Raw genomic sequence first — 57,671 nt, 5'->3', positions numbered from 1 at the left:
GAGGTTGATATTCTGGTTCCTGATATGCATATTGCTACGCTGGGTGCAGGCGCTAAGCTTTATATGGAGATCGTAATCGACAGAGGCCGCGGTTACGTTTCCGCAGAAAAGAACAAGGCGCTTATGACTAACGCACCGATCGGTGTGATTGCTGTTGACAGTATTTATACGCCGGTATTAAAGGTAAACTTTACGGTTGACAATACCCGTGTAGGTCAGATTACCGATTATGACAAGCTTACTCTGGAGGTTTGGACAGACGGAACGATCTCTGCAAAGGAAGCTGTGTCATTGGCAGCCAAACTCCTCAACGAGCATCTGAATCTCTTTATAGATTTGTCCGAAGAGACAAATGTTGTTGAGATGATGGTAGAAAAGGATGATAAGGGTAAGGAAAAAATCCTTGAGATGACCATTGAGGAACTTGACTTATCCGTGCGTTCGTTCAACTGTCTGAAACGTGCGGGAATCAACACCGTTAACGACTTGATAGAAAAGTCGGCAGAAGAAATGATGAAGGTTAGAAACCTTGGTAAAAAATCATTTGATGAGGTTAAGGAAAAGCTCCATTCTCTGGGCTATGACCTCAGTTCTGAAGAAGATAAATAATGTAAGGAGTGAATATCTATGCCAGGCACAAGAAAGCTGGGAAGGGCTACTGACCACAGAAAAGCAATGCTCAGAGCAATGGTCACATACCTTCTTGAAAACGGTAAGATTGAAACAACTGTAACTAGAGCTAAAGAGGTTAGCGCTATGACCGATAAGATGATTACTTTAGGCAAAGCGGGCGACCTTCATTCCAAGCGTCAGGCGCTTTCATATATAACTAAGGAAAGCGTTGCTAAGAAGCTTTTTGACGACATCGCTCCTTCCTATGAGGGAAGAAACGGCGGCTATACAAAGATCGTTAAGATCGGTCCCCGCCGCGGCGACGCAGCTGAAATGGCTATTATTCAGTTGGTTTAATATCAGAATAAAACGGTACGGCTTAAATGCTGTACCGTTTTTTGTGTTTAAATTGACGAATAACGGTTGATTTCTGCCGCAGATTTTGGTATAATAATAGCATAGCTGAAAGGAGCTGAGCATATTATGAAAAAATCAGCGGTAATGCTGTCGGCGCTGATAGCTGCTGCGGCGTTAATTACGTCCTGCGGAAACGGCGGCTCAGGAGAAAAGGAGAATGAAAAGATGAATTATCCCGTTTTAGACAGTTCAAATGTCAAGCTGCTGGGAAGGACATATCTTTCCGGGGATACCCTATATTTGGCTTTTTCGGGAACAGGGGCAGAGTTCACCTATACTGGAAGCAAGCTGGAGCTTCAGCTTGAGGGTGATGCCAAGGCAGGCTCGTCGGACGGAGAAGCGAGAATAGCGGTATATGTAAACGGCGAAAGAACTCAGGATTTTATGATGGATGAAAAGGAAAAGAACATTGTGCTGTTTGAAGCCGAAAAGGAGGAGAGCGCCGAAATAAAAATCGTAAAGCTTTCCGAATGTGCAATGTCAAATGTGGGGATCAAAAATCTGGAGCTTAACGGCGGAAGCATTAAGCCGGCGGAAAATAAGGACAGAAGGATAGAATTTATAGGCGACTCGATAACCTGCGGCTACGGCGTAGACGACGAGGATCCCTCTCACAGCTTCAATACGAAAACCGAGGACTGTACAAAGGCCTACGCCTATAAGACAGCTCAGAAGCTTAACGCCGATTACAGTCTTGTATCAATAAGCGGCTACGGAATTATATCGGGCTATACTGCCGATCCGGAAAAAATAAGTGCTAATCAGACAATTCCGCCGTATTATGAAAAGCTGGGCTTCTGTTACAGTACATATGCAAACGGCGAGAAGCCATCGGATATAGCGTGGGATTTTTCAAAATTCAAGCCAGACTGCATAGTTATAAATCTGGGAACGAACGACGCAAGCTACTGCAATTCAACCGAAAAGAAGGATACTTTCAGAGATTCGTATAAGGAATTTCTGAAAACCGTCCGTAAAAATAATCCCGACGCGAAGATATTCTGTACGCTTGGAATAATGGGTCAGACTATGTATCCCAGTATCGAGGAAGCGGTTTATTATTACACAAAGGAAACAGGCGACGAAAATATTCTCTGCGTGCAGTTTGAAAATCAACAGCAGGCAGACGGACTTGCGGCGGATTACCACCCGACGGAAGCTACTCATGAAAAAGCCTCGGAGCTTTTGACGGAAGCAATAAAAAAGGAGATGGGCTGGACATAGGATAAGGCGCAGAGTCTGATCTCTTAGCAAATCGGTAATAAGCCCTATAAACAGATCCACTTAAATTGATAGATCTGCAGGGGTTTGGGATATTCCCGGCTCTACAAAATCAGCTTATGCAGTGATAGAAAAAAGCTGTAAATCGGTTAAAAGATAAACCCCGCAAGGAAGATCTCTTCTTTGCGGGGTTTTACAATTAGCTGTTTGGTTAAATATTTACGATAGCTTTGCGCTTATTTCTTCTTCTTGACTACAAGCGCCGCAGAACTCAGCAGGATAAGTCCCGTCAAAGCTATGCCGCCGCCGGTAGACGGGTTAGGATCTTTTGCAGAACCGGAAGAATTTGAGGACGCCGCAGAAGAACCTGACGCCGCAGATACTACATTTTCTGTACTTGTGTCAGCAGATGATAAAGAGTCTGAAGTGCTGCTTTCCTCAAGGCTTTCAGTTTCAGATACGTCCTTTGATTCAGCCTCGGAGCTTTCCGCTTCGCTGCTGCTTACCTCGGGAGGTGTGACCTTTCCTTCGGCGATCTCTCTGTACGCCGCTTCAAGTTCGCTGTCGCTCATTTTACAGGAATATCTGTCGTATATGCTGTATTTGCTGGTTATATCCCACAGCACCGGACAAATATCTCTTGCGTATGCAGACGCCGCTACGGTAGTAAGAAAATTGTTTATCTGTTCGGTAGTCTTGTTTTCGGCGGCAACTCCGTACTCACCCATAATAACAGGAATTCCTTTATCAATAAAGTTTTCCTTCATCATATCAAGATTATTATAAAGCTCCAGAAGCTCTGCGTCTGTACCCCATTCTGTCTGGGCCTTGCCCCAGCTTGCGTCCTCTGTAAGAATACAGAAGGTTGACGGAGTATAGTAGTGAATTGATACGGCACAGCGGCCGGCAGGATCCTTTGGCATTTCAAAAAGACTGTCGCAGGTAAGATGAATATCCGTACCGTAACCGGCGATAAGCAAATGACGGGAAGGGTTATTTCCTCCGCTGTTTCTTACTATATCCACAAACTTCTGATTTATCTCATTCAGCAGACCGTATGCTTCGGATTTTCCTGCTGACGAACCGCTGTAACGATTCCATAAGCTGTCCCAGCAGCCTTCTTCGTTGAGGGATTCAAACATAAGATGTTCGTCGTAATCCTTGAAGGAATCGGAAAGCTGAGTCCAGATACGCTCGTATTTGTACATACAGGTTTCTTTGTCAGTGGGGAAGTTTTCCCACCAGCCGCTGTCGTAGTGAATATTCATCACAACGTACAGATCGGCTTCGTATGCCCAGTCAACGACCTCTTTTACTCTTGAAATATAGTCGGGATTGATCGTATAATCGTCACCCATCATATTAGACCATGCCACAGGGATCCTGAGAACTCCGAATCCTGAGTCGGCAATTCCCTGGATCATATCCTGAGTAATAACAGGACTTCCCCATGCGGTCTCATAGTTTTTGACGCTGGAGCTGTTTATCCAGGTTCCGCAGGATTCAAAGGTGTTGCCGAGATTTATTCCCAGTCCCATATCCTTGACTATCTCCATAGTAGTCATATCAGACAAGAGCGTTTCATCGGCAGCTGCCGGCAGGCCTGCCGCAGAAACCGCCAGGCCTGCGCATAATACCGCACAGGCGGCTTTCTTTAGCTTTTCTTTGATCATTTTTTATACTGTGTGCAAAAGATCTGCACACAGGCTTCCTCCTTTTCATACTTATTTGCTTACAGTTGAAATCGTATACATTAATTATAGCATATAACAGCTGAAAGTCAATTGATTGTATATCTTTTTAGAGGATAAGTCAGTTTTAAAGCTGTTTATTTGTCTATGTTGACAAATAAAAAAAGCCGCAGCAACGCGGCTTTTATATTATTGCTGAGGAACTACAGCGAAAAATACAAGGTCGGTATCCCCGCTGTTAATAAGGCTGTGTGAATGACCCTTGGGGCAGTAATGACACATTCCCTCAGATATGGCTTCTTTTTCGCTGTCGAAAATTACCGTTCCGCTGCCGTTTAGTATGTATATTATCTCGCTGTTTTCGTCATGGCTGTGAAAGCCGATGGAAGAGCCCGGTTCAAGCCGTCCGTGCAGGATACGGTTTATATCATCGCTGTACATTTTTGCCGACAATGCTCCTTCACCGCCCTTAAAGCCTTCAAAAACGGCTTCGTCGGCAGTTTTAAAATCAAGTATCATTTTCTTATCTCCTTTACTTTCAGATGGGAACAGATTTAAAGCCAGCGCCGTAAGAACAATAAATCCGGCAGTTGCCTCAACGGGATACCAGATCAGGTGCTCTGCGCTGAGAAGCATGGGCAGAGTGCAGATAGCGCCGCAGGGGGGAAAATAAAGTCCTGTAAGCCTAACGGCAAGCAGTACCGCTGCACCGGATATAACTGCGGAGGCAGTCAGCGGAAGTCCTGCCAGTTCGTTCAGCAGGAGTCTGCATAACACTCCGGAGAATGAAGCGATGAGTATAAGCAGTACGGCGGTTTTATAACGGCATCTGAGCTTTGAGCCGGGAAACGACATTTCGGCGTAACCTACTATAAGAGGAGGTACGATAAAATACAGCTCGCCTGTAATTATCGGAACAGCTGCCGCCGCCGCAATAATAATGGTGTGCTTCAGCCAGAAGAACAGGGATTTTTTATTTATTTTTGCAGGGGTAAAAGCTGCTGGTTTATGTATTTCAGCTTTATCAAGAAGATACTGCAAGGCAAGAATGATTCCCGTCATAATAATTACGGATATAACGTAGATAAAGGTTTCAGTGCCTAAAATCACAGGAAGTACGCAAGCGGAGATCATGGGTACAAAGCTGGTTTTTGAAATCATTAGTCCTACAGCAGCACAGGCAAATGCCAGAGGAAGCTTTATTATAAGCGGAACCGGTACAAATCTGACCAGCAGAACGCCAGCAAGGGACATAACGGATATTGAAAGAAACAGACGAAGCCGGTTTGTGTTCCATGGCTGGACAGGAGCGATCAGGGCGCCTACAGCGACCGCCGTTATTTCGGGAAATATAATTTCACGGTTTCCCGTAAGCTCGGCAGCTCCTGTCATTACGGCTATAACCGTCAGGGTCAGAAGATAAGGAACAGCCTTTTTAATGCGTAAACTATTCATTTTCAAAAAGCGGAGTGGAAAAGTAACGCTCTGCGGTATCGGGGAGAACCGTTACAACCGTTTTTCCCTTTCCGAGCTTTTCTGCAAGCTTCAAGGCGGCGGCTACATTCGTACCGCTTGAAATACCGCACATTATCCCCTCTTTTTTAGCCAGATCCTTTGCTGTAGAAATAGCCTCTTCGTCCGTTACCACATATATATTATCGTATATGCTTAAATTCAGGTTTTTGGGGATAAGGCCGTCCCCTATGCCCATCTGGAGGTGAGTTCCGATAGTTCCTCCCGCAAGGATAGCCGCATTTTCAGGCTCAACAGCCCAGATCTCAATATCAGGATTCTGCGCTTTCAGAACTTCTCCTATCCCGCTTATCGTTCCGCCTGTACCGATACCCGAGCAAAAGCCGTGGATAGGTCCTTCTACCTGCTCCATCAGCTCAAGACCCGTATGGTGCTTGTGAGCAAGGGGGTTTGCCGGGTTCTCGAACTGCTGAGGAACATATACGTCGGGGTTTTCTTCCGCCATTTTAAGGGCGGTTTTAAGGCACTCGTCAATACAGTCGCCTATATTTCCCGAATCATGAATAAGCTTTACCTCCGCACCGTAGTGAGCGACAAGCTTGCGCCGTTCCTCACTTACTGAATCGGGCATTATTATCACAGTTCTGTACCCCTTTACTGCCCCAATAAGCGCAAGTCCTATTCCCTGATTACCGCTTGTCGGCTCGACGATTATCGTGTTCTTATTTATAAGTCCCTTTTCCTCAGCGTCGCTTATCATTTTATATGCGGTTCTGGTTTTTATCGAGCCGCCGACATTGAGTCCTTCAAATTTAACAAGAACCTGAGCCGAATTTTCGCCGGTCATTCTGTTAAGTCTTATTATCGGAGTATGCCCTATAACTTCAAGAATATTGTTATGTATCATAAAATTGCCTGCATCAGTAACAGTCCTTGTGCAGGTCGGCCTCCCTTTCCCGATTGATTTATTCACTAACACATTATTATAGCATATTTATCCGGTTTATGCAACAGCCGCAGCAGGTATTTATTCTTGAAATATATAAAAATGCATAGTATAAATTAAACGCTTCCCGGAAACGTAAAATAATTTGCATATATCTGCATAGGAGAATATTGTATCTTAATTATTTCTTACATTGCAGTGCGTTTCCTTGACTTTTTATGTTATATAATATATAATATATTCATTATATGTCGAAAATACGGTATGAAGGTCTGTCCGGCTTACTTAAGCAGGCTCGGCGAAAGGATATTTCTGATATGAAGAAAAAAAGGGGCGGGGGCGCACGGCTTTGGACCCGTAAAGAGATTAAAGGCAGTGCAAGATCAAATCTGAAAAAAAATTATATAGCGTGCTTTGCGGTATGTTTTATTATGGTATTTATCGCCGGTCAGTACGGCGGAACAACTCAGTTTATATCCAGCTATGATAATGAAAACGTTGCGGATATACGATACAGCGGAGATTTTAAGCGTGACGCTGTTGAGGAGCTTAAAAGGACTGGAGTAAGCGCTAATGAAATATCTGAGAAATATAATATAGGTAATTTTGAAGCGGTACAGCGCTGGGAGAAGATTTACGATGAGCTTGGGCCGGAGGCTTTAAATTCCAAGGAGATATCTCTTTTTAATACGGGTACGGAAAACTCCAACTGGAATATTGTCCATAAGGCTACGAACTGGATAATAAAAACAGAAGGAAATATAGGAAAAGCCGTTGACGACGGGGTGGAAAGATTTGTTAAAGGCGCTGCCGATTCCTTCGACAGTCTGACGAAGCAGCATTCTTCTAAATTTCAGGCCGTAAACGCAGTAGTAGAGCTGTTTTCAAGAAAATATACATGGGAAGTTGTCGTTACCTGCGTAAGCGCACTTTTCAGTATACTTATAACGGTTTTCATAGCCAATGTACTTATTGTAGGCGAAAAAAGATTTTTTATGGAAAGCCGCACTTATCACGGAACCAGAATAGGAAGAATGGGTTTTTTATATAAAGACAGAAAGCTGAAGCCCGTAAAGACTATGCTGCTGAAGGATGTATTTACCATTCTATGGACTTTTACAATTATAGGTGCGTTTATAAAGCCTTTTGAATATTTGATGATACCGTATATATTGGCTGAAAACCCGTCCGTAGATTCAAAGCATGCGTTTAAGCTTTCAAAGCAGATGATGAAAGGAAACAAGTGGAAGGCAGCAAAGCTTATGATATCATATGCGCCCTGGTATCTTGCGGCAGTTATTCCCGCTTCTGTAATAGGTCTGGCATTTTTAGGAGGCACGTCAGGAATTCATGCCGACGTTATAGTAAACGTATTTGTGGGCATTCTTTGTATGGCGTTTCTCAATCCATATAAGACGGCCGCTGAAACGGAGCTTTATATTATCCTGCGGAGAAAGGCAATTAAAGATAACTGCCTGTTCAGCGAGGACCTAAATGACAGATATATTGATCTCGATCTGCTTGAGGAGCAGCTTAAAGCGGAAGGCGGCGGAACGGAAGCTGTTGAGATCCCTTAAATATAAGCTCCGCACTGCGCTGGCAGAACGGAGAATTAAGGCAGCTCAGCTGCTGAATTTAATATGAACGTCGCATATCTCAGCGTCTGTTCCTATGCGCATAAACGGTCCGTATACTCCGACTCCTGAGGTAACGACGGAATACATAGAATCTTTTTTTATTACTCCGCAGGGATTTTCCCACATAAGGCCGACTGTAAGGTTGCCGGGGAAAAGCTGACCGTCGTGAGTATGGCCGGAAAAATCAATATCCGCTCCTGCGTCGGCAGTTTCCTGAAGCTCCGACGGCTCGTGGTCTATCACGAATATCGGCTTTGATTTATCCAGTCCTTCGGTAAGCTCCTTAATTGATTTGCGTTCTCCGTCAGGAGTACCGGGTTTATGAGCGTCGCGGCGGCCGACAAGATAGAAGCTGTCGTCAATAAGGACCGATTCGTCCTGAAGCAGATTTATATTTGCCTTTTCCAGAAAATCAGTCATTGACGTGTCGTTTGCCGGGTTCTCTCCCCAGCTGAACGTAAAGCCCATAAGGATCTTCTCGTTAATATCGTGGTTTCCGTAGGTCGCCCAGACTCCGTATCTGGAGTCTATTGAAGCAAGCAGCTGCGCAAGCCTTTCGGGGTCGTCCAGACCGTCAATACTGTTATCAAATATATCTCCGGCAAAAATTACTATGTCAGGGTCGCATGAATTGATCTTATCTACCATCTGTTCTATGTGGTCAGTGCCAATGGCGTAGCCCATATGAGTATCTGCGATCAGTACAGCATTAAGCTGTGTAAGCTCTCCGCAGGATTTGTTAATGGTAATTTTATAGGGAGTGGTTTTTATTTCTCTTGCGTGAACAGAGCCGTACAGACAGAATACTGCGGTGCAGACCGCTATTGCAGAACCTGCGGTAACGGTTCCTATCCGTGAAAGTATTCTCTTTTTTCTCAGAGGAGTCCGTTTTATGATCAGCCTAATCAGATCGCCGAGAACTATAAACATCAGAGAATAAAGCATTACTCCTGTCCAGAAAGTTGAGAAACGCCTTATTAGAATAGAAAGTCCGAATTTCGGCAGCAGAAAGGCCGTTATAGGTGATAGTGCGCAGAGGAAGAAAATAATACCTACAGGTATCATAAACCGGCGTTTATCAAGAATAGCCGTACAGTTTTTTGTCCAGTGAAAGATCCTCAGCAGCATATAAAGATTTGCCGCAAAATATAAGGGTACAAGAAAAAGGAATATCATTAAACGATCCGTGCCTTCCTTAAAAAATATATGATATGAAGTTATTATACACCAAAAAGAACCGCTTTGCAATATATAATAAAAAAATCAGCCGATCGGCGGGCTGTAGTAATGTTTTGAAGCAGTGCCGAAGAAGAAAGGAATATGATAAAAATGGAGCTTAATCTGACGCTGGAGGATCTCAGGGGTCTTGATCAGTACCCGGGGATAGCCGCACAGCAGAGCGCTCATATAGCGCTGGGCGGCGGCCGTAAAATAATTCACAGAGATTATCACAGAAAATATGCGATCACGTCTATAATTCTTATGTTTTTTATCTTTGCGCTGATAGGCTGGCTTTGGGAAGTCGCTATTCACGTTGTCGAGGACGGAAAGCTGGTTAACCGAGGTGCGCTTCACGGGCCCTGGCTTCCTATTTACGGAGCAGGGGGAGTTCTGGGAGTAATACTTCTGAGAAAGTTCGTCGACCGTCCTGTACTGACGTTTTTTCTTGTAGTTACCGTCTGCTCTGTTGTCGAGTATGCGACAAGCTGGTACCTTGAAACTTATAAGCATATACAGTATTGGAATTATGACGGATACTTTATGAACCTGAACGGCAGGATATGCCTTGAGGGAGCGCTTATATTCGGCTTTGCCGGCTGTGCAGGGATTTATATACTAGCGCCTTTCTTCGACGATCAGATAAAGAAGATACCGCCTAAGGTAAGGCTAAGCGTCTGTATTATTCTGGTTACCGCAATAGCCGCTGATTTTCTTTATTCAAGGGAACATCCTAATAAGGGAGAGGGAATAACAGATTATATAGCGCTGCCGTGTTCTCAGCTGTATACCGATCATATTCCTGCCGACGTTTTTCAGTATATTGATATTACATAAATAAACAACCCGTCTGATTGAACCGATCAGGCGGGCTGTTTTGTTTTCTTCTATTCCCTTCCGCTCCAGCAGTAGGTACAAAGACAGTCGGGGTCTATTCCTATTGATTTTATCATATCGTCAAGACGGTGATAACGCAGTGAAGTAAAATTCAGCTCTTTTCTTATTTCTTCAAGCATCTCCTGATAGTTCCGGCTGTTTGGATCGGCGTAATCAAGAAGAGTTTCACGGGAAGCGTTATCTCCTTCCCGTTTTGCAATAATACGCCTTGCGATCAGATCCATCTCTGAGGTCGAGCGGGAGAAGTTAAGATACTTACAGCCGAAAAGCAGCGGAGGACAGGCGGGGCGTATATGAACCTCCTTTGCGCCGCTGCTGTACAGAAATTCCGTGGTTTCACGGAGCTGAGTGCCTCTTACGATTGAATCGTCTATAAGCAGCAGACTTTTATCCTTAATAAGGGAATCTACAGGTATAAGCTTCATTTTCGCTATACGGTTTCTCTGCGACTGGTTAGGCGGCATAAAGGAGCGCGGCCATGTCGGGGTATACTTTATAAAGGGACGTGCAAATGGTATTTTTGAATAGTTTGAATATCCTATAGCGTGTGCTGTACCCGAATCGGGAACACCTGCTACAAGGTCGGGAGAAACGTTATCTCTCTGAGCAAGCATAGCTCCGCAGTTATATCTCATCTGCTCTACGCTTACGCCCTCATATGAGGAGCAGGGGTAGCCGTAGTAGACCCAGAGAAATGAGCATATCTTCATTTTTTTTCTTGGTTCAGATAAGGTTTCGACGCCCTCGGGGGAAATAAAAACGATCTCAGCAGGACCAAGCTCTCTTAGGTGCGAATATCCAAGATTGATGTACGCAAAGGATTCAAAGGAAACGCACCAGCCGGAATCCTTCTGACCCAGAGCTACCGGCGTTCTGCCGAGCTTGTCCCTTGCGGCATAAATACCCTTGCTTGTCATAAGAAGGAGCGTCATAGAGCCGTCTACAAGCTCCTGAACATACTTTATGCCTTCAACGATTGAATCCTTTTGGTTTATAACTGCGGCGACAAGCTCTGTTGCATTGACTTCTCCCCCGCTCATTTCAAGAAAATGAGTATGACCGTTTTTATATACAAGGTCAAGCAGTTCGTCTGTATTGTTTATTTTTCCGACGGTCGTAATAGCGTATGTACCGAGATGAGAGCGTACCATAAGCGGCTGAGGCTCATAATCTGAGATACAGCCTATTCCCATTGATCCGCTCATTGTATTTACGTCGTCGGCGAATTTGGTTCTGAACGGTGAATTTTCGATATTGTGGATTGCTCTGTTAAAGCCTTTTTCTCCGTACATTACCATACCGGCTCGCCTTGTTCCGAGGTGTGAATGATAATCGGTACCGTAAAATACGTCATACACGCAATTTGAAGAATCTGTGTCAGCTGAAGAACCGGAATGGTTTTTTGTAACCGCGCCGAAAAATCCTCCCATTATTTCTTACCACCTTATAATATAATTTAAATAACCGGAAAAGGTATCCGGTTCGATAAGTATAAATTAATTATAACTCATAAACTTTTGATTTTCATTATATATTTGTAAATTATCAGCTTGCACGGTCTGCGTAAAAAATTTATAAAATATACTGGAAAAACGCTTAGCTATATGCTATAATAAAAAACATATGGATTATATTATTGTATATATGAGTACAAATTTTGAAAGGGTGTTCTTTTATGCTGTCTGATATTGAGATCGCCAAGCAGGCTGAAATGAAAAAAATTACGGAGATCGCAGCCGAACTGGGAATTTCCGAGGATTATCTGGAGCCTTACGGTCATTATAAAGCAAAGCTTTCGGAAGAGCTTTTTACCAGACTTAAAGACAGAGCTGACGGAAAGCTTATTCTTGTTACCGCGATAAATCCTACTCCTGCAGGAGAGGGCAAGACAACGGTATCCGTAGGTCTTGCGGAGGCAATGGCCAAAATAGGGAAAAAAGCGATCCTTGCATTAAGAGAGCCGTCGCTCGGACCGGTTTTCGGTATCAAGGGTGGCGCTGCGGGAGGCGGTTATGCTCAGGTCGTACCGATGGAGGATATAAATCTTCACTTTACAGGAGATATGCACGCTATTACTTCTGCTAACAATCTTCTGTGCGCTTTGATAGATAATTCGCTGCAGCAGGGAAATCCTCTCAATATAGATCCCAGAAGAATTTTATTTAAGCGCTGTCTGGATATGAACGACAGAGCGCTCAGAAATATAGTTATCGGCTTAGGCTCAAAGGTAAACGGTATACCACGAGAGGACAGCTTTCAGATAACCGTTGCTTCTGAGATCATGGCAATTCTCTGCCTGTCCTCCGATCTTGCAGACCTGAAGGCTCGGCTCGAGAGGATACTTGTAGGATATACCTATGACAATAAACCTGTTTTCGCAAGAGAGCTTAACGGCTGCGGGGCAATGGCGGCGCTGCTTAAAGATGCGCTTAAGCCTAATCTGGTTCAGACTCTTGAAAATACTCCGGCAATAATGCACGGCGGGCCCTTTGCGAATATCGCTCACGGCTGTAATTCCGTAAGAGCGACAAAGCTGGGACTGAAGCTTGCCGATTACTGTATAACCGAAGCCGGGTTCGGCTCTGATCTGGGAGCGGAGAAATTCTTCGATATAAAATGCCGTTTTGCAGGATTGAAGCCAAGCTGCGTTGTGATCGTTGCAACGATACGCGCGCTTAAATACAACGGCGGAGTTCCGAAAAATGCCCTTACCGAAGAAAACACAGATGCGCTGAGAAAGGGTATTGTCAATCTTAAAACCCATATTGAAAATATGCATAAGTTCGGAGTTCCGGCAGTAGTGGCGATAAACCGCTTTAATACCGATACTGACGCCGAAATAAGTGTTATAGAGGAAACCTGCCGCGAAATGGGCGTTGAATTTTCACTTACTGAGATTTTTGCAAAAGGCGGCGAGGGCGGTACCGAGCTTGCAGGCAAGGTCTGCGATACGATAAAGCGCTGTGAAGATTCAGCCGATTTCAAGCCTCTTTATGATGAAAAGCTTCCGATAAAGGAAAAGCTTGATATTCTGGCAAGAGAGATATACCGTGCCGACGGAGTAAATTATACGGCTCAGGCTGAAAAGGCAATTGCCGAGATCGAAGGTCTCGGCTTCGGAGGGATACCCGTATGCGTTGCGAAAACTCAGTATTCGCTGTCGGACGATCCTGCAAAGCTGGGAAAACCGGAGAACTTCAAGATAACCGTAAGAGATATGAGACTTTCCTCAGGAGCAGGCTTTGTAGTTGCATATACCGGGGATATTATGACTATGCCGGGACTTCCGAAGATCCCCGCCGCAGGCAGGATCGACGTTGACAACGACGGCAATATTTACGGATTGTTCTAAGCCAAATTCAAGACAAAAACAATAGTTATTTAAAATAAACGGGCGAATCGGGTACGTTCCTGCAATAGTTTTGCAGAGATGTACTTAGTTCGCCCGTTTTGCTTTATAAGACAGGTTTCGGCGGTTATCAGCCGTTTTCAAGAGCCGTTATCTTGGCTATTCTTTTTTCGTGTCTTTCCTCTCCCGAATATTCCGTACCTACAAAGGCGTCTACAAGATCAAGCGCTGTACCTTCACCGACTACCCTTGCGCCGAAGCAGAGAATATTGGCGTTATTATGCTCTCTTGTCAGCCTTGCGGAAAAGCTGTCGGAGCAGCAGGCGGCTCTTATTCCCTTTATTTTATTGGCGGCTATGGACATTCCTACTCCCGTTCCGCAGATCAGTATTCCCAAGTTGCATTCTCCGTTCAGTACCTTGCCGCATACCAGCTTTGCTGCGTCGGGAAAGTCGCACTTTTCACCTATGGCACAGCCCATGTCCGTACATTCGATCCCCTTTGATTTCAGATGCTCGATCACCGCAAGCTTGAGCTGTGGTGCGGCGTGGTCGTTTCCGATTGCAATCTTCATAGCTTTTCCTCCGTAAAATCAACTGTATTTTTGTTCTGCTGATAAAAAACATCGGGTTTTATCAGCATTTAAGAAATCTTTTGTCTTTATCGGGTATTCCTTTATCGTCAGAAATATAACGCTCTGCTTTTATGTGCAGTCCGTATTTTTCCCTGAGCTTAATTATCTGTTCCATCATGGGAGAAGCGTGATGTCTGTCGATTGCCGTCTGATCCTCCCAGCTGTCTATAAGAAGCACTGTTTCCCTATCTTCCATAGGAAAGAAATATTCATATTTTATATTTCCCTTTTCCAGGCGTATTTTATTTACGATCCCGCTTGAAACCATTTCCTCAGCAAATTTTACCGCACTTCCGTTTGTACCGGTATAATAAATATTTATAGTAATTGCCACTTCAGATCGCCTCCCAAAATATATATTCTGAAATTTGTTTTATGACTATCTGTGCGCCTTGTCTTTTTCTGCCTTGGTTGCCTGTAGATAGCTTGCCTCCAGTCTGTCGGGCGAAACCGCATACTGAGGGTTAGCCGCAAAAGCCATACAAAGCGAAGATGCCTTCTGAAGCCGGTCAGCTGCCGGAGCAGTAATTACATTATCATTTTCTGCGAAAAAGGAGGATTTAAACTCTTGCGCATGATCTCCCGTAAGCATGATTTTCTCAGAGGTGTCAAGCGAAGCGCAAAGCTCCTCTTCGCCGCATACCTTATCGTTGTCTGTACGGACGAGCTTTCCGTTTTCGGAATAAAATCCTCCGGTATAAACTATCTTAGGGCGGGCCTTCATGACCGGAACTATTTTTCCCTGAAACGCAAGACAGTTATAGGCAAGCGCTTCGAGCGTTGAGATCCCTGCGCATTTTATATGCGGAGCGCCCATGCATATTCCCTTTACTGCGGCGATACCTATCCTCAGCCCCGTATAAGAGCCGGGTCCGTTTGCCACTGCGATACCGTCAATATCCTCCCAGCCGATCCCACAGGCGTTCATTACCTCATTAGCCATAGGAAGAATTATCTGCGAATGAGTAAGCTTTGTGAAAAGTATTTTTTCGCAAAGTATTTTGTCTTTGTCTGCAGCGGCGCATGAAGCTACCCTGCCGGACGTGTCAATTCCCAATATCGTCAAAACGTTCATCTCCGGTAATAATAAATTTTCTTGTGTTTTCGCCTGTCCGCCTGATCTCTATGATAATTGAGTTTTCCGGAAGTTCTTCCTCTATGTTTTCGCTCCATTCAACTGCAATTACCGTATTATCGTCCATATAATCATAGAAGCCTGTAGTTTCCAGATCGTCAGGGGAGGTTATTCGGTACATATCGAAGTGGCAGAGGGAAAGCTTTGATCCGCAGTATTCGTTGACAAGCGCAAAGGTAGGCGAGGTGACCTCGTCCCCAAGTCCCATCCCAATGGAAATACCTCTGGTAACAGTGGTTTTTCCTGCGCCGAGACCGCCTTTATATGCAATGCAGTCGCCGCCTTTCAGCCGCGCGCCTATTTTTTCTCCCAGCATTATTGTTTCCTCCGGAGAAGCGGTAATGATCTCAATTGATTTTCTCATAATTTCCTCTTATCAGTCAGGTTCACGGATCCGTTAGTGAACCTACAGCTTAATTTTATAAAGTCCATGCCTGTTGCAGTAAGCAAGGATCACGCACGAGCCGTTCATTTTAAATCTTGCTTCGGGGCTCTGTTCGGGATACAGCTTTACGATACTGACATTTGAATCGGTAACGCAGGCAATAAACGAGATATAATGTTCCTTTTTCATGGGGTGTTCAAGCGTTATATAATGCTCGTAATCTATCTGCTCAGCTGAAATAATGTGGCTGCTGTCCTGCTCCTCAGCTTCCAGAGGAGGAAGGGTTATTCCGCAGCATGAAAACGCTCCTTCGCCGCAGGAAAAAAGTATATTTCCGCACATAGGGCATACATAAAATCTGCCTTTAAGCATATTGGCGGATCTGTTTGAGTTTTCGGACCATTCCCCCGCAAGCAGCTCCGCTGCCGAGACCTGGAGCTCCCGTGCCAGCGGCTCTATTATTGTTATATCGGGAAGTCCCCTGCCCGTTTCCCATTTTGAAACGGTTTTGTCGCTTACCGAAAGCCTGTCGGCAAGCTGCTTTTGAGTAAGATTTTTTCTTTCACGCAGGCTTCTTATAGTTTTCCCTGAAATATAGTTCATAAAGCACTCTCCTTAATTTACTTTACTTTAAGTATAAGCTGCCGCTGAGTTTTTTTCAACCTACGCTTCGCAGAGTTATGGGTTCTTATTCATAAAGTAGTAGTTAAGCAGAAGATCTACCATTCGCCCGTAGGATCTTTTTCCGTCCTCGACGCCGTTAAGCTTAAGGGAAGCCTCCATTGCCTTGTCTGAAACCTTTGCCACCGTTTTGCTTGGAAGCAGGCCTTTATCGCTTTCCTGAACCGACTGCCAGTAATCCGAATTGCCGTTCATGTCTGCAATAACTCCTGCGTCAAGCCTTGAATATATCTGAGAGATCGTTTCGGCGCTGCAATTGTCCCTTACCTGACCTATAACGTATTTTAGCGCATTCAGATAGCCGCTGTACCTGTATTCGGTATCATCGCTTGCGTCGCAGGCCAGAAAGGCTATAAAGCTTGCCTCGTCCTCAAGTATAAAGCCCTTGGTGTGCGCAAGCTCATGACAAATGGTGTCCGGCAGATTTGAGGGGTACATTTCGTCGTTGTAATTAGCCTCCATTGTAAACGGAAAATATATTCCCATCAGATACTGCTGGCTCATAAAATAAGAATACATGACCGGCTTTGGGGTCACATAAAAGCCTGAAAGCTGAGGATAATCCTTTCCCAGCTTCTTCATTGCGCTTTTTGCCGTTTCGTCAAGGTCTGCGGTAAGTATAAACCTGCCGTTTTCGTCCCTCTGGACCTGAACAGAAAGCTCGTTTGTCCGTGCGGTAAGGTATCCGCATAATTCCTCCAGCTGTGCCGTTGTATACTGCTCCTGCGGGATCCCATATGTTTCGGCGAATGTCGAGCAGTGATACAGGATAAAGCAGTTCAGCGTTTCGGTGACCGCTATAAAGGCAATTATCCACAGATATGTAAGTGCGTATATCTTCCCGAGCTTACGGCGTCTGCCTTTTTTGATAATAAGAAGTACGATCAGCAGTATCAGCGAAAGCGGAACTCCGATAACCGCAGTCCAGATAAGCAGCTCGCCGAAGGAAATCGGCAGAAGAGAGGTAAGCCTGCCGTAGGTTTCAGTCCATACGGGAAAGATATATACTCTGTACCAGTCGCAGAACGCTGTCGAAATCCATGCTGTCACGTTTAATATTATGCATACAATAAAAAGTCCGGATAATATCCATGTAGATTTTTTGATTGATTTTATGGATCTCATTCCCGATTCCTTTCATTAAGTAAATAGTTTAAGAGGTATAAAGTCTGTATTTGCCAGTTTGTTGCCGTCACTGTCAAGAATAACAAACAAACCCTCTGCGCCGTCAAGTTCCGAAAAGCTCAGCCGTCCCTCAGACAAATAGAACTGGACTGGTATGCGTGAAAGTGCGCCGGGCCAGATGATCTCTGTATAATCGTACTTTCCGAAGGAGCATCTGATTTTTTGAGAAGCCGCAGGCAGCTTTGTGTTATACAGCTGTATATTGATCGGCTTTTCCGATTTGTTTATAAAGTACATATAAGAATCAGCTTTTGTGCCGTCCGTTTCGCTCTTGCCGCAGTAAATAGCGCAAAGATCGCCGGAATAGATATTTACTGCGTCCTTTGGAACTGCTGCCTTTATTCCGCTTTCGTTAAATCGGACTGTAAATTTTGGAGTTTGGCATATATACGATTCCTTTCCGTAATGTCCGTCGTCGTATTTTATATCCAGCATAGCGGTAACCTCAGAAACGCTGCCGAAGCTTTCGGTAAAATCTTCTCCGACAGATAAGCAGAAGTATTCATAGCTGTTTTGATCAGTTTTGACAGCGTTGTTAAGCTCATACATCAGCCCGTTGACCATTCCGGAGGGGATAATGGAAATAGGCTTATCGAGCTTATTGTACAGTTTCAGCCAGATTTCCTCAGTGTTATCATCCGACAAGGCTGATAATACATATTCCAGCTTTACGCTGTCGTTTTCAAAAATCGTACTGCCTGAAATAAGCTTTCCGTTTTCGTTTTTTAGTTCCGCATCTATTTCCGTATGATCTGCTTTACTCAGGTACTGAGCTTTAAATTCGGTAGCAGGAATATCCTCCTTGACCGGCTTTTCTTTTTCCGGCGGCTTCATGCTGTCCGGTATCTCAACAGTTATATTTTCTGTAACTTCGACCGTATCTGCAAAAATCCATTCCTTTATATATTCTAATGAATCCGATATCTCTGCATTAAAGCTGACGGAGTTCAGATCCATATAGTTTATGGTATTGTTGGAAGTATAGACTTCAAGGCTCAGCCAGCCTTCTCCCCCTGCGGGAATACAGCCCTCGAAGCTTCCGGAAAAATCCTCGTGACTGAAGCTTTCGGCAGAGCTTTTTATGTAAATATCCTTATCGGTTTTATTGTGCGCATAAAAAATAAGCTTGATGTCTTCTTCGTCAATATCTGCTCTTATAAAATCCAGCCTTGCGTATTTACTGTCTAAAAGTTCCGCCGTAACAGGAACGGAGGTTTTCTTTTTAAGATCCTTGTATACTATTTCAATTTCATCAGACAGACTTCCGTCAATATATGAAGAATTACCTGAGGTATAAAGTTTGAGCGAAAGCTTATTTGCCCAGCTTATTCCGTTAAGGTAACAGGATATCTCGTCGGTCTCCCCCGGCTCGAGGTTACCGGAAATCAGTTTCCAGCTGTTCTTGGTTACTCCGTCTGCGCATATATAGGATGAGTTTATTCTTTTATCCTCATCGGAATTGTTTTCAACCTCCATATTTACTGTAAATCCGTAATCTTCGGTATATTCTATACCGCAAATTCTTACAGATACTCCTCCGTAGGAGTAAATAACGTCATCTCCCTGAGCCTTGCCGTCTGTGAATGCTTTGATACTGATAGGTTTCAGGTCTTCATAAGCTGTTTCCTCCGTAACCATCTGAGCAGCACCGCTGTTGATATTCCTGTCCGTCTGTTCAGAATCGGAGCAGGATGAAAAGCCCGTTATTGCCGCCGCAGTCAGAATGCACAGCAGCTTGCCCCTTATTTTCATTTTCTGTCTTAATGCCCTTTTCGGTGGGCATTTCCTCCTTCTGTTATAATATGCTGTCTTACCCCAAAGCATATAGCTTTACATCTTATACTGTACCATAAATATGCGTCCTTGTCAAGAAAACGGTAAACGTCAAGGGTGCGGAAAGATCGGGAAACATGGCATTTAATATATTGCACATAAAAAATATCCGTCAGTTTTAAAATTCTGACGGATATGATTTTATTCTGCTGTATTATACTGCGTCAAACGCTTCCTTAAGATCAAGAATAAGATCGTCTATATGCTCAGTTCCGATAGAAAGCCTTATAGTATTCGGCTTTATACCCTGGTCGGCGAGTTCCGCCTGGCTTAGCTGAGAATGAGTCGTGGTAGCAGGGTGAATAGCAAGCGATTTTACATCGGCTACGTTTGCCAGAAGCGAGAATATCTGAAGATTATCTATAAATTTCTTTGCTTCAGCTGCTCCTCCCTTTATCTCAAACGTAAATATTGAGCCGCCGCCGTTTGGAAAATACTTATCAAAAAGCTTTTTGTATCTGCTGTCCGCAAGAGAGGGGTGATTTACCTTTTCCGTCTTTGGATGAGCCGACAGAAAATCAATTATCCTTTTAGTATTTTCAATATGTCTTTCAACTCTAAGAGAAAGCGTTTCAAGCCCCTGCAGGAAAATAAACGCATGGAAAGGCGAAAGCGCAGCTCCCGTATCTCTCAGGAGAACAGCTCTTATCTTTGTAACAAATGCCGCTTTTCCGGCTGCCTTTGTAAATGATACTCCGTGATAGCTGGGGTTAGGCTCTGTAAGCGACGGAAACTTTCCGCTTTCTTCCCAGTCAAAATTTCCGCTGTCGATAATAACTCCGCCAATTGCAGTGCCGTGGCCTCCTATGAATTTAGTTGCCGAATGAACGACTATATCCGCTCCGTACTCTATAGGTCTGAGCAGAAACGGCGTAGCAAAGGTGCTGTCAACGACAAGCGGTATCTTATGTGCATGAGCGATCTGAGCGACCTTCTCGATATCTATAACGTTTGAGTTGGGATTTCCCAGGCTTTCAATAAATATCGCCTTTGTATTTTCCTGAATTGCATTTTCAAAAGCTCCCTCCTCGTCAGGATCGACGAAGGCTGCTGTAATTCCGTATTCGGGCAGCGTATGAGCCAGCAGGTTGTATGTTCCGCCGTAAATAGTTTTTGCCGCTACGATATGATCTCCGGCGTGTGCCAGATTCTGAATCGTATAGGAGATCGCCGCAGCTCCGGAAGCTACCGCCAGCGCCGCGACTCCGCCCTCCAGCGCCGCTATGCGCTTTTCAAATATATCCTGAGTAGGGTTAGTAAGTCTGCCGTAAATATTTCCAGAGTCGGTAAGGTTGAATCTTGCTTCGGCGTGATCGCTGTTATGAAAAACATAAGACGCTGAAGCGTAAATAGGAACGGCCCTTGCGTCTGTAGTCGGATCTGCCTGCTCCTGTCCGATGTGTATCTGCTTGGTTTCAAAGTGAAGCTTTCTTTCGTTTATTGTACTCATTTTAATTACCTCTTTCATTATTATTGTGATTTATATGCTTTTGCTTTATTCATAACATCGGCACATTCGCTCTGATAATATGATCTGAGGAGTATATTTTAAAAATTCCATAAGATCCTGTCCTTTGTTTTATTCATATTAATCCTATTAAAATACTATGTTTTATGCTTATATAATAACATACCTGAATCTATTTGTCAACCGGTATTTTATTTGAATCTTAATTTTATAAAATCTTCTAAAACAAAAGCCTGGAATGACATATTGATTCAGCAGTCTGCACAGTAAATCATTCTCCCCCGGAGAACAAAATTTCAGGGGGGAGAAAACCCGCCTCTGAATTTTGTCAGAGGCGGGTTCTGTTATAATAATAATTGTACTTATAAATACTGAACATACGGGAAAACCGCTTCTTTCTCATCTGCGGTAACAATAGTAAAGCTTCCGTCATATATACAAAGCATATTTCCCTTGCTGTAATAAAGCTTAACGATCGAGCCGTCCTCGCCGTAAATCAAAATAAAAGCCGAGCAGCCGGGATGTTCTTTGTTGAATTTCGTCAGTGTGCTTTCCGGGTTCCCCTTGTTCTGGGATAAAGGATTCTTTTCGTTGCCGTTGAACTCAAAAATACCTGATATATTTTCGCTGTCCAAAGATTTAAGAATCTGAGTCGCTATCTCATAATCTACCTTGTTGCCCTTTGCATCGGTTATTTCAGAAGTGTTTTTCTTCTGAGCTCTTCCTATCATCCAGTTTGTGATACAGCCGCATCTTTTTCCATCAAACTTTTTATCCGTAAGAAGCGGATACTTGCTGTCCGCTATTATATCGGTAAGTGCGGCAGACGCAGAATTTACAATAATTTTTGTTTCGGTCATTATTGCCTTTTCCCTTGCCTTTCGTACATATCCCATTAAAGACGGTACAAGAAGACCGGCAAGAATACCGATAATTGCTATAACAATAATAACTTCAACCAAGGTAAAGCCCTTGACGCTGTGTTTTCGCTTATTCATATTATTCCCTCCGTTTTTGAAATAAAGCAGATTCCCCAATCTGTATTTATATTATACCAATCTGGTGAAGATTAGTCAATACGGGCGGAAGTACCTGTATTTATAATTTACATTTATATCACAGTTTGTCTTATGCGGCAGATATATTTTGAGGTTTTTAAAATTTCAAACGTTTAAACAGTAAGCGTAATTGGATATAATGACGAAAAACAATAATTATATATTTTAAAAAGAACGCAATAATAGCAAATTAGCCCTGAAAATAATCGCTTATCAGCTTAATTACAAGCTGCGGATTTTACATTGTGTTCATACATTTTATTTTATTTCATTCAGCTGTTTCAATCGTTTGAATTCTGAAAATAAAAAACTGCCTGCTGAAAAAGCAGACAGTTTTCAGATATATCAAAGCTTAATGAGTGCCTCTCTTAACATAAGTAGTATGCAGAAGCTTGTGAGCTCTAGGCTTTCCGGGAGCATCGAAATACTCGTCATACAGCAGCCTGATAACTGGACTTTCGTGGGATTTCCTCAGCTTCATGGAACTGTCGGCGTCGTAAAGCGCCTTGGCTCTTGTAGCCTTAAGCTCCTTGTAGTTTCTTACCGAGTCGCTCTGAACAGGCTGACCTCCGCCGTTTATACAGCCTCCGGGGCAAGCCATTATTTCAACCATATGATAATTCTTCTCGCCGGACTTGACCATTTCAATTATCTTTCTGGCGTTGGAAAGACCTGAAGCTACGGCAACGTTGACCTCGACTCCGCCTACCTTGTAGGTCGCTTCCTTAATGTCCTTTGTGCCTCTTACTTCCTTGAACTCGATCTTCTTTGCGTTTCCGTCCAGCATATATGCTGCGGTACGGAGAGCGGCTTCCATAACTCCTCCGGTAGCTCCGAATATTGCAGCGCCGCCTGATGCGGTTTCAAACGGATCGTCAAAGACCTCGTCGTTCATGTCTACAAAATTTATACCTGCACCCTTTATCATCTTGGCAAGCTCTCTTGTTGTAAGAGCAACGTCAACGTCGTCAAAGTCAAAGGTCCTAAGCTCTTCGCGGGTTACCTCAAACTTCTTTGCAGTACAGGGAATAATGCTGACAACATACAGATCCTTGGGGTCGATACCGTTCTTCTGGCAGTAGTAGCTCTTGAGAACTGCGCCGAACATCTGCTGCGGTGATTTGCAGCTTGACAGATGAGGCAGGAACTCAGGGTAATAATGCTCGCAGAACTTGATCCAGCCTGGGCAGCAGGAGGTAAACATAGGAAGAGTTTTCTTCTTGGTGATACGCTCGATAAGCTCGTTGGCTTCCTCCATGATCGTAAGGTCGGCGGTAACGTCCATATTAAATACCTTATCAACGCCCAGACGTCTTATTGCAGCTACCATTTTGCCCTCAACGTTTGTGCCGATTGGCATTCCGAAGCTTTCGCCAAGAGTAGCACGGATAGAAGGAGCGGTAAAGAATACGACCTTCTTATTGGGATTTGAAATTGCGTCCCATACCTCGTCTATATTGCTCTTTTCGTTGAGTGCGCCAACAGGGCAGGCAACGATACACTGACCGCAGCCTACGCAGGGCGACTCGTCAAGGCTCTTTTCAAATGCACAGCCGACATGAACGTTGAAGCCTCTCTTGATAGGACCGATACATGAAACGCTCTGAACGTTCTTGCAAGCGGCAACGCATCTCATGCATTGGATACATTTGTTGTTATCTCTTACGATATAGGGTGAGGCGTCGTCTATTGGATAAATAACGTCGTCGCCCTTGAATCTGTCCTCGTCAACGCCGTAGTCGAAAGCTAGCTTCTGAAGCTCGCAGTTGTTTCCTCTTACGCAGGACAGGCATTTCTTGTGATGGCTTGAAAGTATAAGCTCGATAGTAGTTTTTCTTGAAGCTCTTACCTTAGGCGTGTTGGTAAGTATCTCCATTCCCTCCTCAACGGGATATACGCAGGAAGCAACAAGACCTCTTCTGCCTACTATTTCAACAACGCATACGCGGCAGGCGCCTATGCAGTTTATATCTTTAAGATAGCAAAGCGACGGAATTTCAATGTTGACTGCCTTTGCGGCCTGTAAAATAGTAGAGCCGGCAGGAACTTCAACAGGTATTCCGTTCACCTTCAGATGAACCATTTGTGTTTTTTCCATTTTAAAATGTGACCTCCTCAACTACTTTTTAAGCACTGCGCCGAACTTGCAGTTCTTTTCGCACAGTCCGCACTTGATGCACTTTGTCTTGTCTATCTTGTGAGGCTGCTTTACAGTACCCTCGATCGCGTCTACAGGACAGTTTCTTGCACAGAGCGTACAGCCCTTGCAAAGACCCGGATCTATCTCGTAGTGAAGCAGGCTCTTGCAGACGCCGGCAGGACAATGCTTATCCTTGATGTGAGCGATATATTCATCTCTGAAATAATTGATCGTTGATAGAACAGGGTTTGGAGCCGACTGTCCGAGAGCGCAGAGAGAAGATGACTTCATATGGTTTGCAAGCTCTTCTATCTTGTCAAGATCCTCTGGTTCTCCGTCGCCGGAGGTGATCTTTTCAAGGAACTGCAAAAGTCTTCTTGTTCCGATACGGCAGGGAGTGCACTTTCCGCAGGATTCGTCTACAGTAAAGTTTAGATAGAACTTGGAAATGTCCACCATACAGGTGTCCTCGTCCATGATGATAAGTCCGCCCGAACCCATCATTGAGCCGAGAGCCGTCAGATGCTCATAATCGATAGGAGTATCTATATGGCAGGCAGGAATACAGCCGCCTGAAGGTCCGCCTGTCTGAGCAGCCTTGAACTTCTTTCCGTTGGGAATGCCGCCGCCGATCTCCTCGACGATCTCACGCAGAGTCGTACCCATAGGGATCTCAACCAGGCCTACGTTTGTTATCTTTCCGCCGAGAGCGAAAACCTTAGTACCCTTTGAGGTCTCTGTACCCATTGAGGAATACCACTTAGCGCCCTTGCGTATGATCTGAGGTATATTTGAATAGGTCTCAACATTGTTAAGAACGGTCGGCTTTCCGAAAAGTCCCTTTACGGCAGGGAACGGAGGACGGGGGCGAGGCTCTCCTCTGTGACCCTCGATAGAGGTCATAAGAGCTGTTTCCTCTCCGCAGACAAATGCGCCTGCGCCCAGACGTATCTCAATATCAAAGGAGAATTTTGAGCCGAGGATATTCTCTCCGAGAAGTCCGCACTCTCTCGCCTGACCAAGTGCGATCTCAAGTCTCTGAACAGCGATAGGATACTCGGCGCGGACGTAAATATAGCCCTGATTTGCTCCGATAGTGTATCCGGCGATCGTCATGGCCTCGATTATAGCGTGAGGATCTCCCTCAAGTATCGAACGGTCCATGAAAGCGCCCGGGTCGCCTTCGTCGGCGTTGCAGCATACATATTTTATATCTCCCTTAGAAGCCTTTGCAAACGCCCACTTCTTTCCTGTCGGGAAGCCTGCGCCGCCTCTTCCTCTAAGTCCCGAATCAAGAAGCTCCTGAATAACGTCGTCAGGCGACATTTTGGTAAGAACCTTTGCAAGCGCCTGATAACCGTCGGTAGCTATGTATTCTCTTATGTCCTCGGGATTGATAACGCCGCAGTTGCGAAGTGCGATCCTCAGCTGCTTTTTGTAGAAGTTAGTTTCTGAAAGTGAGATGATAGAGCCGTCAGTATGAACGGTTTCTTTATAAAGCAGATCCTTTACGATATTGCCCTTCTTGATATGCTCATCAACTATTCTTATAACGCCCTCGGGAGTAGCCTGGGAATAGAATGCGCCTTCCGGATAAACAATAAGTATAGGACCTAATGCGCAAAGACCGAAACAGCCTGTCTTAACTACCAGGACCTCCTTGTCAAGCCCCTGCTTCTGAAGCTCGCTTTCCAGTGCCTCTATGACCTTTTTGCTTCCCGACGAGGTACAGCCGGTACCTCCGCAGACCAGTATCTGCTTGCGGTAGCCCGTTTTCTTTGCAAGCTTTTCGCCCTCTTCGGCAACAAGCTTTCTGACTTTAACAAGGTCGGAAAATTCTTTTTTTATCTTATTTAATTCTTCGATCGTCATTTCTTATCGGAACCTCCTTTTTTAGTCAGGTAGGAATCAATGATGGAAGCGACCTGGTCTGGAGTGACCTTACCGTAAACATCGTCGTTTACCATCATTACCGGAGCAAGTCCGCAGGCGCCTACGCAGCGGCAGGAATCAATTGAAAACAAACCGTCGGGAGTACATTCTCCTGCCTTGATTCCCAATCTTTTCTCAACTGCCTCAAGTATTTTGTCAGAGCCCTTTACATAGCAGGCGGTGCCTAGGCAAACGCTGATCCTGTTTTCACCCTTTGGAGTAAGGGAGAACTGTGAATAAAAGGTAGCAACACCGTACACCTCCGAAAGGGAAATTCCCAGACCGTCGGCGATCATAGTCTGAACTTCTATAGGCAGGTATCCGTAAATATCCTGAGCCTCCTGAAGAATAGGCATTAATCCGCCCGGCTGATCGTGATGCTTGGCGATGATCTCTTTGAGCTGTCTTTCCTGAACGATGGTTCCCTTAAATGTATTCAGGGATTTTTCATTCATAACATAACCTCCTACAATATTAAATACGGCAAAAAGCCGCAGAATACACTTTCCGCAGACCGGCAGATATATTCTTTTCAAACGTTTAAGCGTATATACGGAAACTGTTATTGACTAAAAAACATATACCATATATACATAAGTCATGTAAATAATTATACATTATTATTCTCTGAATTTCAAGGGTTTTTTGAATATTTTTGTGCAGTTTTTACGATTTTCTGTCTTTATGTCACTTTACACAAAATTTTATATGAATTTTCGTCGAAAACGATTAACAAGTAAATACAGTCAAACAAAACGCCGCCTGCGGCAAATGTCCGCAGACAGCGTTTCATGCTGATATTATGCTGTTTGGCCGCCGGCTGGTCACAGCTCGGAAAGAAATTCCTCAAGCTCGGCTTCGTTCATAGCGCCGACGGATTTTTTTACGCATTCACCGTTTTTGAAAACCAGCAGCGTCGGAACGAACTCGACTCTGTATTCAGCTGCGGTTTTCTGCGACTCGGAAGCGTTTACCGAAACGAAATCAAATTCTCCGTGTCTTTCGGACGCTTCTTTGAAAAACGGCTCTAGTATCTTGCAGGACGGACACCAGTCTGTGCTTACGTCTGCAATAACTGTTTTCGGATTTTGAAGGACCTTTTCTTTAAAATCAAGATCCGATACCTTTAATACTGCCATACCTACCATTCCTTTCTATGTATACTTTTTTGGTCTATTTTTATTATAGCATTATTTTATCGGGTTGTCAAGAGCCGTCTATCTATACGGTAAATAATTAAGATTAAATATTATATAGTCATAAATATACGCTGCGATCGACGGAAATAAAACCGTTCGCTTGCAAAATTACTCCGTAGCAGCAGGGCGGCGCTTTGCTTAAAAAGTTTATAATTAACGTCTTGACTTGTGCAGTAAAATCAGTATACTGGTTATATGAAACTCAGGAGGAAAACAGAAAGGATATTATTATGAAAAAATTGCTGTGTATGCTTCTGCCTCTGGCGGCGGCTATTTCAATTTCAGGCTGCTCCGGCTCGGACGGAACTTCAGGGAACTCAGAAGCGCAGGCTTCTTCTGCGTCGTCCTCTGTTCAGACATCAGGCGGAGCGGGTTTCCGAGTTGACGGAACAAAGCTTCTTGACGCAAACGGAAACGAGTTTGTAATGAGGGGTATCAATCATGCTCATACATGGTTCAAGGATCAGGCGGCTGTAGCTGTTCCGGCGATTGCAGATACGGGTTCAAATGCGGTAAGACTGGTGTTTTCGGACGGTCAGCAGTGGGAAAAGGACGATCTGGCTTCGGTGAAGAGTCTTATTGAGCAGTGCAGGGAGCTTGATATGATAGCTATTGTGGAGGTTCACGACGGAACGGGAAAGGATGATACAGGCTATCTTGAAAATGCGGCTGATTACTGGATAGAAATGAAGGATGCGCTTATCGGAAACGAGGATCACGTTATCCTGAATATAGCCAACGAGTGGGTCGGACAGTGGGACGGAAAGCTGTGGCGCGACGGTTATGTAAGCGTAATTCCAAAGCTCCGTGAAGCCGGAATAAGCAATACTATTATGGTAGACGCGGCAGGCTGGGGCCAGTACGGTCAGAGTATTGCCGATTACGGGCAGGAAGTCTTTGATTCCGACCCGAATAAGAATACGATGTTTTCGATACATATGTACGGAAGCGCCGGAGGAAGCGAAACGTCTATAAAAAAGAATCTTGAGGGAGTTACCGGACAGGGGCTTTGCGTGTGCGTAGGCGAGTTCGGCTATACTCATTCCGACGGCGACGTTGACGAGGCATTCCTGATGAAGTACTGTACGGAAAACAATATAGGCTATATGGGCTGGTCATGGAAGGGAAACGGCGGCGGAGTTGAGTATCTCGATATAGCTCAGGAATGGGACGGATCCAAGCTTTCCTCCGACTGGGGAGATGTCCTTATAAACGGAGAAAACGGCATCAAGTCGACTGCCCGCAAATGCAGCATATTTGAATAAAACCGATGAAACGTTTGGCGTATCAGATTCGGCATAAAATAAGCTATACCCGCAGAAACAGTATTCTCTGCGGGTATATTTATGCAGAACTGTTTAGCGGATATGGTTTTAATCGGAAAGAGAAAGCAGTATAAGCAAATGCCTGAAAGAAGCTTGATTTAACTCTTGCAGAATGTAAAATATTATCAGATTGTGCATAATGCCTAAAAATTAAAGGGTTTTCTTAAAGACTATAGACAAATGAAAATCAATGTGCTATAATTATATTAATGAATAGCAAAAATTTAATTCTCATGGATCAGATTTTTGCTTAAACTACAGAAAGGAACCTGACAATGCTGCATGAAAAATCCTGTGGCGCTATTGTTTACAGAAAGTTTCACGGCAACACGGAAATACTGCTTATAAAGCACGTTAACAGCGGGCATTGGTCATTCCCGAAAGGGCACGTTGAAGGTAATGAAACTGAGATCGAAACTGCAAAGCGGGAGATAATGGAGGAAACCGGGATAGATGTGAATCTTGACCCTACCTTTCGTGAGATAGTATCATATTCTCCGAGGAAGGATACTCAGAAGATCGTGGTTTATTTTATTGCAAAGGCTAAGAATACCGACTTTGTTCCTCAGGAGGAGGAGATAGCGGAGATCAAATGGGTAGAGATCGGAAGAGCGGGACAGGTGCTTGCCTACGAGAATGACCGGAGTATTGTAAACAAGGCTAAAAAATTTATTATCTAGAAAACGGACTGCTTAATGCGGTCTGTTTTTTTGCGTATAAAATTCGTCATAATATTTGAGTTATTTTGTGAAAATACACAATAAAATCCATAACAGGTTGTTTATTCATACGAAACTATCGGCATTAAGCATTTTACGGCTTGACTTTACCGCTTTTAGTATATAGAATATAGTTGTTAACAATATTCGTAAATACCGGTATTAAAACTTATTTTATGAAAGGACTTTTTATGGTAAAGGATAGACGATTTGCAGTAAGAACGGCAAGATTGCTGACAGCGGTTGTTCTCTGTGCGGCAATACTGTTGGGATGGTCGTACAGTCCGCAGGCAGAAGCGTCGGCGGCGGGGTTTTATGTAAGCGGCACGACCATATGCGACGCAAACGGAAATGCGTTTGTTATGAGAGGAGTAAACGTTCCTCATGCATGGTTTACTTCTCAGACGGCGGTATCCCTCTCTGCTATAGCCGATAAGGGCGCAAATACGGTAAGGGTAGTCCTGTCCGACGGTGACAAATATGCCAGGACCTCAGCCTCTGAGTTTCAGAATATTATTGATCTCTGCAAGGCGAACAAGCTGATATGCGTTGCTGAGGTACACGACGCAACGGGAAGCGATAATTCATCCGATCTGAACAAGGCTGTAAATTACTGGCTTGAGATGAAGCAGATACTCAACAGCAATAAGGAATATGTTATTGTAAATATTGCAAACGAATGGTACGGTTCGTGGAACGGCTCTGCCTGGGCGGACGGATACAAAAGCGCTATAAGTACACTCAGAAGCGGCGGAATTAAAAATATGCTGATGGTAGACTGCGCAGGCTGGGGACAGTATCCTGATTCCATTAAAAATTACGGCAGAGAGGTGTTCAATTCCGACGAGGACAGAAATACGGTATTCTCGATACATATGTATGAATATGCCGGAGGAAGCTCTTCAACGGTAAAAGCCAATATAAACAACGCTCTCGGAATAGGAGTCCCTGTTGTTATCGGCGAGTTCGGAAACCGACATACCGGCGGCGACGTTGACGAGGCGGCTGTAATGAGCTGCTGCACTCAGAAAAATGTCGGCTATCTAGGCTGGTCTTGGAAGGGAAACAGCTCAGACGTTTCATATCTTGATATTTCAAACGACTGGGCAGGTCAGGATCTTACCGACTGGGGAGATACTTTGTTTAACGGCGCTAACGGAATTGCTCAGACATCTTCTTTATGCTCGGTATATACCGGAGGCTCTGACAGCTCGGGCGGTGACGATTCATCTCAAGCAGGACAGTTTGATACGGAAATACTGTTCTCCGGAGCTGCTTCGGCGTCAAACTGGGGACAGGCTGTTTCGGTTATGACGACCAAGAACGGAGGAAGCTTTAATCCCGGAATTATGACCGCCGACGGATATTTCTATGTTGAATATTCGGGAGATTCGGCGGAGCTTATTATGCAGAGCTGGTCGGGCGGAAGCGAATGGGCAAAGGTAACGCCAGCTGAGATCGGAGCTGCAAACGGACACAGCTATGCAAAGTACTCTTACAGCAGCTGCGTAGCGGCGTTCGGCTCGGATAACTTCAGCGGACTGCTTGACAATATCCATGTCGGAGCGGCTTCCGGTTCGGTTACGGTTTATTCTCTTGAATACCGTTGTCCGATCTAAAAGGTATAATTAAAGGGGCGTTTAGAACGTCCCTTTTTTGCTTTTTGAGAAGCTTTTATAAGCGGAAAAGACAGGAGATCTGAATTCAAGCGGCTGAATATTAAAAATGTTCCACGTGGAACATAAGTACGGAAATAAAACGGCAGATCAACGGTTTGTGCAAAGCAAAAATGCAGTGAATAAAAAATGTACAAATGGATAATAAAATATTAAACAGCCCTGAGGAAATATATGCTTAATAAAGGCAAAATTCCGCAGCCGTCAGATCCTTACAGGCGATCCTTCTGTTTCCCCTTAAAGCTCTGCTTCAGATCCCGCTGTGCTGACAGCGCCGGATCTAAAACAGTTATCTTTGTACATTAAGAGATCATTTGATATAAAACTTTTTTCCGGCGTATCACTTTTTGTTCTTTTCCAGCTTTACAGAAGATATAACCGCATATACCAGAGTCAGAATAACAACGGCTATAACAATATAAAATATCCATTTCAGCTTAGTTAACAGCTGAACTGCGTTTAACAGGAATATTGATCCGAGCAGAATAAAAACAATTCCCGACTGACGATAATAGGGTTTCTTATTCATTTTTTTACGTTCCTCTTCCGAAGCGTATAAATAAGCGTTGTTAAACAGAAAACCCTTCTCCTTAAACTGAAAAAAGCTTAAAGTAAATAAAGCGGCGGATATAATTATCAGAATTACAGCAGATATAATCATTTTGATCCTCCTCCAGACACGGTCTTTTTGAATTATTGATCATAACACAAGTATAACAGTTGTGAACGGAGGTGTCAAGGCTTTAAAAAATTAAAGGACGCTTCCGATATAAAAATCAAAAGCGTCCTTGCGGTATTAAGGGAAGCGTTTTTTATCCAAGAGCAACGTCCAGTATCATCATCATCAGAAAGCCTACCATAACGCCTATAGTTCCGAGATGTCCCGACCCCAAATGTGCCTCGGGAATAAGCTCCTCTACTACAACGTAAAGCATAGCGCCTGCGGCAAAGGCCAGAAGCCATGGAAGCAGCGCAGTTACCTGACCCGCTATAAGTACGGTAAGAACTCCGAAAACAGGCTCGACGATACCTGAGAGCGAACCGTATAAAAAAGATCTGAACCTTCCGATCCCGCTTTGTCTTATCGGCAGGGCTATAGCCGCACCCTCCGGTAGATTCTGAATTCCTATACCTACAGCGAGAGCTACAGCCGCCGCTAAAAGCTCGGGACTGTTACCGCTTGCGGCAAGAGCAAAGGCAAGACCTACTGCCATTCCTTCCGGTATATTGTGAAGCGTAATGGCAAAGATAAGCAGTGCGGTTCGTTTAAGCCCCTGCTTTACTCCGTCAGATCGGTCAAGTCCGGGGTGAAAATAAGGAAGCAGCTTATCAAGTCCCATAAGGAACAGTATTCCGATTATAAAGCCACCTGCCGCCGGGACCCAGCCTATCATTCCCATCTCCTCCGACTTTTCTATCGAGGGGATAAGCAGCGACCATACCGAAGCCGCTATCATTACTCCTGCGGCGAAGCCGAGAAATACACGCTGTATTTTATCTGAGGATCTGTCGTTCTTAAAGAAGAATACCACTGCGGCTCCGAGCGTAGTCATTGCAAAAGTAAAGCCCGTTCCGCCCATAGCAAGTAAAATTCCGTTCATACACCTTATTCCTTTCAGCTATTAGCCGAACCTGTATTCATAGATCTGTTAAATAATAGCGTCTTTAAATTATCTGTAAACACAGGTTCTGTATATTTATGTCATTTTGCTTTGACATACTACACTATATTCCTGCCGGCCTGTTCGGGTTCAAAAAAACGGGTCACAATAAATTAATAAAAAAATCCGCCGAAGCTATTGACAAACGGCTGATTATATAGTAATATATGAACAGATGAACATATGATAAACCGTAGGCATATAAGGAGAAATTATAACAGGCTTTTGGGACAGAATGGCGTTTGCTTATGATTCTGCTGAAGCCGAGAGGGATCCTGATCGTTCCCGTTTTTATAGCTGAAAACGCAGGACATCTCGGTTCTTTTATTCTCCGGTTCATGGAACGGAAGTAAAATTGATAGCAGGAACCTGTCAGCCTTTGTTTATATCAAAAAAACAGTATAAAGCATAGCATAGGTTATAAAAATACGGTAAAAACAAACAATAAACAGGGAGGTGAACGCACGGAGAAGCGGCAGGCTTTTATGTGCGGTAATATGAACGAACAGCAGAGGGAGGAGTTTCTTTGCCTTCACCAGGACGTTGTTGACAAGGTAACGGAAAAAATGCCGCCGGACGAAATACTTTACGATCTGGCGGAGCTTTTCAAGGTATTCGGCGATACGACCCGTATCCGTATTCTTTACGCACTTTTTGAATCGGAGCTTTGCGTAAACGATATGGCACAGCTTCTGGGACTGAGCCAGACCGCGGTTTCACATCAGCTCAGGGTGCTTAAAAACAACAAGCTCGTAAGGTTCAGAAAGGAAGGGAAAATAGTATTCTATTCCCTTTCGGACGACCATGTAAGAAGTATAATCGAAACCGGAATGGAGCACGTTGAGGAATAGGGAGTAGCGGAAAGAAAATCAATATACAGATATTTTTGAAAGGGTGTATTATTATGAAAAAGGTATTCAAGCTTGAGGATCTGGACTGTGCCAACTGTGCTCAGAAGATGGAGAGAGGGATCAGGAAGATAGAGGGTGTAGAGGATTGTACGGTAAGCTTTATGTCGCAGAAAATGACTCTAACAGCTGACGACGAAAGGTTTGATTCAATATTAAAGGAAGCGGTAAAGCTGTGCAGAAAAATCGAGCCTGATTGTGTAATAGTGATAAAGTAGATCAAAAACGGCTTCGGAAGGGTGATTTATTTGAACAGGAAACAAAAGAAAACGCTGATAAGAATAATTGTCAGCGCTCTGCTGTTGGCGGCGGCGGGTCTTATACCGTCGGAGGGCATAGCAAGGCTGGCGGTATACGCAGTTCCCTATATAGTAATAGGCTGGGACGTTTTATGGAAAGCGGTGCGGAATATTGCTCACGGTCAGGTATTCGACGAGAATTTTCTAATGGCTATCGCTACTGTAGGCGCGTTTGCGACAGGTGAATATCCTGAGGCGGCGGCAGTAATGCTTTTCTATCAGACGGGAGAGCTTTTCCAGAGCTGTGCAGTCGGAAAGTCCCGAAAGTCTATAGCAGGTCTTATGGATATACGCCCCGATTATGCAAATATTGAAAGGGACGGTCAGCTGGTTCGGGCGGATCCGGAGGAAATAAATATCGGCGATACTATTATTGTAAAGGCGGGAGAAAAAATACCTCTGGACGGAATTGTAACAGAGGGCAGATCGGCTGTTGATACGGCGGCGCTTACCGGAGAAAGTCTGCCGAGAACGGTATCGGAGGGGTCTGACGTAATAAGCGGCTGTATAAACCAAAGCGGTACGCTTAAGGTCAGGGTAACAAAACCGTTCGGCGAATCGACGGCGGCAAAGATACTTGACCTTGTTGAAAATTCATCGGCAAAGAAAGCAAAGGCTGAAAACTTTATTACAAAATTTGCAAGATACTATACTCCGATCGTTGTAATATCGGCGCTTTTGCTGGCGCTGGTACCTCCGCTTGCCGCAGGAGCAAGCTGGTCGGAGTGGATCCACAGGGCGCTTATATTCCTTGTGATCTCCTGTCCCTGCGCTTTGGTAATTTCCGTTCCGCTGAGCTTTTTCGGAGGAATAGGCGGCGCAAGCAGAAAAGGAATACTTGTCAAGGGCGGGAATTATCTCGAGGTTCTGGCAAGGTCGGAGATAGTAGTTTTCGACAAAACAGGGACGCTTACCAAGGGAGTATTCAACGTTACGGCAGTACATTCCGATGAAATTTCCGAAAGCAGGCTTATCGAGCTTGCGGCATATGCTGAAAGCTATTCGACGCACCCTATTGCAGGCTCGATACTTGAAGCGTATGGAACGGATATTGACGGCACGAGAATCTCTTCTTCGGAGGAGATCTCCGGCTGCGGCGTAAAGGCGGTAATAGACGGAACTGAGGTATGCGCCGGAAACGGCAAGCTGATGGAAAGCATAGGTGTAAGCTGGCATCCGTGCCATAGGATAGGAACAACGGTGCATATTGCAGTTGACGGAAGGTACGCCGGTCATATCGTTATTTCCGACGAGATAAAGGAAACTGCGCCTCAGGCGGTCGCGGAGCTGAAAGCAAAGGGGATACGAAAAACGGTAATGCTTACCGGAGATTCAGGAGAGGTAGGAGAGGACACTGCAAAAAGACTTGGCATAGACAGCGTTTATACGCAGCTCCTTCCGGCAGATAAGGTAGAGCGGGTGGAAAAGCTGCTGAATGAAAAAAGCCGAAGAGGAAAGCTGGCCTTTGTCGGCGACGGTATAAACGACGCTCCGGTACTTTCACGGGCGGATATAGGCATCGCTATGGGCGCTATGGGTTCGGACGCAGCGATCGAAGCGGCTGATATTGTTCTTATGGACGACGACCCGAGAAAAATTGCCGAAGCAATTGATATTTCAAGAAAGACCCTGAGGATAGTAAAGCAGAATATTATCTTTGCCCTTGGAGTAAAGCTTGCCGTTCTTATTCTGGGCGCGCTTGGAATGGCTGATATGTGGGAAGCGGTATTTGCAGATGTAGGAGTATCGGTAATAGCTATCCTCAACGCTATGAGAGCGATGAAGTCGCCGCAGCCGACGAAGGTACGACTGTCGGATAAAATTCAGAATTGAAGGGAGAAAGGGAAAAATGTATTTCAAACCGTATTCTCGGAAAGTTTATTATTATGAAACGGACAGAATGAATATTGTTCATCATTCAAATTATATACGATGGCTGGAGGAAGCCCGTATCGACCTGCTTGACCAGATGGGCATAAGCTTTCCGGAAATTGAAAGCCGTGGGCTTCTGATCCCGGTGCTTTCGGCGGAATGCAGTTATAAATACCCGTTAAGGTACGGCGATACGTTTGAAATAAGCTGTAGGATAGACAGCTTCAACGGCTGTAAATTCGGACTTTCGTATGAGATAATGAATGTTTCCTCCGACAGGCTGTCGGGTACGGCAGCATCTTCTCATTGCTTTACAGATACGCAGCTTCGGCCGTTAAGGATCAAAAAGCAGTATCCGGATGTATATCAGGCGTTTAAAGAGGCAACAAAATAAAAAGGCGGAATGAACTGTCGGTTCATTCCGCCTTTTTTGTGTATCATGTTCATAACCGTCATATTATTACATTCCATAATATATGGAAACATTATTTCTATATTGTAGAAAATACACAAATATAGCCATGGTATTTTGTAGAGATTTATGTCGTTTTTTGCTTGAAAATATAAACCTTATATGGTACAATTATTAAGCAAATATGTGTTCAGAAATAAATTTTGTGTATTTCAAGGCATTTATTCCTTGAATTATTTTTCTATATATGAGATAGAAAACTTGAGTTTCCATAATAATATTGAAGAGGAGACAGAATATGAAAATAAATATAGCGCTGCTTGAAAACGACAGTATATACTCGAAACGGTTCGCTGATTGCTTTAATAATATGTATCCGGATAAATTCACGATCTTTATTTTCGATACGGCAGAAGCCCTGCAGGCGGAGGCGCAGTCATTGAAAATAGATATATTGTTAATATCTACAAGCTATGACGCAGCCGAAACAGGACTGAAATGCCCGGTATTATATTTTGTAGGGGACGCGGATATAGACAGCTACCGTGGTTATAAAGCCATATGTAAATTTCAGAAGGCTGAGCTGATATATAAGCAGCTGCTGGATCTTTATTCGGAATTTAATAATGATATTATTTCCCTCAAAAACAGACAGTCGGGAATCGGTGCAAAGATTTTGGCTTTTCAAAGTCCGGCAGGAGGTGACGGAGCGTCTACAGCTGCGGCAGCCTGTGCGGTAAATCTTGCAATGAGCGGAAAAAGAGTCCTGTATCTTAATTATGAGGAATTGAATTCGACAGATATGTTTTTTCGGGCAGACGGTCAAAGCTCGTTTGACGAAGTTATTTACGCGGTCAAAAGTCATAAAAACAATCTTAATGTTAAGCTTGAAACCGCATTGAAAAGAGATGAATCGGGGGTTCTTTTTTACTCAGGCTGCAAGACTGTACTTAATATGGTTGAGCTAAGCGGTGATGAAAGGATAGAACTTATCAATGCATTAAAGTGTTCTGGAAAGTATGATTATATAGTTCTTGATTCCGATTATAGATTTGACGGCATTTTCTTTGAAATACTTCAGCTGGCGCATAAAATAGTATACGTCAGCAGCGGCAGGGAGCTTTCATTGCATAAATTAGGCGAGGCCTGTAAGGCTTTGAGGATCTATGAAGAACAGAATGAGATCAATTTATCCCAGATGATCTCTGTCATATACAACAAGTTTATAAACGGGGTATCAAAAACGGCTGAGCTGCCGGGAATTAAGGCAGCCGGCGGAATACCGGCCTTTGAAAATGCTTCAAGCAGAGAAACAATGTTAAGAATGGCACAGATGAAGCTTTTTGATAATATTATACAATAAACGGGAGAAGCGGCAAATGAACGAAGAAAATAAAGCTAAGATGATTGGCGAGGTAAAGCAGCTTGCAATAGATAATTTACAGCTTTCTAATTTATCTGACGAAGAGCTGGAGGAGGAAATTGAAAGGCTTGCGGCACGGGTCATAGGCAACAATTATGTACCTATCGAGCAGAGAATAGATATAGTTAATCAGGTTTACAGCTCTATCAGGGGATTGGGTCTTCTTGATACGATAATGAGCGACGATTCGATCACAGAGGTTATGATAAACGGCGCCGATAATATTTTTATAGAAAAAAACGGACAAGTTGTAAAAACTGACGAATGCTTTGAGAGCCAGAGGCGTCTTGAAGATATAATACAAAGAATAGTCGGAATGGCAGGCAGAGAGGTCAATCAGTCTAATCCTATCGTTGATACCAGACTTCCCGACGGTTCCCGCGTAAACGTTGTGCTGCCGCCGATAGCGCTATGCGGTCCTACAGTTACTATAAGGAAGTTTTCAAAACAGCCGATGACTATTGAAAAGCTTATTTCCTACGGCTCGATAACCAGGGAAATAGCGGACAAGCTGGAGCTGCTTGTCAAAGCAAAGTATAATATTTTTATCTGCGGAGGAACAGGTTCGGGAAAGACTACGTTCCTTAATGCCTTATCAAACTACATACCTAAGGACGAGCGTGTAATAACTATAGAAGATTCCGCAGAGCTTCAGATAGAGGGGGTAGCTAACCTGGTAAGCCTGGAAACGCGTAATGCAAACGCCGCAGGGGCAGGCGCGGTAACGATACGGGACCTTATAAAATCCTCACTGAGAATGAGACCCGAAAGGATAGTAGTAGGAGAGGTAAGAGGAGGCGAAGCGCTGGATATGCTTCAGGCCATGAATACCGGACACGACGGCTCTCTTTCTACAGGACACGCTAATTCTACAAGAGATATGCTCAGCCGTCTTGAAACAATGGTGCTTCAGGGGGCAAACGGTCTGCCGCTGGAGGCTATAAGGCAGCAGATAGCTTCCGCTTTGGATATTATTATCCATTTGTCCAGACTGAGGGATCACTCAAGAAAAACAATGGAGATCACGGAGGTAGTCGGATACAAGGACGGCAAGATCGAGCTTAATCCTCTTTATGTATTTGAAGAGGACGAGAATACTTCGCTTACCAAAGTATCGGGAAGCCTGAAAAGAACGGCGAATCCGATGAAGAATACATTTAAGCTTCAGCTTACCGGTATATATGAAACAATATAAACCTGACCGAGGGTTTTCAATGAAAGGATAATTATATTCTGATGAAAAAGAAGGAAAAGATAAAAAAAGAGAAAAAGAAAAAGGAAGTTTATATTGAAAAGCACGGGCTCCTGGGAAATGCCGACGATTACAATGTTTATCATATGAGTGTGCCTGACCGTTTTGCAGGTTATATGATCGGAGCATTGGGGGCTGCGGCAGGAGCATATATATTTTTCGGATCTGCTATGGCAAGCGTTATATTCGGAGCAGCAGCCGGTTTTTTCTCAGTAAAGAAGTACAAAGGACATCTGCTGGACAAGCGAAGGAAAAGTCTGCTTCTACAGTTTAAGGATCTTCTTGAATCCCTAAATAATTCGTATTCCGCAGGCAGGAATACGGCGGATTCATTTTACGGAGCAAAGACCGATCTGGAAATGCAGTACGGAGAAGACGCAGATATTGTTAGAGAGGTTGCTGTAATTAATTCCGGAGTACAGAATGGTTTTAACATAGAGGAAATGCTTCATGATCTTGGAGTACGGAGCGGTCTGGAGGACATTACGAGCTTTGCTGATATATTTGAAGTATCCAACAGACTGGGCGGCGATCTTAAAAAGGCGGTAAGCGAGAGCTATGATATAATTGCGGATAAAATTGAGATGGAAATTGAGATAAATACGCTTGTAGCGTCCGGCCGCAACGAACTGAATATTATGGCGGTCCTGCCATTTGCGGTAGTAATGATGATGAACGCAACTTCTGATACAGAAACCGGAGGGTTTATTAACGTTGCTGCCAAATCAGTGGGAATTATTATGATATTGATCGCATATGCGATAGGGCTGAAATTAACAAAGATAAAAATATAAGGGGGGATAGCTGATGAGCTTTACCGCTTCATACGCTATGGCAGGCGCAGGAACGTTATTCGCGCTTTTCTGGTTGTTTGTGTATTTTAAATATATGCACAGCTTTAAAGACGTTATAGACGCTATAGACAAGAAAAAGTATATGCTCGGCGAGCTTTATTTTATAGGTTTCGGAATTATAAAGCTGTTTAGAATAAATATAAAAAATAAAAAAGGCAGGAAGAAGATAAAAGAGATAGGTGAGATATACGGCGATAAATACGCAGAATTTTATTATTATATCGTTACAGGAGGAGGAATTACATATTTCGCAACTATTCTTCCCCTCGGATTTTTTATCGGCGCTATAGCTAACGATACAATAGTATGCCTCCTTGGAGTACTTGCTTCCCTTCTTCTGATGTTTTATCTTTACAGCGACATAGATAAAAATGTAAGCGGAAGGCGCGAGGATATATTAAACAGTCTGCCTCAGGCGCTGTCAAAATTTACGCTTTTAATAAATGCTGGACTTATAGTAAGAGAGGCGTGGCAGAAGACAGCGTATACAAATTCAGGGCCGCTATACGAAGAAATGCAGAACGCCTGCATTGAAATGGACAACGGCGTTTCAGTACGCCAAGCGATAAATCACTTTGCTGAAAGGTGCGCTGTAAAGGAAGTCAGAAAGTTTGCCAATTCGGTAAATCAGAACATGGAAAAGGGCGGCGGAGAATTATCCAAGACATTAAAGGAGCTAACAACTGTCAGCTGGGAAGAAAAGCGAAGCAGGGTAAAAATAAAGGCAGCAGGCGTAGGTACAAAGCTTATGTTTCCTTCTATGATAATTTTCGTAGGAATCATACTGATGGTTGTGGTGCCGACGTTTGCAAATATAAATTTTTAGGGGGGTGAAGAATATGAGTAAAATAAACGATTTGATGATAAGGGCATATTTAAAGGCAAACAGAAAGGTCAATGATATCATAAGCGACGAAAGAGGAGAAGTCAATATGATCGCAATTATTCTTATCATAATTGTAGTTATCGGTCTGGTTGCGGTGTTTAGAAGTAGTATTGAAGAAGTTATTGATCTCCTAATCAATAAGATAAAGGACGCAATAAAGGCTATGGATTAATGCTCTGTAAAAACAGTAATTTAAGCTTACCTGGAAACAGTTCACAGAGTATATGCTGTGAACTGATTCGAGATAAGCGCTTAGGTTAGGGGGAGTTTGGTATAAAACATATCAGAAACGAGAACGGCGCTGTTCCTATAATTGAAGCGGCGCTTGTTTTTCCTACTGTATTTTTTGCTCTGTTTTTTCTGCTTTATTTGGGAATGTACGTTATGCAGAGCGTTATGATGTATACTCAGGCGCAGAAGATCGCCACGGTTGCCAGCAAGGAGCTTGCTTTGCCGGGATACCAGATAATAGGCAACAGTGCAGCGGAAACGCCGGCAGTTGATTTTAAGGACAATACGTTGTTTACCGAAAATAACGTAAAAAGCATATATGAACACGAAGCAAATCTGTACCGTTATCTGACGCTCGGCGATCCTTTAGAAGATAATTCGGAAGAGCTTGAGGAATCATTGAAAACTTTGATTTCAAACATAAACATAATAGAGGAATCGGATATTACTTGTAATATCAGCGCTGATAATTATTTTTTAACTCAGGAGGTTCAGGTCGAGATAACTAAGAAAGCTGAGATGCCTAGTTTTTTCAAAATACTTCAGATCGATGGTATTACTGCGGATCTGACTGTAAGGGCTTCCGCCGCAAACAGCAACGGAGCGGAATTTGTGAGAAATACCGATATAGTATATGATTTTGTAAGCTTTTTAAGTGAAAAGCTTCACATATCGGATAAAATATCAAATCTGGTTCAAAAGCTCAAGGACACTCAAAGCAATCTGATGTAATGACGTAAGGGGAGATAAAATGAAGATCAGAAAAAATATTCAGGGAGCAATATCAATTTTTCTTATTTTGATAATGATCCCTATGTTTACCTTTGCCGGTGTTATAGTTGATCTGTCGAGAATGTCGTCCGCTCAGATAGTGCTTTCCGGAGCAAGCGATCTTGCTATGAATGCGGCGATGTCGGATTATAACAAGGTTTTAAAAGATGTATACGGAATTTTTGCTATGTCCGGCTCAGATGAGGAATTGAACGACAATCTAAGGCGGTATTTTGAAAATTCTTTGAGTAATATCGTTGATCTCGAAACCAGCGATTCTTATACCAGAGATTACATGAACAGTCTTTGCAGTTGGTTTACAACGGCGGGAAGCGAAAGCGATGCCGACTTTGATTCCCTTCTTCAGATAACAGATCAGTCGTTTAATGCAAAGTATGTTAAAGGCTCTCAGGTTTCGTCGGTACCGGTGCTGAAAAGGCAGATCCTTGAATATATGAAGTACAGAGCGCCTGTAAGCATGGCAACAACGCTGCTGTCAAAGTTCGGAGGCTTTTCGGGCTTCAGTCAGCAGAGCAAGGTACTTAACAATAAGGTCAAATATGAAAAGGCGCTGAGTGCGCTGGAAGACCCTTGCATGAACGCATATCAATCAATAAAGACTGCCAGGGATTATCAGTATACGTCAAGCGGATCAAAGGATATTCAGGATTATATCGGCGAATACAACGCCGCTGTTGACAGTGCAAAAAGCAACTATAAGCAGATAAGCTGGATCATGGTAGTTTTAGCTCAGCTTGAGGATAATCAATGCGGCACTTCTTTTGACAGTAACGGTTCTGTATATAATGAAATAATAGCCAAGGCTCAGGAAGTAGCCGACAATGATAAAAAGGAATTTGAAGAGGCTGCTAAGGCTGAAGCTGATTCAAAGACAGACAGCACCAGCAGCGGGGAAGAAACTCCGCCGCCGGAATATTCACCCGACTGGCGGGAGATTTTCTACAGGCAGGTCACGGAGATATTCAATCTGGAAAGCGTAAAGGATAAGGCAGGCGTAAATTACTGTACTTTTTCTGAGGACGGAGATTTATGGACCTTCCAATATTACGAATCTGATTCTAATATCAAGAAGTTTGCCGACGATATAAAAGCAAGAAGCGATCAGATAGATTACGGGGACTGCTCAAAGGATACCGCCAAGAAAGTAATGCAGCTTCAGAAGGATATTAACGATTGGGTCAAGGAAAACGAGGACTATATAAAAGTTCTGCTTTCAGTTGACGCATATTTCAACAGCTTTTCTTCGGAGCATTCGGACGCATGGAATACGATAATAGGCGAGAACGATAATATAGTAGCATTTATAAGAGGCATATATAACAAAATAATTGAAGTATCCAATAATGTAAATAAGTATACCGATACCTGCACAGGCAGGGTCAACAGTCTGGCTTCAGCGACATACTCTTTAATGAATACGGTTTACAACGATACGCATACGCAGTTGCTTAATTATAAAAGCGCAGTTAAAAATATGGAAACGGTAATTGAAGGTATCGAGACTGCGGAAGAGGCCGGAAACAGCTGGGAGGAGAGTATTGATAAAGTAAAAGACGCAGGAACTAAGCAGACTATGATGTCAGATTACAAGGGTTCTGCCGAGCTTATGAAAAAGGCTGAGGCTGAGAAGCTGAATGATAATGTTCTGGAGATTAACAAGGAGTTTTTTAACGGACTTGAAGAAAAGATCACCGGAATTGAATTCTGCGGCAATAAGCTTTATAATACGTCCGGCGATTTCATAAGCAAGTATAAGAAGGCAAAGGCCGTTCCGGATAGTATTGATTCCTTTGAGAAAAAGGGCGATTCTATTTATTCGGATAAGTTTAAAAATCCGTGGGGAAATGATAAAGCAGGAGAAAGCGGATTTATTACGATCCTGGACGATATGCAGGCTTCAAAGGACGAGAATCAGAAATTTTTCGGTTATCTCTGCGAAATATGCGGCAATAAGGAAGACGCTGATTCCAGCAAGGGCGAGGAGCATACCAAGAATAAAGACAGCCTGCTTGAATACGGAAAAACTGAAAATGCGGAGAAGGCTTCGGGTACCGACTTGCTGTCGGGGGAGAGTAAAAGCCTTGTACAAGGAGATTTTCTGTCGGGGTCGATATACGAAGCTATTCTTAATTCCGAGGAAAATTCAGAAGCGATAGACAAGGGGCCGGCTAAGGATATTAAAGACGATGATAACGAAAAGGTTGCGGATAATGCGGGCGAAATGTCCGACGGAGCTTCGTCGTTTCTTGAAAAACTGAGCAATATTGCAACGGAAGGCAGAGATAAGACTTATCTGGTTGAATATATGACGAAAATGTTCAGCTGTTATACGACCAACGCCGTTACCTCTGATATGAAACAGGATAAGGACGGCAATATTCAAAACGCTGAACAGTATATAGAGCAGACGCTGAGCGGAATTAAGCTCTGTCCTGAAAATAACGTATATTACGGGGCGGAATGTGAATATATTCTATGGGGTGACACAAATCCCGAAAACTGTATCAGAAACACAAAGCTGCTATTGTTCGGAATAAGGTTTGCGCTGAACTCTATTTATGCGTTTACCGCTCCGGATATTCAGTCTATGACGTTTCAATGGGCGTTTGCAATAGCCGGCTGGACCGGTTTTGGAGTTCCTATCGTTCAGACCGTTCTTACGCTTGCGCTTTCTGTAGCAGAATCTGTTTGCGACGTAACCGCCCTTTGCAGCGGCGAATCCGTACCGATATATAAGAGTGCTTCGACGTGGGTAATGTCACCGGGAAATATAGTTAAGGAAGCAATTGAAGATGTTGGAAAGAAAGCAGCGGAGGTTGCAAGCGAAAAAGTAACGAATATTTTTGATAAGATTCAGAATTGTGCAGATGACGCTGTTGATGATATGACAAAAGCCGTTGAAGATTATATAGATAAAATGATTGATGATATTAAGGGTCAAATTAATGCCAGTATTATAACACCTTTACAAAATAAAATAAAAGGCATATTAAATAAGATTGACCAAAATTGGTCAGATGGTTCAATAGTTGAAAAAGAATTAAATGATTTTTTAGATGAACTTAACAATAGTTTAGGTGTTGATGAAGATACAATAATTCACCAGTGTCAGAAAGAAGCAGTAAAGTGTGTAAAAGAAAAAACTGCCATAATAAGTAGTGATATTTATAACGAAACAGTTGCTTCTACAAATAAGTCCATAGATGAAGCTGTAAAAAAAGTCAATACATCTATAAATGATATTACTAATAATATTAATGGAAAGGTTGATAAAATAATATCTGAAGCAAATAAAGAGTTAAAAAGTAAAGTTGATGGGTATATAAACAGTGGAGAGGAAAAGGTCAAGGAAAAAATAAACTCCGCCCTAACCGACTATTCAACAAAAATCGCAGGAAGCTTCCCTGAAAATAAAGATGGGACAAAAGGATCAAATTCAACAAATGCGAAGTCAGCAATGCTAAGCTTAACATATAAGGAATATTTATATGCCTTTATGATGGTGGGAATGCTGGGGAAAGAAGAAAATATGGTAGCAAGAACGGGACAGCTAATACAGCTGAATATGAGCCAGGGATTAAAGGAGGAGGATCTAGGAGACGAAAACTTCAATCTGACCGAGTCGTACAGTATGATATCAATGTACGCATGTGCAGAAGTAGGAGCAACGTTTATGGGAATGTTCAAGCAGAGTACATCGGAAAACGGAGAAACGGAGTATAAGCTTGATTACAGCCTGAACGGAAGAACGACAAACACAATAACCTATAACGGAATAACCGGGTATTAAAGGAGAATTAATTATGAATATTAAAAAGGCAGCGGCAGTAATATTATCAGTAACAATTGCGTTGGGAATGGTATCCTGCAAGGGAGATAAGGAAGAAAGCAGCAAAAGCGAAAGCAAGTCAAACAACGGAAATGTAAACACGGAAAGTGTAAGCGAAAGCAGCAGTACATCGGCTAATGAAGAAAGTATAGCCGATTCTGTTGAATCCAGTTCTGGTAGCCAAGAGGAAAGTTTGGGTGATGTTTCTGACTTAGATGATGAGTATCTTATACAAAATAATTACAGTGGAGCTTGGCAATACGAAAGAAATACTATCTTTGGGAGTGAATTTGTTTCACCGTCTGTTGGTTTGGGTGCAGTAAGATATGAAGATTCTAATTTTAAAATGCTGTTTTTTGAATTAGTTGGTATTCACGATTATTATGAGGATATAAGTTTTGATAAAGATAATAGTTCTGATTGGGTTAATAATTGCTATACACCATTTATAGAAATATTAGATAGAACAAGTCAATATCGTTTAGATGATTCAGAGAACACAATAGTTTTTAAAAATCAGGAAGAAGTAAAAATAAATGGGGTTAAATTTATTAAGTTTGATGGATATTTTACAGATTCAGATATAGGAAAAGTGAATATAGCCGGATATATTACAGTATACCAAAAGGATGGGGTAGAAATATATGACGATCCAGACGTAATTGGGTTTATGACAACGTTAAAAGATGGTGAAGAGGGTCAGGAAAAGTTAGACGAATATTCCAGACACGCCGCTGAAACGTTAACCTTTACTGAGTAATTGTTAGTTAAAAAACATAATATCCCCTTTTGAAATGCAATAAGGGGGTATTATGCCTAGACTTCACCGGGTATTAAAGGAGAATTATTATGAATATCAAAAAGACAGCGGCAGTAATTTTATCAGTAACAATTGCGTTGGGAATGGTATCCTGCAAGGAAGATAAGGAAGAAAGCAGCAAAAGCGAAAGCAAGTCAAACAACGCAAATGTAAACACGGAAAGCGTAAGCGAAAGCAGCAGTACATCGGCTAATGAAGAAAGTATAGCCGATTCTGTTGAATCTAAAAATGAGAGCGAAGATGAAAGCAAGGATACTTCAGACGGCAATAAGGATATGGAATATAAAGTTTCATCTCATTTTTATGGCGAAAACGGCGAATGGCAATATGAATTAAGTCAGAGGTATTTCTATACAGACACGTTCTCAGAATATGGAAGCGTGTATCAGGAGACAGCTTTTTCAGTGGATTCACCTGCGTTTTTTGAAATATATGGAGTGCGAGATAATGGAATTGAATTTGATGTAGACAATAGTTCAGAATGGTTAAATAACTGTCATATGTTTTTACTTAACTCTATAGATTCTTCATATCAGTACGAGGTAGAGATAACCGAAGAAGCGTTGGTTATCGAAAACCAAGAGGAAAAAGAAATAAACGGAATAAAATTTATTAAGTTTAACGGATATTTTACAGATAATGAAGCCGGAAAGGTAAATTTAGTAGGATATATAACAGTAACACAGTGTGACGGTGACGATATATTTAATGAGCCGGACGCTATAATATTTATGGCAACTCTCCAGGATGGATCTGAGGGAACAGATAAATATGACGAGCCGATAAAGCAGGAATTACTTGAAGAAGTTACCACCCACGCCGCTGAAACGTTAACCTTTACTGAGTAATTGTTAGTTAAAAAACATAATATCCCCTTTTGAAATGCAATAAGGGGGTATTATGCCTAGATTTCACCGGGTATTAAAGGAGAATTATTATGAATATCAAAAAGACAGCGGCAGTAATATTATCAGTAACAATTGCGTTGGGAATGGTATCCTGCAAGGGGGATAAGGAAGAAAGCAGCAAAAGCGAAAGCAAGTCAAACAACGCAAATGTAAACACGGAAAGCGTAAGCGAAAGCAGCAGTATATCGGCTAATGAAGAAAGTATAGCCGATTCTGTTGAATCTAAAACTGAGAGCGAAGATGAAAGCAAGGGTACTTCAGACGGTAATAAGGATATGGAGTATAGGATTTCATCCAGCTTTTATGGTGAAAACGGAGAATGGCAATATGAATTAAGTCAGAGGCATTTCTATAAGATATCAGGTAATAATTTTGGTATCGCCTATACCGAAACTACTTGTTCAGAAGAGTATCCGGTGTTTTTTGAAATTTACGGTATACACAACCAGGAAAATGAAATAGTATATGATTTAAATGATAGTTCAGAATGGCTAAGTAATAGTCATATGGCTTTAGTAGAGGCAATTGATTCAACAATAAACTATAAGGTTGAGGAATCCGAAGAAGCATTGGTAATCGAAAACCAAGAGGAAAAAGAAATAAACGGAATAAAGTTTGTTAAGTTTAACGGATATTTTACAGATAATGAAGCCGGAAAGGTAAATTTAGTAGGATATATAACAGTAACACAGTGTGACGGTGACGATATATTTAATGAGCCGGATGTTATAGGATTTATGGCAACTCTCCAGGATGGATCTGAGGGAACAGATAAATATGACGAGCCGATAAAGCAGGAATTACTTGAAGAAGTTACCACCCACGCCGCTGAAACGTTAACCTTTACTGAGTAATTGTTAGTTAAAAAACATAATATCCCCTTTTGAAATGCAATAAGGGGGTATTATGCCTAGATTTCACCGGGTATTAAAGGAGAATTATTATGAATATCAAAAAGACAGCGGCAGTAATATTATCAGTAACAATTGCGTTGGGAATGGTATCCTGCAAGGGAGATAAGGAAGAAAGCAGCAAAAGCGAAAGCAAGTCAAACAACGGAAATGTAAACACGGAAAGCATAAGCGAAAGCAGCAGTACATCGGCTAATGAAGAAAGTATAGCCGATTCTGTTGAATCTTTAGTAGACAGTCAAGAAGAAAGTCTTGATGATTCTGAAAGTGAAGTTGAATATACTGTCAAGGGTAGCATTGGAGATAAATATGAATACGAATTAAATCAAATCTTTTCACGTTCATCGTATACCTCTGGTGCTGGATTAGCATTTGCTCAAGCTATTGAGGGAAAGGAATATGCTACGTTTTTTGAAATACGTGGTATACATGATGATTATCAAGATATAAGTTTTGATATAAATGATAGTAGCCAATGGTTAGATAAATGCATAAAGCCGTTTAAAGATATTTTTGATAGATATCCTTATTATGATATAGAAGATGTGGAGGAAGCAGTATTTATTAAAAGTAAATCTGAAGAAAAGATAAATGGTAATAATTTTATCAGATTTAACGGTTTTTTCAATGATGAAGAAGTGGGTAAGATGAATTTTGCAGGATATATAACAGTTTATCAAAATGATGAAGCTCAGTTGATATATAAAGAGGCTGACATATTAGGTTTTATGGCGGTGCAAAAAGCAGATGTTGGAGATATTGACCAATTAGACGAATATTCCAGACACGCCGCTGAAACGTTAACCTTTACTGAGTAATTGTTAGTTAAAAAACATAATATCCCCTTTTGAAATGCAATAAGGGGGTATTATGCCTAGACTGCCGACAAAAAATGATAAAAAACTCCGCCCTAACCGAATATTCAACAAAAATCGCAGGAAGCTTCCCAGAAAATAAAGATGGGACAAAAGGATCAAATTCATCAGTCGTACAGTATGATATCAATGTACGCGCGTGCAGAGGCAGGAGCAACGTTTATGGGAATGTTCAAGCTGAGTACATCGGAAAACGGAGAAACGGAGTATAAGCTTGACTACAGCCTGAACGGAAGAACGATAGGGGAAATGACCGGTAGTTACTGATAAAATATTGAAAATGAGGTGAGATTTTATGAGGAAGCTTAAAGAGCAGTACGGCTCGATCATGGTTGAAACGGTTTTGGTATTGCCGCTGTTTATGGCAGGCTTTCTTGCTATTCTCATGCTATCGAATACAGTGAGAGCGCAATGCAATGTGCAGTATGCTATAGACCAGACCGCAAAAGAGATCTCACAGTATTATTATGTAATAAATAAGCTCGGGTTAAATACACAGGACAGCGAAACTCCTGAGGAGGCTGTAAAAGCAGATGAATTTATCAAGTCCCTCAGCGAGTTTCAAGGCTCTGTAAGCGATGCAGGCAGTGATATAAAAACCTCTGATATAAATTATGAAACTCTTGAACAGGATATATCGGATATTTACGGAAAACTCTCTGCTGATTATGAATCGGTGAAAAGTGCGGGTAGTCAGATGTCTGCAAAATTCAAAAATCTTGCCAAAGATCCGATGGGGCTTGTATCCTGTATGGCGGCAATGGCAAAAAGCGGTATTCAGAACGCCGCAATAAGCAGATTTATCGCTCAGCCGCTGTGTAAAATAATTTTACCTAAATATATAACTCACACCGGCGACGCAGATGAAACATTGGAAAATATGGGGATTTCAGGCGGAGTTGACGGAATTGATTTCGGACTTTCGACATTTGCGGCAGACGGAAAAACGGTAAATGTCGTTGCCGTGTATAAGATAAAGCCGCTTGGTTTCGGATTTTTGGATTATGAGTTCAATATTAAGCAAACTGCAAGTACGGCAGTTTGGGGAAGCAACGTAACTCTGGAAGACATCAAGAAAAAGGAAGCCGAGAAGCCGTGGGCGATTGCAAATAATATTTACCGTGGAGAGTTCTTTCAACAGCTGATAAAAGGTCAGTTCGAGGATCAGGTGCTTGAGGATGGAGGTAAAATACATATGTATTTTAGGGATAAGTCATCCGGTTTGATCGCAGGTCGGGATATTCCGGCAAACAGCTTTGTACGAGTTCATTCGCTTAATATTTACTCTGCGTCTTATTCCACGTTAAAATCAGACGGCAAGTATGAATACACTAACAAAAACAAATCAAGTATAAAGTCGAAAGTAAATAGCTATGCAAAAAATCTTAAAAGCGAGTCCGCTAAGGTGGGAAATAAAATAGCTATGAAAGACGGAGAAATTGTATATATTCCTTCCCCGGCGGAAATGGAGCGCAATAATGTGCTGTTTATGGTAGCTCCGGCTGACACCGACAGCGAGGGCAAAAAAGTGCTCAATGAAATTGCAGAGCAGGTCAAGGAGGAAACGGGCGTAACTGTATACTGGACCTACAGATATAATACTCTGGAAGAATAAAGATCTGAAAGGAATTTTGATATTTTGATTTTACAATATGTATTTAATGTGCTTGTGTCGTGTGGCCTTGCCGCTGCCGGAGTTTTGTATCTTGACTTTTTCAGCTTTGGTAAGACTGAGAAAAATGTATTGCTTATATGCAGGCGCAATAAAAGACTGCTTATAATTACGGCTGTATTTTTTACTGTATTTACATATTTAAGCACAGCTTTCGCTATAAAAAGAGGATATACCGAATACAGTCTTCTAAGAAATCTGTTTTTTATCTATGCGCTGTATGTTCTGTCAGTTACGGATATAAGGAAAAAAATAATACCGAATAAAATAATTCTGTTTATTTTCATTATTAGATTTGTTTTTCTTCTGGCGGAAATATATTACAACAGCGAAATGGTTTCCCTTGTTTTGAAAAATGCGTTTGTAGGCTTCCGTCAATTGATATACCTACATAATCGGACTGATCGTCTTCCGCAAACAGAACCGTCTGACTTCCGCCCTCCTGTGCGTACGCCGTAAAACCGTGCATCAGAAAAATGCAGGGTATAAGTCCAAGACATACCGCTAATCCCTTCAGTTTCATAAAAACACTTCCCTCTCTTAACTCCCCGGCCTATGATCCGGGCTGTCGTGTGTAATCCTTTGCTTTCCTTTTTCTGAAGATCATAAATATCAGAAGTATTTCCGCCCCAATTCCGAAAATACTTACCGTGATCCCTCTTGAAAGGTAAGGATATTTCATCTCAATAACTGTCGTTCCCTTGTTTACTTCAAGCAGATTGTTTACATTTCTGATCTCCTGATCGCTTGTGAATGTGTCCTGATAGGCTATAGTCGTGTTAACGCCGTCCTCGGGTGAATCAATAACGATCCTGTTCCCCTCGTAGGTTATGTCAATATCAACTCTCTTTCTTATCGGAAGTCCTCCGCTTTCTAGGTTCATAATGGAATTAAGAAATCCGTAAACCTCTGAATCGTCGGAAGTAATAGCATGGTACAGAAGATTAAAGCCTATAAACGTTATATTTTCATTGCCCTTTTTGCCGATAAAATCAAGCTTCTCGTTTTCAAACCAAGAATAGCCTAGAGATCTATCAAGATCATTCAGATAAACAGTATTCCACTGTGAATACTCCTCGGTAAAATCTCCGCTCTCTATCCTTCTGTTCTCAGCGTACAGATCGGGATAGCTTTTGTTAAAGGTAATAGGCTGGGCGGATACACCCATAAAGGTCATTCTTGTAGTCAGCGGATCAGACGGGATATTGCTCATGTCTATATATATATCAACTCCGCTTTCAGCAAGACTGTTAACAAGCTCCTCCGCCGCATTCTTATCCCTGTAGAAAAATCCGGAAAGGTAAAGCTTTTCGTAGCAAGCAAGTTCCTCAAAGCTGTAATCGTCAATATAATCATAATCCCCTGTGCCGAAGTAAGGGAAAAGCTGAGGAACTATAGCCGACGTAGTTCCGACCGCAAGGCCGCCGTATTCGGTAACTACGCCGAAATTACCGTCAGCGTAAAGCGAGTACATTATACTTTTATCGCTTTCTCCGGCAGGCTTATATCCGAGCCTTGAAGCGCTAAGCTCAAGCGCAGAATAGTCCCTGATGTAGCTTTTGCTGAAAATAACGGTATCTGCTCCCAGCTCTATGCTTCTGTCAAATATAAAATCATAGCTTTCGTTTTCAAGCGCTTCGTTTATACGGACGATATTGTCAGCCGTAGCCGCACCCTGCCACGCCCAGCCGAATACATAAGGCGTTTTATTTTCCAGCGTTCCGAACGCATACGACGGCATAGGGCCGAAGGTGCTGAGATCCATAAGCGAGACCCTCTGCTTGGTTATCTCCTTTGCCTGCTGAAAAAGATATTCGTTCATGCTCTGCGCCATATCTTTCTGAGTTGCAGGAATATTCATCTTCTGATCATATTCCTTTAAATTCAGCGACGGAATACAGTCAAGCGCAATAAGCAAGCACATTGCCGCAAGCAACGGCTTTTTCAGCCTCCTCCATTCAAGTAAGCCGATAACAAAAAGCGCATAGCCGATAGGAGCGAAACGCCTTATCCAGAAAAGCTGGCTGAACGGTATCTTCTGAATAAGAGGCGTAAGGGCGGTCGTCGTTCCCGCAATTACTATTAGTATCGAAGCGAAGCCCGGCATAGCCCTGCGGTTTGAAAGGATCAGACCCATAACCGCAATTACCGCAATACTTAGTCCGAAATAAAGCTCCGTTACCTTTCCGTCAAGCCGCAGAAACGGGTTGAGCGAAACGGTGAGTTTTGCCGCGAGCGAAGCCATAAGCTCGGAGTTTCCTCCGGAGTCCATTGAAGTTATTCCTCCGACAAGCGACGGATAGACCCAGATACCTGCGGCTGCAAAAGAAAACAGCATTGCAAGAATGCACTGAACTGGTCTTGCCCAGCTTCTGTTCGCGGCGGCGTAAATAAGCATAAATACAAAGGTTCCTACGCCTATCATAGCCGAGATCATCAGATGACCCAGTACCGCCGTTATCATCAGCGCAATAAGCGGAAATATCATTCTTCTGCGGTTATATGCCGTAAACTGCCATATACAGTAAAATATAAGCGGTATCAGCATTGTTATAAACATTCTCGGAAGATTTCCTTCTCCGAAAAATACTCTGAGATTGTCCGGAAGAAAGAACCATATAAACGCCATAAACAGACCCAGCGCCGGTCTGCCCAGCTTTCTTCCAAAAAGCAGCCAGCCTGCTCCCCCTATAACAAAGCTCGCCCAGATAAAGCCGAGGTAAGCCTTTATAACGCTTCCGCCCGCAATAAACTGGAGCAGAGCCATAAAGTAATATGGCATAGGCGGCCAGTAGCGGTAAGGCTGAAGCCCGTTGTACCAGTATTCGGTAAAGAGCGGATACAAATTGCCCTGCTTTAAGCTGCTGTACATAAGGTCGGATTTGAAAAGATGTCCGTGTATATCAAGTCCGAGAGGATAATACCCCGAAGCTTCAACACATTTCATAATTACAAATCCGCCGAAAATAAGCAGCGCCAGCGAAAACCAGAAATATCTGAATGAAGCCGGTCTGGCGGATTCATTGACCAATGCCTTAGGCTTTGTTTCTGCCTTTTCCTCCGCTTTTACAGCCGGCTCTGACGAACCTGCGTCCTTGCTGTATTCGGCTTCAGCAGTCTTTTCACTGCTTTCTGCGGAAAACTCCATTATCTCCGCTGCGTTTAAGATCATGTCTTTCTTCTTAGCGCTTATATCCATGTTTTTAATGGTAAACACCCTGTTGGCGCTCTCGCAGGCGTCTATTCGGCAAAGCTCATATCCGTTTTCAGCGCAGGATTTTGCTATCTCGGCAAAAAACTGTCTTGCAAGATTTTCTACCGTAGGCTTTATCTCATCAAAGGGAGGAGTATCATTGAGGCATACTCCGCTGTATTTCTTTACAGCCTCTCCTGCAATAGCCTCCATTTTTCCGAAAGGAGCAAAACCGTCCCTTTTGCTTATGTATACGGTAAATTCAAAGGTATGACTGTGCGCCGAGCCGTTTTCGGCAGTACGGTGTGAAGCGTTTATTTTAAAGGTAAGTTTATATCCTTTGAATCTCATTCAATTCCTCCGAAAAAGTTTTCTGAAAGATTTAATTTAACGTGTTCGATACTGCAATCAATCGTTCATATTCAACATAATTATATCATTGCTTTTGTGAAAAATCAAATTTTAAATTTTAATATTTTATCCTATATCTTATGCGATATAAAGCCTGTTTTTCCATGGTTTATATATAATTTACGGCTATACAGGCATTGTTTGCCGTTAATTAATTGTTTTATTTATTAATTAAATTTATTCTTCACATTATAATTGATGTTTTTTCTTTGTATCCGAAAATTTGATTTACAATTCTCACTTTACTTTTATGTCAGTCTATATATTGTTTACAAAAAGTTTACCCTATAAAATTGCCGTATATTTTTCCGCCGGCGTTTTTTTGTGCATTTTCTACGAAATAAGGCTTTACAAAGAGCCGATTGTGTGTTATAATATCAATGTGTATAATACGGCTGTTTCCGTCAGCCGATAATGCGGAAACTTCCTGACTTCTGCGGTCAGAAAGTCCAAACCGCCGTGAAACTGACTGAATGAAAGGACTGAGCGTTTATAAAAGGTATCGCCGATTCACATTGTCATTATGACGATCCCGCTTTTGACAGCGACCGAAATGAGCTGATTTATAATATGCTGTGCGGTAACGACTCGTCAGTTAGTTTATTGATCCATGCCTGCACCGATGAGAAATCGGCGGTTTACGGTATAAACGCCGCAGAAAAGTATAAAAATTACTATACCTCTATCGGTTTTCACCCCGAATGCTGTGACTCTCTTCCCGAAAATTATATTGAAAGGCTTGAGTCTTTTCTAAAAAAATCGGACAAGATAGTTGCCGTAGGAGAAGTCGGACTGGATTATCATTATGATGGCTATGACAGAAAGCTTCAGCTGAAGCTTTTATGCGATCAGATCGAATTTGCGCAAAAGCACAGTCTGCCTGTAATATTTCACTGCCGTGACGCAACGGCGGATTTCCTTGAAATTATGCACCGCTATAAGCCTAAAGGCGTTGTTCACTGCTTTTCTGGCTCTCCTGAGGTAGCGACGGAGCTTGTTTCTATCGGACTTTATATCGGTTTTACGGGAATACTTACCTTTAAAAATGCGAAAAAGGTCAAAAGATCTTTTGCCGCAGTTCCGATAGACAGGATCCTCCTTGAAACAGACTGCCCGTATATGGCGCCGGAGCCGCACAGGGGAAAGCGCTGTACCAGCGATATGATCGAATTTACAGCTGCGGCGGGAGCTGAAATAAAAGGCGTTTCCCCGCAGGAGCTTACAGACGCCGCAAGAAAAAATACAGAGAGATTATTTGATATAAACAGATAACAGCTGAAAGGAACTGAATAAGAAATGGAGACACTTTACCTGGTGATCCCCTGCTATAATGAGGAGCAGATGCTGCCGATTACCGCAGAGGCGCTGATGAAGAAAATGGACAGACTTATCTCTGACGGAAAGATAGCCTCAAACAGCAAGGTCATGTTTGTTGACGACGGCTCAAAGGATAAAACGTGGGAAATAATTCAGAAGCTTCATACGCTCAATCCTATGTTTACGGGTCTGAAGCTGTCCCGTAACAAAGGGCATCAAAATGCGCTGCTGGCAGGGCTTATGACCGCTAAAAGCTATGCAGATATACTTGTTTCAATGGACGCCGATCTTCAGGACGATATTGACGCTATAGACGGCTTTCTTGAGAAAAGAGCCGAGGGCTGCGATATTGTCTACGGAGTACGCTCTTCCAGGGAAAAGGATACTGCTTTCAAACGAGGAACGGCTCAGGCATATTATAAGCTGCTTGCAAAGCTTGGGGTTGAAATTACTTATAATCACGCAGACTACCGCCTTATGAGCAGACGGGCAGTCGAAGCCTTATCGGAGTTCAAAGAGGTAAACCTGTTTTTAAGAGGACTTGTCCCTATGGTCGGCTTCAAAAGCGATATTGTGACCTATGTAAGAAACGAACGTCAGGCAGGTGAATCAAAATACCCGCTGAAAAAGATGATCTCGTTTGCAGTCGAGGGAATAACCTCGCTTTCAGTCAAGCCGATAAGGCTTATAACAAGTCTGGGACTGCTGGTATTTCTCGTTTCTATCATTTTGCTTATTTATTTCTTTGTGATCTGGTGTATGGGCAAGACTGTTGCCGGCTGGACAACGACGGTAGTTTCTGTCTGGGCTCTGGGAGGACTTCAGCTTCTGGCTATAGGAATAATAGGCGAATATATCGGCAAGATCTATCTTGAAACAAAAGCGCGTCCGAACTTTATTATTGAAACCAATTTAGAAGAAACCAATTAAATTAAATTAAGGAGTATATTATCATGGCAAATGAAAATCAGAACAAACCCGTAATTGAAAATTCCGCACTCGTTGAGGCAATTTCCGAAATGAGAAAAAATTTCAATGCAGAAACTCAGAACAAGGTAATAAATACCGCACTGAGAGGAACATTTCTTGTTCCTGCGATTATAAACAAAAACACTCAGCTTGTTGCCGACGCTGAAAATCACGTTAAATTCGAGGACAAACCTCAGGCAAAATTCCTGCTTATTACTCATAAGGAAAAGGGAACTTTCTTCCCTGCATTCACCGACGCAGACGAGCTTGCAAAATTCAAGACCGAGCAAAAATTCCAGGGTTTTGCAATGAAATTCGGTGATATTGCGGCTCTTACCGAAAAAACACCTAATGTTGCAGGCTTTGTAATCAATCCAATGAATCAGAATCTTCCCTTTACAAAGGAAATGCTTGAATCTATCAAGCAGACACTTATAAAGGTAAGGAAAGAGAGAGAGGACGCTGCAAAAGCCGAAAATTCAGGCGAAGAAGCTTCGGCGCCTAATATTACAGTATCCACAAACGAATAAAAACTGCCGTCCTTTGCAAAACTGCGGAGGACGGATTTTAATTGAGCTGAAAATTATAAACGCTTATATATATCCATGCCATGGAGGTAACAGAAATGGAACAGGAAAAGTCGTTTTCGCAGAAGGTATACTCGGTTATAGCGCTTATTCCCAAGGGGAAAGTAACTACCTACGGAGCGATAGCCGCCGCAATAGGAAAACCTAAGGCGGCAAGGTTTGTAGGCTACGCAATGAGCAAATGTCCTGAGCAGCTTCCCTGGCACAGAATCGTCAACCGAAAAGGCGAGCTGATGCACGGCTGGGAGGAAATGCACCGGCGGCTGCTTGAAGCTGACGGTGTAACGTTTCTGGAAAACGGAAATATAGATATGAAAAAGTGCTTTTATATGCCGAATGAGATATAAATTTAAACGCTGCCACCGGAAAATGCTTCGGGGACAGCGTTTTTTTGAAAATGTTCCACGTGGAACATAAGTACGGTTATTTTTAAAGACGTTGACAGGCTGTTAACTGCTGAGAAACCGGAGAATGATCCAAGTACAAAGTGTTTCTATATTATTAATACAGGTCTATATAAAAAATCGGATATAAATAAAAAAAGCTATGAGCGGCGCAATTTCAAGTAATTATGCCTACGTTTTTCTGTTAAAGCAGAATAAGATTTATTTCCTCTGAACAGACTCAGCAGGAAGCAGGCTCCTGCATATAGGTATTTTACTAAGCTGTTCTTATGCTCTGTACGCCAGATAAAAAGATCAGAGAACTTGTAATAAACTGAATCATCCAAATCGGTTGCAACAGGGTTTCTAAGAGAT

Annotated in this window: 51 protein-coding genes (1 of these 51 only partly in view); 30 read left to right on the top strand and 21 right to left on the bottom strand. The window is 42.9% G+C overall.

Annotated features, from left to right (window positions below; genetic code table 11):
* The 3 genes from ACYQ0H_RS00510 to ACYQ0H_RS00500 all read left to right on the top strand — a co-directional run.
* Positions 1–609, top strand: the 3' portion of a protein-coding gene (locus ACYQ0H_RS00510) for a DNA-directed RNA polymerase subunit alpha (protein ID WP_459810875.1). Its footprint begins 351 nt before the window's first position; 609 of the gene's 960 nt are visible here — the last part of the coding sequence; the start codon falls outside the window, past its left edge; its stop codon occupies positions 607–609.
* Between the two features lie 18 nt (positions 610–627).
* Positions 628–969 (top strand): 50S ribosomal protein L17, encoded by a 342-nt coding sequence (rplQ, locus tag ACYQ0H_RS00505; protein ID WP_459810874.1) that lies wholly within the window; start codon positions 628–630, stop codon positions 967–969.
* 126 nt (positions 970–1,095) lie between these two features.
* Positions 1,096–2,253 (top strand): SGNH/GDSL hydrolase family protein, encoded by a 1,158-nt coding sequence (locus ACYQ0H_RS00500; protein ID WP_459810873.1) that lies wholly within the window; start codon positions 1,096–1,098, stop codon positions 2,251–2,253.
* A gap of 233 nt (positions 2,254–2,486) precedes the next feature.
* Here the strand turns inward: ACYQ0H_RS00500 and ACYQ0H_RS00495 are convergent, their stop codons facing one another.
* The 3 genes from ACYQ0H_RS00495 to cysK form a co-directional block, all read right to left on the bottom strand.
* Positions 2,487–3,923: a cellulase family glycosylhydrolase gene (locus tag ACYQ0H_RS00495; RefSeq protein WP_459810872.1), complete on the bottom strand. Its 1,437-nt coding sequence runs from the start codon at positions 3,921–3,923 to the stop codon at positions 2,487–2,489.
* Positions 3,924–4,130: 207 nt separating this feature from the next.
* On the bottom strand, positions 4,131–5,396 hold the full coding sequence (locus ACYQ0H_RS00490; protein ID WP_459810871.1) for a cupin domain-containing protein: 1,266 nt from the start codon (positions 5,394–5,396) through the stop codon (positions 4,131–4,133).
* On the bottom strand, positions 5,389–6,321 hold the full coding sequence (cysK, locus tag ACYQ0H_RS00485) for a cysteine synthase A (protein WP_459810870.1): 933 nt from the start codon (positions 6,319–6,321) through the stop codon (positions 5,389–5,391). Before cysK ends, ACYQ0H_RS00490 begins: the two co-directional genes overlap by 8 nt.
* A gap of 356 nt (positions 6,322–6,677) precedes the next feature.
* Here cysK and ACYQ0H_RS00480 point away from each other — a divergent pair, with 356 nt between their 5' ends.
* On the top strand, positions 6,678–7,937 hold the full coding sequence (locus tag ACYQ0H_RS00480; RefSeq protein ID WP_459810869.1) for a DUF975 family protein: 1,260 nt from the start codon (positions 6,678–6,680) through the stop codon (positions 7,935–7,937).
* A 45-nt stretch (positions 7,938–7,982) separates the two neighbouring features.
* On the opposite strand, the gene ACYQ0H_RS00475 is transcribed toward ACYQ0H_RS00480, so the two are convergent.
* Positions 7,983–9,173, bottom strand: a complete 1,191-nt coding sequence (locus tag ACYQ0H_RS00475) for a metallophosphoesterase (RefSeq protein WP_459810868.1) — start codon at positions 9,171–9,173, stop codon at positions 7,983–7,985.
* Positions 9,174–9,317: 144 nt separating this feature from the next.
* Here ACYQ0H_RS00475 and ACYQ0H_RS00470 point away from each other — a divergent pair, with 144 nt between their 5' ends.
* A complete protein-coding gene (locus tag ACYQ0H_RS00470; RefSeq protein WP_459810867.1) occupies positions 9,318–10,052 on the top strand; it encodes a putative ABC transporter permease in 735 nt (244 codons plus the stop codon).
* A gap of 50 nt (positions 10,053–10,102) precedes the next feature.
* On the opposite strand, the gene ACYQ0H_RS00465 is transcribed toward ACYQ0H_RS00470, so the two are convergent.
* Positions 10,103–11,542 (bottom strand): amidophosphoribosyltransferase, encoded by a 1,440-nt coding sequence (locus tag ACYQ0H_RS00465; protein WP_459810866.1) that lies wholly within the window; start codon positions 11,540–11,542, stop codon positions 10,103–10,105.
* 245 nt (positions 11,543–11,787) lie between these two features.
* On the opposite strand from ACYQ0H_RS00465, the gene ACYQ0H_RS00460 reads away from it, so the two are divergent.
* On the top strand, positions 11,788–13,464 hold the full coding sequence (locus ACYQ0H_RS00460) for a formate--tetrahydrofolate ligase (protein WP_459810865.1): 1,677 nt from the start codon (positions 11,788–11,790) through the stop codon (positions 13,462–13,464).
* Between the two features lie 127 nt (positions 13,465–13,591).
* Here the strand turns inward: ACYQ0H_RS00460 and rpiB are convergent, their stop codons facing one another.
* The 13 genes from rpiB to ACYQ0H_RS00395 all read right to left on the bottom strand — a co-directional run bounded on the left by rpiB (position 13,592) and on the right by ACYQ0H_RS00395 (position 27,051).
* Positions 13,592–14,035 carry a ribose 5-phosphate isomerase B gene (gene rpiB, locus ACYQ0H_RS00455; RefSeq protein ID WP_459810864.1) on the bottom strand — a complete coding sequence of 148 codons (444 nt, stop codon included), beginning with the start codon at positions 14,033–14,035 and terminating at the stop codon, positions 13,592–13,594.
* A 61-nt stretch (positions 14,036–14,096) separates the two neighbouring features.
* Complete coding sequence (locus ACYQ0H_RS00450) at positions 14,097–14,429, bottom strand: putative quinol monooxygenase (protein ID WP_459810863.1); 333 nt, start codon at positions 14,427–14,429, stop codon at positions 14,097–14,099.
* 45 nt (positions 14,430–14,474) lie between these two features.
* The gene (tsaB, locus tag ACYQ0H_RS00445) at positions 14,475–15,161 is read right to left on the bottom strand and encodes a tRNA (adenosine(37)-N6)-threonylcarbamoyltransferase complex dimerization subunit type 1 TsaB (RefSeq protein WP_459810862.1); all 687 of its coding nucleotides are present in this window, start codon (positions 15,159–15,161) and stop codon (positions 14,475–14,477) included.
* Positions 15,142–15,594: a tRNA (adenosine(37)-N6)-threonylcarbamoyltransferase complex ATPase subunit type 1 TsaE gene (gene tsaE, locus ACYQ0H_RS00440; protein ID WP_459810861.1), complete on the bottom strand. Its 453-nt coding sequence runs from the start codon at positions 15,592–15,594 to the stop codon at positions 15,142–15,144. Before tsaE ends, tsaB begins: the two co-directional genes overlap by 20 nt.
* A 42-nt stretch (positions 15,595–15,636) precedes the next feature.
* On the bottom strand, positions 15,637–16,218 hold the full coding sequence (locus ACYQ0H_RS00435; RefSeq protein ID WP_459810860.1) for a helix-turn-helix domain-containing protein: 582 nt from the start codon (positions 16,216–16,218) through the stop codon (positions 15,637–15,639).
* 75 nt (positions 16,219–16,293) lie between these two features.
* Positions 16,294–17,421: a DUF3810 domain-containing protein gene (locus tag ACYQ0H_RS00430; RefSeq protein ID WP_459810859.1), complete on the bottom strand. Its 1,128-nt coding sequence runs from the start codon at positions 17,419–17,421 to the stop codon at positions 16,294–16,296.
* 15 nt (positions 17,422–17,436) lie between these two features.
* Entirely contained in the window at positions 17,437–19,233 is a 1,797-nt protein-coding gene (locus ACYQ0H_RS00425) for a hypothetical protein (protein ID WP_459810858.1), read from the bottom strand.
* A 235-nt stretch (positions 19,234–19,468) separates the two neighbouring features.
* Positions 19,469–20,764 carry an O-acetylhomoserine aminocarboxypropyltransferase/cysteine synthase family protein gene (locus ACYQ0H_RS00420; RefSeq protein ID WP_459810857.1) on the bottom strand — a complete coding sequence of 432 codons (1,296 nt, stop codon included), beginning with the start codon at positions 20,762–20,764 and terminating at the stop codon, positions 19,469–19,471.
* 380 nt (positions 20,765–21,144) lie between these two features.
* Positions 21,145–21,780 carry a prepilin-type N-terminal cleavage/methylation domain-containing protein gene (locus ACYQ0H_RS00415; protein WP_459810856.1) on the bottom strand — a complete coding sequence of 212 codons (636 nt, stop codon included), beginning with the start codon at positions 21,778–21,780 and terminating at the stop codon, positions 21,145–21,147.
* A 412-nt stretch (positions 21,781–22,192) separates the two neighbouring features.
* Positions 22,193–23,938 carry an NADH-dependent [FeFe] hydrogenase, group A6 gene (locus tag ACYQ0H_RS00410; protein ID WP_459810855.1) on the bottom strand — a complete coding sequence of 582 codons (1,746 nt, stop codon included), beginning with the start codon at positions 23,936–23,938 and terminating at the stop codon, positions 22,193–22,195.
* Positions 23,939–23,959: 21 nt separating this feature from the next.
* Positions 23,960–25,852, bottom strand: coding sequence for an NADH-ubiquinone oxidoreductase-F iron-sulfur binding region domain-containing protein (locus ACYQ0H_RS00405; protein ID WP_459810854.1), 1,893 nt, complete (start codon positions 25,850–25,852; stop codon positions 23,960–23,962).
* Entirely contained in the window at positions 25,849–26,367 is a 519-nt protein-coding gene (gene nuoE / locus ACYQ0H_RS00400; protein WP_459810853.1) for an NADH-quinone oxidoreductase subunit NuoE, read from the bottom strand. Before nuoE ends, ACYQ0H_RS00405 begins: the two co-directional genes overlap by 4 nt.
* 369 nt (positions 26,368–26,736) lie before the next feature.
* Complete coding sequence (locus tag ACYQ0H_RS00395) at positions 26,737–27,051, bottom strand: thioredoxin family protein (protein ID WP_459810852.1); 315 nt, start codon at positions 27,049–27,051, stop codon at positions 26,737–26,739.
* 290 nt (positions 27,052–27,341) lie between these two features.
* On the opposite strand from ACYQ0H_RS00395, the gene ACYQ0H_RS00390 reads away from it, so the two are divergent.
* From ACYQ0H_RS00390 to ACYQ0H_RS00380, 3 genes are all read left to right on the top strand, one after another.
* Entirely contained in the window at positions 27,342–28,376 is a 1,035-nt protein-coding gene (locus tag ACYQ0H_RS00390; RefSeq protein ID WP_459810851.1) for a glycoside hydrolase family 5 protein, read from the top strand.
* A 335-nt stretch (positions 28,377–28,711) separates the two neighbouring features.
* Entirely contained in the window at positions 28,712–29,116 is a 405-nt protein-coding gene (locus ACYQ0H_RS00385; RefSeq protein ID WP_459810850.1) for a bis(5'-nucleosyl)-tetraphosphatase, read from the top strand.
* 230 nt (positions 29,117–29,346) lie between these two features.
* Positions 29,347–30,774: a cellulase family glycosylhydrolase gene (locus ACYQ0H_RS00380; protein ID WP_459810849.1), complete on the top strand. Its 1,428-nt coding sequence runs from the start codon at positions 29,347–29,349 to the stop codon at positions 30,772–30,774.
* Between the two features lie 397 nt (positions 30,775–31,171).
* Here the strand turns inward: ACYQ0H_RS00380 and ACYQ0H_RS00375 are convergent, their stop codons facing one another.
* Entirely contained in the window at positions 31,172–31,492 is a 321-nt protein-coding gene (locus tag ACYQ0H_RS00375; RefSeq protein ID WP_459810848.1) for a DUF3784 domain-containing protein, read from the bottom strand.
* Positions 31,493–31,643: 151 nt separating this feature from the next.
* Positions 31,644–32,432 (bottom strand): ZIP family metal transporter, encoded by a 789-nt coding sequence (locus ACYQ0H_RS00370; protein ID WP_459810847.1) that lies wholly within the window; start codon positions 32,430–32,432, stop codon positions 31,644–31,646.
* A gap of 545 nt (positions 32,433–32,977) precedes the next feature.
* On the opposite strand from ACYQ0H_RS00370, the gene ACYQ0H_RS00365 reads away from it, so the two are divergent.
* The 17 genes from ACYQ0H_RS00365 (at position 32,978) to ACYQ0H_RS00285 (ending at position 50,895) form a co-directional block, all read left to right on the top strand.
* Positions 32,978–33,343, top strand: a complete 366-nt coding sequence (locus tag ACYQ0H_RS00365) for an ArsR/SmtB family transcription factor (RefSeq protein ID WP_459810846.1) — start codon at positions 32,978–32,980, stop codon at positions 33,341–33,343.
* A gap of 53 nt (positions 33,344–33,396) precedes the next feature.
* Positions 33,397–33,618 (top strand): cation transporter, encoded by a 222-nt coding sequence (locus ACYQ0H_RS00360; protein ID WP_459810845.1) that lies wholly within the window; start codon positions 33,397–33,399, stop codon positions 33,616–33,618.
* A 30-nt stretch (positions 33,619–33,648) separates the two neighbouring features.
* Positions 33,649–35,532, top strand: coding sequence for a heavy metal translocating P-type ATPase (locus ACYQ0H_RS00355; protein WP_459810844.1), 1,884 nt, complete (start codon positions 33,649–33,651; stop codon positions 35,530–35,532).
* Between the two features lie 16 nt (positions 35,533–35,548).
* The gene (locus ACYQ0H_RS00350) at positions 35,549–35,965 is read left to right on the top strand and encodes an acyl-CoA thioesterase (protein WP_459810843.1); all 417 of its coding nucleotides are present in this window, start codon (positions 35,549–35,551) and stop codon (positions 35,963–35,965) included.
* Between the two features lie 316 nt (positions 35,966–36,281).
* Positions 36,282–37,346 (top strand): AAA family ATPase, encoded by a 1,065-nt coding sequence (locus ACYQ0H_RS00345; RefSeq protein WP_459810842.1) that lies wholly within the window; start codon positions 36,282–36,284, stop codon positions 37,344–37,346.
* 16 nt (positions 37,347–37,362) lie between these two features.
* Positions 37,363–38,601: a CpaF family protein gene (locus ACYQ0H_RS00340; RefSeq protein WP_459810841.1), complete on the top strand. Its 1,239-nt coding sequence runs from the start codon at positions 37,363–37,365 to the stop codon at positions 38,599–38,601.
* 41 nt (positions 38,602–38,642) lie between these two features.
* Positions 38,643–39,452, top strand: a complete 810-nt coding sequence (locus ACYQ0H_RS00335; protein WP_459810840.1) for a type II secretion system F family protein — start codon at positions 38,643–38,645, stop codon at positions 39,450–39,452.
* A 13-nt stretch (positions 39,453–39,465) separates the two neighbouring features.
* Complete coding sequence (locus ACYQ0H_RS00330; RefSeq protein ID WP_459810839.1) at positions 39,466–40,338, top strand: type II secretion system F family protein; 873 nt, start codon at positions 39,466–39,468, stop codon at positions 40,336–40,338.
* Positions 40,339–40,351: 13 nt separating this feature from the next.
* On the top strand, positions 40,352–40,570 hold the full coding sequence (locus tag ACYQ0H_RS00325) for a Flp1 family type IVb pilin (protein WP_459810838.1): 219 nt from the start codon (positions 40,352–40,354) through the stop codon (positions 40,568–40,570).
* A 212-nt stretch (positions 40,571–40,782) separates the two neighbouring features.
* Positions 40,783–41,361 carry a hypothetical protein gene (locus ACYQ0H_RS00320; RefSeq protein ID WP_459810837.1) on the top strand — a complete coding sequence of 193 codons (579 nt, stop codon included), beginning with the start codon at positions 40,783–40,785 and terminating at the stop codon, positions 41,359–41,361.
* 19 nt (positions 41,362–41,380) lie between these two features.
* Positions 41,381–45,211, top strand: a complete 3,831-nt coding sequence (locus ACYQ0H_RS00315; RefSeq protein WP_459810836.1) for a DUF5702 domain-containing protein — start codon at positions 41,381–41,383, stop codon at positions 45,209–45,211.
* A 13-nt stretch (positions 45,212–45,224) separates the two neighbouring features.
* A complete protein-coding gene (locus ACYQ0H_RS00310; protein ID WP_459810835.1) occupies positions 45,225–46,010 on the top strand; it encodes a hypothetical protein in 786 nt (261 codons plus the stop codon).
* 89 nt (positions 46,011–46,099) lie between these two features.
* Positions 46,100–46,918, top strand: a complete 819-nt coding sequence (locus ACYQ0H_RS00305) for a hypothetical protein (RefSeq protein WP_459810834.1) — start codon at positions 46,100–46,102, stop codon at positions 46,916–46,918.
* A gap of 89 nt (positions 46,919–47,007) precedes the next feature.
* Positions 47,008–47,832, top strand: a complete 825-nt coding sequence (locus ACYQ0H_RS00300; protein WP_459810833.1) for a hypothetical protein — start codon at positions 47,008–47,010, stop codon at positions 47,830–47,832.
* Between the two features lie 89 nt (positions 47,833–47,921).
* Entirely contained in the window at positions 47,922–48,707 is a 786-nt protein-coding gene (locus ACYQ0H_RS00295) for a hypothetical protein (protein WP_459810832.1), read from the top strand.
* A 352-nt stretch (positions 48,708–49,059) separates the two neighbouring features.
* The gene (locus tag ACYQ0H_RS00290; RefSeq protein WP_459810831.1) at positions 49,060–50,379 is read left to right on the top strand and encodes a TadE family protein; all 1,320 of its coding nucleotides are present in this window, start codon (positions 49,060–49,062) and stop codon (positions 50,377–50,379) included.
* A 48-nt stretch (positions 50,380–50,427) separates the two neighbouring features.
* Entirely contained in the window at positions 50,428–50,895 is a 468-nt protein-coding gene (locus tag ACYQ0H_RS00285) for a prepilin peptidase (RefSeq protein ID WP_459811219.1), read from the top strand.
* Between the two features lie 94 nt (positions 50,896–50,989).
* Here the strand turns inward: ACYQ0H_RS00285 and ACYQ0H_RS00280 are convergent, their stop codons facing one another.
* Positions 50,990–53,980, bottom strand: a complete 2,991-nt coding sequence (locus ACYQ0H_RS00280) for a 6-pyruvoyl-tetrahydropterin synthase-related protein (protein WP_459810830.1) — start codon at positions 53,978–53,980, stop codon at positions 50,990–50,992.
* Between the two features lie 552 nt (positions 53,981–54,532).
* On the opposite strand from ACYQ0H_RS00280, the gene ACYQ0H_RS00275 reads away from it, so the two are divergent.
* The 4 genes from ACYQ0H_RS00275 to ACYQ0H_RS00260 all read left to right on the top strand — a co-directional run bounded on the left by ACYQ0H_RS00275 (position 54,533) and on the right by ACYQ0H_RS00260 (position 57,260).
* Positions 54,533–55,312, top strand: coding sequence for a TatD family hydrolase (locus ACYQ0H_RS00275; protein ID WP_459811218.1), 780 nt, complete (start codon positions 54,533–54,535; stop codon positions 55,310–55,312).
* A 24-nt stretch (positions 55,313–55,336) separates the two neighbouring features.
* Positions 55,337–56,287 (top strand): glycosyltransferase family 2 protein, encoded by a 951-nt coding sequence (locus ACYQ0H_RS00270; RefSeq protein ID WP_459810829.1) that lies wholly within the window; start codon positions 55,337–55,339, stop codon positions 56,285–56,287.
* 23 nt (positions 56,288–56,310) lie between these two features.
* On the top strand, positions 56,311–56,856 hold the full coding sequence (locus ACYQ0H_RS00265; RefSeq protein WP_459810828.1) for an SseB family protein: 546 nt from the start codon (positions 56,311–56,313) through the stop codon (positions 56,854–56,856).
* Between the two features lie 95 nt (positions 56,857–56,951).
* A complete protein-coding gene (locus ACYQ0H_RS00260) occupies positions 56,952–57,260 on the top strand; it encodes an MGMT family protein (protein WP_459810827.1) in 309 nt (102 codons plus the stop codon).
* Positions 57,261–57,671 lie beyond the last annotated feature (411 nt).

The sequence above is a fragment of the Hominimerdicola intestinalis genome (genome assembly GCF_054655215.1).
Note: the sequence above shows the minus strand (reverse complement) of the source record. Positions and strands in the feature narration are given on the sequence as shown.

Coding starts and splice junctions, on each gene's coding strand:
- rplQ (WP_459810874.1), top strand. CDS start 628: ATGCCAGGCACAAGAAAGCTGGGAAGGGCTACTGACCACAGAAAAGCA.
- ACYQ0H_RS00500 (WP_459810873.1), top strand. CDS start 1,096: ATGAAAAAATCAGCGGTAATGCTGTCGGCGCTGATAGCTGCTGCGGCG.
- ACYQ0H_RS00495 (WP_459810872.1), bottom strand. CDS start 3,923: ATGATCAAAGAAAAGCTAAAGAAAGCCGCCTGTGCGGTATTATGCGCA.
- ACYQ0H_RS00490 (WP_459810871.1), bottom strand. CDS start 5,396: ATGAATAGTTTACGCATTAAAAAGGCTGTTCCTTATCTTCTGACCCTG.
- cysK (WP_459810870.1), bottom strand. CDS start 6,321: ATGATACATAACAATATTCTTGAAGTTATAGGGCATACTCCGATAATA.
- ACYQ0H_RS00480 (WP_459810869.1), top strand. CDS start 6,678: ATGAAGAAAAAAAGGGGCGGGGGCGCACGGCTTTGGACCCGTAAAGAG.
- ACYQ0H_RS00475 (WP_459810868.1), bottom strand. CDS start 9,173: ATGATATTCCTTTTTCTTGTACCCTTATATTTTGCGGCAAATCTTTAT.
- ACYQ0H_RS00470 (WP_459810867.1), top strand. CDS start 9,318: ATGATAAAAATGGAGCTTAATCTGACGCTGGAGGATCTCAGGGGTCTT.
- ACYQ0H_RS00465 (WP_459810866.1), bottom strand. CDS start 11,542: ATGGGAGGATTTTTCGGCGCGGTTACAAAAAACCATTCCGGTTCTTCA.
- ACYQ0H_RS00460 (WP_459810865.1), top strand. CDS start 11,788: ATGCTGTCTGATATTGAGATCGCCAAGCAGGCTGAAATGAAAAAAATT.
- rpiB (WP_459810864.1), bottom strand. CDS start 14,035: ATGAAGATTGCAATCGGAAACGACCACGCCGCACCACAGCTCAAGCTT.
- tsaE (WP_459810861.1), bottom strand. CDS start 15,594: ATGAGAAAATCAATTGAGATCATTACCGCTTCTCCGGAGGAAACAATA.
- ACYQ0H_RS00435 (WP_459810860.1), bottom strand. CDS start 16,218: ATGAACTATATTTCAGGGAAAACTATAAGAAGCCTGCGTGAAAGAAAA.
- ACYQ0H_RS00430 (WP_459810859.1), bottom strand. CDS start 17,421: ATGAGATCCATAAAATCAATCAAAAAATCTACATGGATATTATCCGGA.
- ACYQ0H_RS00425 (WP_459810858.1), bottom strand. CDS start 19,233: ATGAAAATAAGGGGCAAGCTGCTGTGCATTCTGACTGCGGCGGCAATA.
- ACYQ0H_RS00420 (WP_459810857.1), bottom strand. CDS start 20,764: ATGAGTACAATAAACGAAAGAAAGCTTCACTTTGAAACCAAGCAGATA.
- ACYQ0H_RS00415 (WP_459810856.1), bottom strand. CDS start 21,780: ATGAATAAGCGAAAACACAGCGTCAAGGGCTTTACCTTGGTTGAAGTT.
- ACYQ0H_RS00410 (WP_459810855.1), bottom strand. CDS start 23,938: ATGGAAAAAACACAAATGGTTCATCTGAAGGTGAACGGAATACCTGTT.
- ACYQ0H_RS00405 (WP_459810854.1), bottom strand. CDS start 25,852: ATGACGATCGAAGAATTAAATAAGATAAAAAAAGAATTTTCCGACCTT.
- nuoE (WP_459810853.1), bottom strand. CDS start 26,367: ATGAATGAAAAATCCCTGAATACATTTAAGGGAACCATCGTTCAGGAA.
- ACYQ0H_RS00395 (WP_459810852.1), bottom strand. CDS start 27,051: ATGGCAGTATTAAAGGTATCGGATCTTGATTTTAAAGAAAAGGTCCTT.
- ACYQ0H_RS00390 (WP_459810851.1), top strand. CDS start 27,342: ATGAAAAAATTGCTGTGTATGCTTCTGCCTCTGGCGGCGGCTATTTCA.
- ACYQ0H_RS00385 (WP_459810850.1), top strand. CDS start 28,712: ATGCTGCATGAAAAATCCTGTGGCGCTATTGTTTACAGAAAGTTTCAC.
- ACYQ0H_RS00380 (WP_459810849.1), top strand. CDS start 29,347: ATGGTAAAGGATAGACGATTTGCAGTAAGAACGGCAAGATTGCTGACA.
- ACYQ0H_RS00375 (WP_459810848.1), bottom strand. CDS start 31,492: ATGATTATATCTGCTGTAATTCTGATAATTATATCCGCCGCTTTATTT.
- ACYQ0H_RS00370 (WP_459810847.1), bottom strand. CDS start 32,432: ATGAACGGAATTTTACTTGCTATGGGCGGAACGGGCTTTACTTTTGCA.
- ACYQ0H_RS00365 (WP_459810846.1), top strand. CDS start 32,978: ATGTGCGGTAATATGAACGAACAGCAGAGGGAGGAGTTTCTTTGCCTT.
- ACYQ0H_RS00360 (WP_459810845.1), top strand. CDS start 33,397: ATGAAAAAGGTATTCAAGCTTGAGGATCTGGACTGTGCCAACTGTGCT.
- ACYQ0H_RS00350 (WP_459810843.1), top strand. CDS start 35,549: ATGTATTTCAAACCGTATTCTCGGAAAGTTTATTATTATGAAACGGAC.
- ACYQ0H_RS00345 (WP_459810842.1), top strand. CDS start 36,282: ATGAAAATAAATATAGCGCTGCTTGAAAACGACAGTATATACTCGAAA.
- ACYQ0H_RS00340 (WP_459810841.1), top strand. CDS start 37,363: ATGAACGAAGAAAATAAAGCTAAGATGATTGGCGAGGTAAAGCAGCTT.
- ACYQ0H_RS00335 (WP_459810840.1), top strand. CDS start 38,643: ATGAAAAAGAAGGAAAAGATAAAAAAAGAGAAAAAGAAAAAGGAAGTT.
- ACYQ0H_RS00330 (WP_459810839.1), top strand. CDS start 39,466: ATGAGCTTTACCGCTTCATACGCTATGGCAGGCGCAGGAACGTTATTC.
- ACYQ0H_RS00325 (WP_459810838.1), top strand. CDS start 40,352: ATGAGTAAAATAAACGATTTGATGATAAGGGCATATTTAAAGGCAAAC.
- ACYQ0H_RS00320 (WP_459810837.1), top strand. CDS start 40,783: ATGCAGAGCGTTATGATGTATACTCAGGCGCAGAAGATCGCCACGGTT.
- ACYQ0H_RS00315 (WP_459810836.1), top strand. CDS start 41,381: ATGAAGATCAGAAAAAATATTCAGGGAGCAATATCAATTTTTCTTATT.
- ACYQ0H_RS00310 (WP_459810835.1), top strand. CDS start 45,225: ATGAATATTAAAAAGGCAGCGGCAGTAATATTATCAGTAACAATTGCG.
- ACYQ0H_RS00305 (WP_459810834.1), top strand. CDS start 46,100: ATGAATATCAAAAAGACAGCGGCAGTAATTTTATCAGTAACAATTGCG.
- ACYQ0H_RS00300 (WP_459810833.1), top strand. CDS start 47,008: ATGAATATCAAAAAGACAGCGGCAGTAATATTATCAGTAACAATTGCG.
- ACYQ0H_RS00295 (WP_459810832.1), top strand. CDS start 47,922: ATGAATATCAAAAAGACAGCGGCAGTAATATTATCAGTAACAATTGCG.
- ACYQ0H_RS00290 (WP_459810831.1), top strand. CDS start 49,060: ATGAGGAAGCTTAAAGAGCAGTACGGCTCGATCATGGTTGAAACGGTT.
- ACYQ0H_RS00280 (WP_459810830.1), bottom strand. CDS start 53,980: ATGAGATTCAAAGGATATAAACTTACCTTTAAAATAAACGCTTCACAC.
- ACYQ0H_RS00270 (WP_459810829.1), top strand. CDS start 55,337: ATGGAGACACTTTACCTGGTGATCCCCTGCTATAATGAGGAGCAGATG.
- ACYQ0H_RS00265 (WP_459810828.1), top strand. CDS start 56,311: ATGGCAAATGAAAATCAGAACAAACCCGTAATTGAAAATTCCGCACTC.
- ACYQ0H_RS00260 (WP_459810827.1), top strand. CDS start 56,952: ATGGAACAGGAAAAGTCGTTTTCGCAGAAGGTATACTCGGTTATAGCG.